The sequence below is a fragment of the Cognatundibacterium rivi genome (assembly GCF_018139565.1).
GTDB classification, from domain to species: Bacteria; Pseudomonadota; Gammaproteobacteria; order Burkholderiales; family Burkholderiaceae_D; genus Undibacterium; species Undibacterium rivi.
The window spans coordinates 1-57,542 of the sequence record NZ_JAGSPK010000003.1 but is presented as its reverse complement, the minus strand read 5'-3'; the positions used below and the strand labels follow the sequence as shown (position 1 = coordinate 57,542).

Annotated in this window: 54 protein-coding genes, 1 tRNA gene and 1 riboswitch (1 of these 56 running past the window's edge); of the genes, 34 read left to right on the top strand and 21 right to left on the bottom strand. The window is 49.5% G+C overall.

Annotation, left to right across the window (positions count from 1 at the left end; translation table 11 throughout):
- Both clpA and KDM87_RS08930 read left to right on the top strand, forming a co-directional pair.
- Positions 1 to 1,768, top strand: partial view of an ATP-dependent Clp protease ATP-binding subunit ClpA gene (gene clpA, locus KDM87_RS08935; protein WP_212678768.1) — the 3' portion only. 533 nt of this gene lie to the left of the window's left edge; only the last 1,768 of its 2,301 coding nucleotides appear in the window; its start codon lies beyond the left edge, outside the window; the stop codon is at positions 1,766 to 1,768.
- 76 nt (positions 1,769 to 1,844) lie between these two features.
- Positions 1,845 to 2,123, top strand: a complete 279-nt coding sequence (locus tag KDM87_RS08930; RefSeq protein ID WP_212678767.1) for a hypothetical protein — start codon at positions 1,845 to 1,847, stop codon at positions 2,121 to 2,123.
- Between the two features lie 200 nt (positions 2,124 to 2,323).
- Here KDM87_RS08930 and dut read toward each other — a convergent pair whose 3' ends face one another.
- The 8 genes from dut to KDM87_RS08895 all read right to left on the bottom strand — a co-directional run bounded on the left by dut (position 2,324) and on the right by KDM87_RS08895 (position 11,396).
- The gene (dut, locus tag KDM87_RS08925) at positions 2,324 to 2,773 is read right to left on the bottom strand and encodes a dUTP diphosphatase (RefSeq protein ID WP_212678766.1); all 450 of its coding nucleotides are present in this window, start codon (positions 2,771 to 2,773) and stop codon (positions 2,324 to 2,326) included.
- A gap of 45 nt (positions 2,774 to 2,818) precedes the next feature.
- Positions 2,819 to 4,021: a bifunctional phosphopantothenoylcysteine decarboxylase/phosphopantothenate--cysteine ligase CoaBC gene (coaBC, locus tag KDM87_RS08920; RefSeq protein ID WP_212679234.1), complete on the bottom strand. Its 1,203-nt coding sequence runs from the start codon at positions 4,019 to 4,021 to the stop codon at positions 2,819 to 2,821.
- 18 nt (positions 4,022 to 4,039) lie between these two features.
- Complete coding sequence (gene lspA / locus KDM87_RS08915) at positions 4,040 to 4,558, bottom strand: signal peptidase II (protein ID WP_212678765.1); 519 nt, start codon at positions 4,556 to 4,558, stop codon at positions 4,040 to 4,042.
- 216 nt (positions 4,559 to 4,774) lie between these two features.
- Entirely contained in the window at positions 4,775 to 7,648 is a 2,874-nt protein-coding gene (gene ileS, locus KDM87_RS08910; protein ID WP_212678764.1) for an isoleucine--tRNA ligase, read from the bottom strand.
- Positions 7,649 to 7,701: 53 nt separating this feature from the next.
- Positions 7,702 to 8,682, bottom strand: coding sequence for a bifunctional riboflavin kinase/FAD synthetase (locus KDM87_RS08905; RefSeq protein ID WP_212678763.1), 981 nt, complete (start codon positions 8,680 to 8,682; stop codon positions 7,702 to 7,704).
- A gap of 211 nt (positions 8,683 to 8,893) precedes the next feature.
- On the bottom strand, positions 8,894 to 9,106 hold the full coding sequence (locus KDM87_RS17735) for a hypothetical protein (protein WP_230407680.1): 213 nt from the start codon (positions 9,104 to 9,106) through the stop codon (positions 8,894 to 8,896).
- Between the two features lie 75 nt (positions 9,107 to 9,181).
- Complete coding sequence (locus KDM87_RS08900) at positions 9,182 to 10,318, bottom strand: methyltransferase (protein WP_212678762.1); 1,137 nt, start codon at positions 10,316 to 10,318, stop codon at positions 9,182 to 9,184.
- Between the two features lie 415 nt (positions 10,319 to 10,733).
- A complete protein-coding gene (locus KDM87_RS08895) occupies positions 10,734 to 11,396 on the bottom strand; it encodes a DUF5610 domain-containing protein (RefSeq protein WP_212678761.1) in 663 nt (220 codons plus the stop codon).
- A gap of 294 nt (positions 11,397 to 11,690) precedes the next feature.
- Here KDM87_RS08895 and KDM87_RS08890 point away from each other — a divergent pair, with 294 nt between their 5' ends.
- Positions 11,691 to 11,933, top strand: a complete 243-nt coding sequence (locus KDM87_RS08890; RefSeq protein ID WP_212678760.1) for a DUF3079 domain-containing protein — start codon at positions 11,691 to 11,693, stop codon at positions 11,931 to 11,933.
- A gap of 36 nt (positions 11,934 to 11,969) precedes the next feature.
- Here KDM87_RS08890 and KDM87_RS08885 read toward each other — a convergent pair whose 3' ends face one another.
- On the bottom strand, positions 11,970 to 12,695 hold the full coding sequence (locus tag KDM87_RS08885) for a 16S rRNA (uracil(1498)-N(3))-methyltransferase (protein WP_212678759.1): 726 nt from the start codon (positions 12,693 to 12,695) through the stop codon (positions 11,970 to 11,972).
- A 251-nt stretch (positions 12,696 to 12,946) separates the two neighbouring features.
- On the opposite strand from KDM87_RS08885, the gene tkt reads away from it, so the two are divergent.
- From tkt to KDM87_RS08860, 5 genes are all read left to right on the top strand, one after another.
- Entirely contained in the window at positions 12,947 to 14,956 is a 2,010-nt protein-coding gene (gene tkt, locus KDM87_RS08880; RefSeq protein ID WP_329604927.1) for a transketolase, read from the top strand.
- 5 nt (positions 14,957 to 14,961) lie between these two features.
- Positions 14,962 to 15,570, top strand: coding sequence for a GNAT family N-acetyltransferase (locus KDM87_RS08875; RefSeq protein WP_212678757.1), 609 nt, complete (start codon positions 14,962 to 14,964; stop codon positions 15,568 to 15,570).
- Positions 15,571 to 15,637: 67 nt separating this feature from the next.
- Positions 15,638 to 16,654, top strand: coding sequence for a type I glyceraldehyde-3-phosphate dehydrogenase (gene gap, locus KDM87_RS08870; protein ID WP_176804895.1), 1,017 nt, complete (start codon positions 15,638 to 15,640; stop codon positions 16,652 to 16,654).
- Positions 16,655 to 16,831: 177 nt separating this feature from the next.
- Positions 16,832 to 17,515, top strand: coding sequence for a signal peptidase I (gene lepB, locus KDM87_RS08865; RefSeq protein ID WP_212678756.1), 684 nt, complete (start codon positions 16,832 to 16,834; stop codon positions 17,513 to 17,515).
- Between the two features lie 241 nt (positions 17,516 to 17,756).
- Entirely contained in the window at positions 17,757 to 18,215 is a 459-nt protein-coding gene (locus tag KDM87_RS08860) for a cache domain-containing protein (protein WP_212678755.1), read from the top strand.
- Positions 18,216 to 18,320: 105 nt separating this feature from the next.
- Here KDM87_RS08860 and KDM87_RS08855 read toward each other — a convergent pair whose 3' ends face one another.
- Entirely contained in the window at positions 18,321 to 19,100 is a 780-nt protein-coding gene (locus tag KDM87_RS08855; RefSeq protein ID WP_186883271.1) for an IclR family transcriptional regulator, read from the bottom strand.
- A gap of 317 nt (positions 19,101 to 19,417) precedes the next feature.
- Between KDM87_RS08855 and KDM87_RS08850 the strand changes: the two genes are divergently transcribed.
- The 18 genes from KDM87_RS08850 (at position 19,418) to KDM87_RS08765 (ending at position 36,676) form a co-directional block, all read left to right on the top strand.
- Positions 19,418 to 19,816 carry a diacylglycerol kinase gene (locus KDM87_RS08850; protein ID WP_212678754.1) on the top strand — a complete coding sequence of 133 codons (399 nt, stop codon included), beginning with the start codon at positions 19,418 to 19,420 and terminating at the stop codon, positions 19,814 to 19,816.
- Between the two features lie 7 nt (positions 19,817 to 19,823).
- Complete coding sequence (cobT, locus tag KDM87_RS08845; RefSeq protein ID WP_212678753.1) at positions 19,824 to 20,858, top strand: nicotinate-nucleotide--dimethylbenzimidazole phosphoribosyltransferase; 1,035 nt, start codon at positions 19,824 to 19,826, stop codon at positions 20,856 to 20,858.
- The gene (locus KDM87_RS08840) at positions 20,858 to 21,658 is read left to right on the top strand and encodes an adenosylcobinamide-GDP ribazoletransferase (protein ID WP_212678752.1); all 801 of its coding nucleotides are present in this window, start codon (positions 20,858 to 20,860) and stop codon (positions 21,656 to 21,658) included. Before cobT ends, KDM87_RS08840 begins: the two co-directional genes overlap by 1 nt.
- A gap of 21 nt (positions 21,659 to 21,679) precedes the next feature.
- On the top strand, positions 21,680 to 22,225 hold the full coding sequence (locus tag KDM87_RS08835; RefSeq protein ID WP_212678751.1) for a histidine phosphatase family protein: 546 nt from the start codon (positions 21,680 to 21,682) through the stop codon (positions 22,223 to 22,225).
- A 74-nt stretch (positions 22,226 to 22,299) separates the two neighbouring features.
- Entirely contained in the window at positions 22,300 to 22,647 is a 348-nt protein-coding gene (locus KDM87_RS08830; protein ID WP_212678750.1) for a PilZ domain-containing protein, read from the top strand.
- 67 nt (positions 22,648 to 22,714) lie between these two features.
- Positions 22,715 to 23,044: riboswitch (cobalamin riboswitch) on the top strand.
- 111 nt (positions 23,045 to 23,155) lie between these two features.
- Positions 23,156 to 24,991, top strand: a complete 1,836-nt coding sequence (locus tag KDM87_RS08825) for a TonB-dependent receptor domain-containing protein (protein WP_212678749.1) — start codon at positions 23,156 to 23,158, stop codon at positions 24,989 to 24,991.
- Between the two features lie 211 nt (positions 24,992 to 25,202).
- Positions 25,203 to 26,273, top strand: a complete 1,071-nt coding sequence (locus tag KDM87_RS08820; RefSeq protein WP_212678748.1) for a FecCD family ABC transporter permease — start codon at positions 25,203 to 25,205, stop codon at positions 26,271 to 26,273.
- Positions 26,274 to 26,292: 19 nt separating this feature from the next.
- The gene (locus KDM87_RS08815) at positions 26,293 to 27,054 is read left to right on the top strand and encodes an ABC transporter ATP-binding protein (protein WP_212678747.1); all 762 of its coding nucleotides are present in this window, start codon (positions 26,293 to 26,295) and stop codon (positions 27,052 to 27,054) included.
- Between the two features lie 6 nt (positions 27,055 to 27,060).
- Positions 27,061 to 27,705 carry a cob(I)yrinic acid a,c-diamide adenosyltransferase gene (cobO, locus tag KDM87_RS08810; RefSeq protein WP_212678746.1) on the top strand — a complete coding sequence of 215 codons (645 nt, stop codon included), beginning with the start codon at positions 27,061 to 27,063 and terminating at the stop codon, positions 27,703 to 27,705.
- Positions 27,699 to 29,000, top strand: a complete 1,302-nt coding sequence (locus tag KDM87_RS08805; protein ID WP_212678745.1) for a cobyrinate a,c-diamide synthase — start codon at positions 27,699 to 27,701, stop codon at positions 28,998 to 29,000. The genes cobO and KDM87_RS08805 overlap by 7 nt, the downstream gene beginning before the upstream one ends.
- Position 29,001: 1 nt before the next feature.
- A complete protein-coding gene (gene cobU, locus KDM87_RS08800; RefSeq protein WP_212678744.1) occupies positions 29,002 to 29,571 on the top strand; it encodes a bifunctional adenosylcobinamide kinase/adenosylcobinamide-phosphate guanylyltransferase in 570 nt (189 codons plus the stop codon).
- Positions 29,571 to 30,518, top strand: a complete 948-nt coding sequence (cbiB, locus tag KDM87_RS08795) for an adenosylcobinamide-phosphate synthase CbiB (protein WP_212679233.1) — start codon at positions 29,571 to 29,573, stop codon at positions 30,516 to 30,518. Before cobU ends, cbiB begins: the two co-directional genes overlap by 1 nt.
- Positions 30,511 to 31,521: a threonine-phosphate decarboxylase CobD gene (gene cobD / locus KDM87_RS08790; protein ID WP_212678743.1), complete on the top strand. Its 1,011-nt coding sequence runs from the start codon at positions 30,511 to 30,513 to the stop codon at positions 31,519 to 31,521. The genes cbiB and cobD overlap by 8 nt, the downstream gene beginning before the upstream one ends.
- A 56-nt stretch (positions 31,522 to 31,577) precedes the next feature.
- Positions 31,578 to 32,501 carry a cobalamin-binding protein gene (locus KDM87_RS08785; RefSeq protein WP_212678742.1) on the top strand — a complete coding sequence of 308 codons (924 nt, stop codon included), beginning with the start codon at positions 31,578 to 31,580 and terminating at the stop codon, positions 32,499 to 32,501.
- The gene (locus KDM87_RS08780; RefSeq protein ID WP_212678741.1) at positions 32,498 to 33,346 is read left to right on the top strand and encodes an ABC transporter substrate-binding protein; all 849 of its coding nucleotides are present in this window, start codon (positions 32,498 to 32,500) and stop codon (positions 33,344 to 33,346) included. Before KDM87_RS08785 ends, KDM87_RS08780 begins: the two co-directional genes overlap by 4 nt.
- An 83-nt stretch (positions 33,347 to 33,429) precedes the next feature.
- Positions 33,430 to 34,881, top strand: coding sequence for a cobyric acid synthase (locus KDM87_RS08775; RefSeq protein ID WP_230407679.1), 1,452 nt, complete (start codon positions 33,430 to 33,432; stop codon positions 34,879 to 34,881).
- Between the two features lie 151 nt (positions 34,882 to 35,032).
- On the top strand, positions 35,033 to 35,812 hold the full coding sequence (budA, locus tag KDM87_RS08770; protein WP_212678740.1) for an acetolactate decarboxylase: 780 nt from the start codon (positions 35,033 to 35,035) through the stop codon (positions 35,810 to 35,812).
- 117 nt (positions 35,813 to 35,929) lie between these two features.
- A complete protein-coding gene (locus KDM87_RS08765; protein ID WP_212678739.1) occupies positions 35,930 to 36,676 on the top strand; it encodes a hypothetical protein in 747 nt (248 codons plus the stop codon).
- A 146-nt stretch (positions 36,677 to 36,822) separates the two neighbouring features.
- On the opposite strand, the gene KDM87_RS08760 is transcribed toward KDM87_RS08765, so the two are convergent.
- The 3 genes from KDM87_RS08760 to KDM87_RS08750 form a co-directional block, all read right to left on the bottom strand.
- Complete coding sequence (locus KDM87_RS08760; protein WP_212678738.1) at positions 36,823 to 37,533, bottom strand: tetratricopeptide repeat protein; 711 nt, start codon at positions 37,531 to 37,533, stop codon at positions 36,823 to 36,825.
- A gap of 120 nt (positions 37,534 to 37,653) precedes the next feature.
- On the bottom strand, positions 37,654 to 38,307 hold the full coding sequence (locus KDM87_RS08755) for a DUF4272 domain-containing protein (protein ID WP_212678737.1): 654 nt from the start codon (positions 38,305 to 38,307) through the stop codon (positions 37,654 to 37,656).
- Between the two features lie 160 nt (positions 38,308 to 38,467).
- Entirely contained in the window at positions 38,468 to 39,610 is a 1,143-nt protein-coding gene (locus KDM87_RS08750; protein ID WP_212678736.1) for a glycosyltransferase family 9 protein, read from the bottom strand.
- 422 nt (positions 39,611 to 40,032) lie between these two features.
- Here KDM87_RS08750 and KDM87_RS08745 point away from each other — a divergent pair, with 422 nt between their 5' ends.
- Positions 40,033 to 41,613 carry an isocitrate lyase gene (locus KDM87_RS08745; protein WP_212678735.1) on the top strand — a complete coding sequence of 527 codons (1,581 nt, stop codon included), beginning with the start codon at positions 40,033 to 40,035 and terminating at the stop codon, positions 41,611 to 41,613.
- A gap of 204 nt (positions 41,614 to 41,817) precedes the next feature.
- Here KDM87_RS08745 and KDM87_RS08740 read toward each other — a convergent pair whose 3' ends face one another.
- A complete protein-coding gene (locus KDM87_RS08740; RefSeq protein ID WP_212678734.1) occupies positions 41,818 to 43,686 on the bottom strand; it encodes an AI-2E family transporter in 1,869 nt (622 codons plus the stop codon).
- Between the two features lie 252 nt (positions 43,687 to 43,938).
- Positions 43,939 to 44,421 (bottom strand): MarR family winged helix-turn-helix transcriptional regulator, encoded by a 483-nt coding sequence (locus KDM87_RS08735; protein WP_212678733.1) that lies wholly within the window; start codon positions 44,419 to 44,421, stop codon positions 43,939 to 43,941.
- Between the two features lie 57 nt (positions 44,422 to 44,478).
- On the opposite strand from KDM87_RS08735, the gene KDM87_RS08730 reads away from it, so the two are divergent.
- Genes KDM87_RS08730 through KDM87_RS08725 form a run of 3 tightly spaced genes read left to right on the top strand, consistent with a single transcriptional unit; the run spans position 44,479 to position 45,529 of the window.
- Complete coding sequence (locus tag KDM87_RS08730) at positions 44,479 to 44,961, top strand: carboxymuconolactone decarboxylase family protein (protein ID WP_230407678.1); 483 nt, start codon at positions 44,479 to 44,481, stop codon at positions 44,959 to 44,961.
- A 17-nt stretch (positions 44,962 to 44,978) separates the two neighbouring features.
- Positions 44,979 to 45,113, top strand: coding sequence for a hypothetical protein (locus KDM87_RS17885; RefSeq protein ID WP_268977587.1), 135 nt, complete (start codon positions 44,979 to 44,981; stop codon positions 45,111 to 45,113).
- A gap of 53 nt (positions 45,114 to 45,166) precedes the next feature.
- A complete protein-coding gene (locus KDM87_RS08725) occupies positions 45,167 to 45,529 on the top strand; it encodes a GFA family protein (protein WP_212678732.1) in 363 nt (120 codons plus the stop codon).
- A 349-nt stretch (positions 45,530 to 45,878) separates the two neighbouring features.
- On the opposite strand, the gene KDM87_RS08720 is transcribed toward KDM87_RS08725, so the two are convergent.
- The 4 genes from KDM87_RS08720 to KDM87_RS08705 form a co-directional block, all read right to left on the bottom strand.
- Positions 45,879 to 46,268: a helix-turn-helix domain-containing protein gene (locus KDM87_RS08720; RefSeq protein ID WP_329604926.1), complete on the bottom strand. Its 390-nt coding sequence runs from the start codon at positions 46,266 to 46,268 to the stop codon at positions 45,879 to 45,881.
- A 374-nt stretch (positions 46,269 to 46,642) separates the two neighbouring features.
- On the bottom strand, positions 46,643 to 48,757 hold the full coding sequence (locus KDM87_RS08715; RefSeq protein ID WP_212678730.1) for a hypothetical protein: 2,115 nt from the start codon (positions 48,755 to 48,757) through the stop codon (positions 46,643 to 46,645).
- Positions 48,758 to 49,494: 737 nt separating this feature from the next.
- Positions 49,495 to 49,584, bottom strand: a tRNA-Ser gene (locus tag KDM87_RS08710).
- A gap of 88 nt (positions 49,585 to 49,672) precedes the next feature.
- On the bottom strand, positions 49,673 to 50,137 hold the full coding sequence (locus KDM87_RS08705) for a rhodanese-like domain-containing protein (protein WP_212678729.1): 465 nt from the start codon (positions 50,135 to 50,137) through the stop codon (positions 49,673 to 49,675).
- A gap of 547 nt (positions 50,138 to 50,684) precedes the next feature.
- Between KDM87_RS08705 and glnA the strand changes: the two genes are divergently transcribed.
- From glnA to ntrC, 4 genes are all read left to right on the top strand, one after another.
- Positions 50,685 to 52,100 carry a type I glutamate--ammonia ligase gene (gene glnA, locus KDM87_RS08700; protein WP_186883304.1) on the top strand — a complete coding sequence of 472 codons (1,416 nt, stop codon included), beginning with the start codon at positions 50,685 to 50,687 and terminating at the stop codon, positions 52,098 to 52,100.
- Between the two features lie 127 nt (positions 52,101 to 52,227).
- Positions 52,228 to 52,716, top strand: coding sequence for a DUF4124 domain-containing protein (locus tag KDM87_RS08695; RefSeq protein ID WP_212678728.1), 489 nt, complete (start codon positions 52,228 to 52,230; stop codon positions 52,714 to 52,716).
- 92 nt (positions 52,717 to 52,808) lie between these two features.
- Entirely contained in the window at positions 52,809 to 53,894 is a 1,086-nt protein-coding gene (gene glnL, locus KDM87_RS08690; protein ID WP_186883306.1) for a nitrogen regulation protein NR(II), read from the top strand.
- Positions 53,895 to 53,974: 80 nt separating this feature from the next.
- The gene (gene ntrC / locus KDM87_RS08685) at positions 53,975 to 55,489 is read left to right on the top strand and encodes a nitrogen regulation protein NR(I) (protein ID WP_212678727.1); all 1,515 of its coding nucleotides are present in this window, start codon (positions 53,975 to 53,977) and stop codon (positions 55,487 to 55,489) included.
- Positions 55,490 to 55,660: 171 nt separating this feature from the next.
- On the opposite strand, the gene KDM87_RS08680 is transcribed toward ntrC, so the two are convergent.
- On the bottom strand, positions 55,661 to 57,268 hold the full coding sequence (locus tag KDM87_RS08680; RefSeq protein ID WP_212678726.1) for an NAD(P)/FAD-dependent oxidoreductase: 1,608 nt from the start codon (positions 57,266 to 57,268) through the stop codon (positions 55,661 to 55,663).
- A 91-nt stretch (positions 57,269 to 57,359) separates the two neighbouring features.
- Positions 57,360 to 57,542, bottom strand: a 183-nt coding sequence (locus tag KDM87_RS08675; protein ID WP_212678725.1) for a hypothetical protein, incomplete at its 5' end; no start/stop codon positions are given.

Below are 57,542 nucleotides of genomic sequence, written 5' to 3'. Positions count from 1 at the left end.
TCTGAATAAGTCGGCAGCGGATGGCAAGATTGATCCCTTGATCGGGCGCGACAGTGAAGTCGAGCGTGTGATTCAGATTTTGTGCCGTCGTCGTAAAAACAACCCCTTACTGGTTGGTGAGGCCGGTGTCGGAAAAACGGCGATTGCCGAAGGCCTGGCTTTACGTATCGTCAAATCTGAAGTGCCAGATATCTTGCAAAATGCAGTGGTGTATTCACTCGATATGGGCGCATTGCTGGCCGGAACCAAATATCGCGGCGATTTTGAGCAGCGTCTCAAAGGTGTGCTCAAACAGTTAAAAGAGACACCGAACGGTATTTTATTTATTGATGAAATTCATACCATCATCGGTGCCGGTTCGGCATCGGGTGGAACGTTGGACGCATCCAATCTGTTGAAACCGGCTTTGTCGAGCGGGCAACTGAAATGCATCGGTGCGACGACCTACACCGAGTATCGCGGTGTATTCGAAAAAGATCATGCACTGTCACGCCGCTTCCAGAAAATTGATGTAAATGAGCCGACGGTTGAACAAACTGTGCAGATTCTGCGCGGCCTGAAATCGAAGTTTGAAGAACATCACAATGTGAAGTATTCAGCATCGGCATTGACGACAGCAGCGGAATTGTCTGCCCGCTTTATTAACGATCGTCACCTGCCGGATAAGGCGATTGACGTGATTGATGAGGCCGGTGCAGCGCAACGCATTCTGCCGAAATCGAAGCAAAAGAAAACGATAGGCAAAGCAGATATTGAGGAAATTATTTCCAAGATTGCCCGCATTCCGCCGCAAACCGTCAATCAGGATGATCGCAGCAAATTGCAGACCATCGATCGCGATCTGAAAAATGTCGTGTTTGGTCAGGAACCTGCGATTGAAGCGCTGGCTTCCGCAATCAAAATGGCTCGTGCCGGTTTGGGTAAAACGGACAAGCCTATCGGTTCTTTCCTGTTTTCTGGTCCTACTGGAGTTGGTAAAACCGAGGTGGCAAAACAGTTGGCCTTCACCTTAGGTATAGAACTGATTCGTTTCGACATGTCTGAATACATGGAGCGTCATGCGGTCAGTCGCTTGATCGGTGCGCCGCCGGGGTATGTCGGTTTTGATCAGGGCGGTTTGCTGACGGAGGCGATTAACAAGAAGCCGCATGCAGTATTGCTGCTGGATGAGATAGAAAAAGCGCATCCTGATGTCTTCAATATTCTGTTGCAAGTCATGGATCATGGCACGCTGACTGATAACAATGGCCGTAAAGCGGATTTCCGTAACGTGATCATTATCATGACCACGAATGCCGGTGCCGAGAGCTTGCAGAAACGCTCGATTGGCTTTAATGACAGTCGTGAAGCCGGTGATGAAATGGCGGATATCAAGCGCATGTTCACGCCGGAATTCCGTAATCGTCTTGATGCGATCATCAGTTTCCGTGCCTTGGATGAAGAAATTATTCTGCGCGTGGTGGATAAATTCCTGATGCAATTGGAAGAACAATTGCATGAGAAAAAAGTGGAAGCGACTTTCACTGATCACTTGCGTAAATTCCTCGCCAAGAAAGGTTTTGATCCGTTGATGGGCGCACGTCCTATGGCTCGTCTGATCCAGGACATGATCCGCAAAGCGCTGGCCGATGAGTTGTTGTTTGGTCGTCTGGTGTCTGGCGGGCGCGTTGTTGTCGATCTCGATGATAAAGATCAGATTACACTGGACTTCAGCGAAGGTGATGCAACGCCGCCAGAGGCTTCGCAGGAAATCGTTGAAGTGGAATAAATAAAAAAGTGCACAGCTATCGTACTGATCGCTGTGCGTATAACTAACGTGCGGTGTTCACACTCGGGAGATCAGAATGGGTAGTTTTGTCGCACCATTGTATGTGTTGGATTACACAACCAAAACGATTAATGCAGTATTGTCACCTGCCGCATTAGAAGGTAAAGAAGTTGAAGTAGATGTATATGACCGACGTGATGCAGGGAAAAAATATACTGCAATCGGTCGCCGGATTAAAGGTGAAGATGACACATTTCTGATCTGTGTCACTTTGGACACCGGGCCACATGAAGACACCTGGAATTACACCTTACTGCGCGAATCAGCAGGTCGCAGCCGTAAAATGAAAAAATAAAAACCGGAGCTTGCTCCGGCTTTTTTTTTGCGCTGCCGCTGAGGGCAGGGACGCTGCTTATGCTGTTTGCACGTGCAAAACTTCGTATTTAGCTATTTATATACTCCCGGGAGTATATTTCAGAGCCCTTATTTTCTGCGGGGATAAAGGTAAAAATATAAAAAACAGGGGGGAGTATATTTATTTCTGGGTCCTGTTGCTTAATGTTTGCCAGTGCTGCCAAAGCCACCGTCACCGCGTTCGCTGTCGCCAAACTCTTCCACGATGTTAAATCCAACCTGCACCACTGGAACGATAATTAATTGCGCCAGTCGTTCCATAGGATTCAACGTGAATGCGCTGTGTCCACGATTCCAGGTCGAGACCATCAGCTGACCTTGGTAATCAGAGTCGATTAATCCCACCAGATTACCCAGTACTATGCCGTTTTTGTGGCCCATGCCGCTGCGTGGCAGAATCATTGCGGCATAAGCCGGGTCCGCAATATGGATTGCCAGCCCGGTCGGAATCAATACTGTTTCGCCCGGTTGTATCGTGACCGACTCATCCAGACAAGCGCGTAAGTCCAGCCCTGCGCTGCCGGGTGTGCCATAACTTGGCAACAAGTCTTTCATGCGTGGATCAAGAATTTTGAGGTCGATATTTTTCATAAAAACTCAGAAAAAGAAAATGGAAATGAGCGAACAGTTTGTTCTTTAGTGTGGCAGGCGTCGCGCGATTTCGCCTAACAATTGAATCGCCAGTGTTTGCTTGTCTGCACGCGGCAGCGCGGTGTGACCGTGTTCGTCAAATAAGACGAGTTCATTGTCGTCTTTGCCGAACGTGTGGTGACCGATGTTACCCACTAACAGCGGTATATTTTTTTTGATGCGTTTCGCGGCACCGTATTCGAGCAGATTTTCTGACTCCGCCGCAAAGCCAACACAGTACGGTGCGCCAGTCATCGCAGCGACGGTGGCCAGAATATCCGGGTTTTGCGCAAACACCAGTTGTGGCGTGTCATCGTGCTGCGTTTTTTTCAGTTTGTGCTCACTCGCATTGGCAACGCGCCAATCGGCCACGGCGGCGACAGCAACAAAAATATCCTGCTTGTGTTGTGCCAGGCTTTTCAGCACTGCATCATGCATTTGCTGCGCGGTCTGCACGTGAATGCGGCGCACGCCATGCGGCGCTTCTAGGGCCGTCGGGCCGGACACCAGCGTCACTTGCGCACCGGCTTCCCAGGCGGCAAGCGCAATCGCGTAACCCATTTTTCCGGACGATAAATTGGTAATGCCGCGCACCGGATCAATTGGTTCGAAGGTTGGTCCTGCGGTGATCAGCAGGTGCTTACCAGCCAGTATTTTGGGCTGGAATGCGGCGATGATTTCAGTGAGTAATTGCTCCGGTTCCAGCATGCGTCCCATGCCGGTTTCACCACATGCCTGGTCGCCGGCAGCAGGCCCCAGTACCTGTATGCCGTCCTCTTCAATCTGAGCGAGATTACGCTGCGTTGCCGGGTTTTGCCACATCTCGACGTTCATGGCCGGGGCGATCAGCAAAGGAACGTGACGAGGGCGCGCAACGCACAGCGTGGAGAGTAAATCGTCACAAGCACCATGCGCGAGTTTGAACATGAAATCGGTGCTGCAGGGGGCAATGATGATGGCATCAGCATCGCGTGTCAGATCAATATGCGGCATATTGTTATGAATGCGCGCGTCCCACTGATCGGTAAAGACGGTATTGCCTGACAAGGCTTGCATCGTCACTGGTGTGATGAACTGGGTTGCTGCCTGCGTCATCACCACTTGTACGTGAGCACCTGCTTTACCTAAGGCTCGCGTTAATTCAGCGACCTTGTAGCAGGCGACACCACCGGTCATGCCAAGTACAATTTTTTTTCCAGCCAGTCGCAGACTCATGTTCAGCACTCCTTATTTTTTGACGCGACGCAATTCATCCAGAATGAACAACGCCGCACCGATACAGATCGCACTGTCGGCAATATTGAAGGCCGGGAAGTGATAGATCTCTTGGTAGTGGAAATCCAGAAAATCAATCACATGACCGTACAACAGGCGGTCAATTACATTTCCCAGTGCACCGCCCATAATCATTGCCAGTGCAGCACAAAACAGTTTTTGCGTTGCATGACGCTTCAGAAGATAGGTAATGTACGCCGCAGCAATCAGCCCGATCGCCGTAAAGAAATAGCGCTGCCAGCCAGATTCTGCTGCCAGAAAGCTGAATGCTGCCCCTTTGTTATAGACCAGCGTCAGATTAAAAAACGAGGTAACGCTCAGCGATTCAGCATAGGCGAATAATTTGGTGATGGTGATTTTACTGACCTGATCAAACAAAATAATGATCGTCGCCAGACACAGCCACGGGATCAGGGAAGAACCCGAAGTAGCTGAGCCAGCAGAGAAATTCGAACGTTTTTTGGTAGCCATGGATAGTCTGAAAAGAAGAGAATGGGCGTAACCTTACCTGAAAGCAGGCGATGTCAGAAAGTTAAAGCAATTTCATTTGCTGCAGACTGACGTAAAATCGCAGCACTGGCATGATGCCTGCATCACCAAGCCTCACCGCAACAATTTTGCGTCTGTTCGTCGTTAAAACAAGGCGGGCAGACGATGTTCACCCACCTTGTTTCTCAGTATTGAAAATTACGCGAAACGACGCGTTTCACCCGCACCAAACAAATTGCTGACACAGCGGCCACACAAACCTTTGTGTTCAGCATTGCTGCCAACGTCAGCACGATAATGCCAGCAACGCTCACATTTCTCGTATTTGGATGGTGTCACAACGACGGCTTCTTCTGCTTCTGTCGCAACTTGTTCCACTGTAGCGGCAGAGGTGATCAGCGTAAATTTCAAATCGTCTGCCAGACTATTCAGCACCGCAAATTTATCGCCTGCAGCTTTGATTGCTACTTCTGCCTGCAATGATGAGCCAATCGCACCGGATACCCGGACTTCTTCCAATTGTTTGGTCACATCTGCACGTACTGTGCGTAATGCATTGAATTTGGCAAGCAAGGCAGCTGCATCGGCGATTTCTGGCAACTGGTAATAAGTTTGCGTGAAGATGGTTTCATCACTGTCTTTGTAGGCATCGGCAGCGGCAAAGAATTGCCATGCTTCTTCGGCAGTGAACGACAGCATCGGCGCCATCAGACGCAGCAGCGATTGGGTGATATGCCAGATCGCTGTTTGAGCCGAACGGCGCGCGTGTGAGGTCGTGCCGCTGGTGTACAGACGGTCTTTCAGAATATCGAGGTAGAAACCACCGAGATCTTCTGAGCAGAAAGACTGCAATTTGCTGACCACAGGATGGAATTCAAATGCATCAAAATGCGCCAGAATATCTTTCTGCAACGCCGCCGTATTGGCGATCGCATAGCGGTCGATTTCCAGCAGCTCATTGATAGCAACTGCATCTTTGGCGGCATCAAAATCAGACGTATTGGCCAGCAAGAAGCGCAAAGTATTACGGATGCGGCGATAAGCTTCCGTCACACGTTTCAGGATTTCGTCAGAAATAGACAGTTCGCCGGAATAATCAGACGACGCGACCCACAGACGCAGGATGTCTGCGCCGAGTGTGTCGGATATTTTTTGCGGTGCTAAGGTATTGCCCAAAGATTTGGACATCTTTTTACCTTCGCCATCGACGGTAAAACCATGCGTCAGCAAGGCTTTATAAGGCGCACGGCCATCCAGCATCGATGCGGTCAGCAGCGAAGAGTGGAACCAGCCGCGATGCTGATCAGAACCTTCGAGATACAAATCGGCCGGGAACTGCAGCTGTTGTTTGTGTGAACCACGCAAGACAGTCTGATGTGTAACGCCGGAATCAAACCAGACATCCAACGTGTCGCGGTTTTTCACATACATATCTGCTTCATCGCCAAGCAAATCAGCGACTTCGATTTTTTGCCAGGCTTCGATGCCTTCTTTTTCCATGCGCAGCGCGATCTGTTCCAGCAATTCTGGTGTGCGTGGATGCAGCTGACCGGTTTCTTTATGCAGGAAGAATGCCATAGGCACGCCCCATTGACGCTGACGTGACAAGGTCCAGTCAGGGCGGTTGGCGATCATGCCATGCAAACGTGCCTTACCCCACGCGGGGAAGAAGGCTGTTTCATCAATGGCTTTCAATGCCGTCTGACGCAGGCTGTCGCCGCCCGCTGTGGGCGTGTTATCCATGCTGGCAAACCACTGTGAGGTGGCGCGATAGATGATCGGCGTTTTATGACGCCAGCAATGCATATAGCTATGATCAAACATTTTCAACGAGAACAATGTACCCGCTTCTTTCAGTTTTTCGCAGATAGGCTTGGACGCCTCCCAGATCGTCATACCGGCAAAGAAAGGCAGGCTGGACGCGAACCGGCCATCACCCATCACAGGAGCGATGATGTCGTCGTCCTTCATGCCATGTGCCTTGCATGACTGGAAATCTTCTATACCGTAGGCTGGTGCGGAGTGAACCACGCCGGTACCGGTTTCGGTACTGACGTAATCACCCAGATAGACCGGAGAGAAACGGTCATAGCCCACATCCATTGCGGCCAACGGATGTTTAAATTTAATTTCGGATAAATCTGCACCCAGACAGGTGGCAATGATTTCGCCAGTCAGGCCGTAGTTAGTCAGGCAGGTTTCGACCAGGTCTTTTGCGAGGATCAGCAGGACATCGTCACCTTCGCGCTGGGTCTTGACCAGTGCGTAAGTGATTTCAGGATGCATATTCAATGCCTGATTCGACGGGATGGTCCACGGCGTTGTGGTCCAGATCACGCAATAGCCTTTGTCCAGTGGCAGCTTGCCCAGCTTGAACGCCACCGCCAGTTTGTCGTTTTCTTCAGCCCCTGCAAACGGGAAACCAACATCGATGGATGGATCGCGTTTGTTTTCGTATTCGACTTCAGCTTCTGCCAGTGCAGAGCCGCAATCAAAACACCAGTTGACTGGTTTCAGGCCGCGATAGACATAGCCTTTTTCCAGTAATTTACCGAGGGCACGCAACTCATCGGCTTCATTGCCAAAGGCCATGGTTTTATAAGGATTGTCCCATTCACCCAGAACACCCAGACGGATGAAACCGGCTTTTTGCTTTTCTATCTGTTCATTCGCATACACGCGTGCTTTGGCATGTACTTCAGCCACAGGCAGGTTTTTGCCAAATAATTTTTCTACCTGAATTTCAATCGGCATGCCGTGGCAATCCCAGCCAGGGACATACGGTGCATCAAAGCCAGCCATGGTGCGGGCTTTAATGATCATGTCTTTCAGTATCTTGTTGACGGCATGACCCAGATGGATATCGCCGTTGGCATAAGGAGGACCATCGTGCAGAATAAATTTAGGACGACCGGCACTGGCTTTACGGATGCGCTGATAAATTTGTCTGTCTTGCCATTCCTTGACCCATTTAGGTTCACGTTTGGCGAGGTCGCCACGCATAGGAAAGGCAGTTTCGGTCATATTAACCGGATATTTACTGGCAGATTTAGCCGCTTTGTTTTCAGACATGATGAATTTTCTTGTAAGGATATTGAGAGAAGAAACAACGAGAAATTGTTTCTTCAAATTCGGTCAGTAGCGTTACTGGCGGGGATGCGCGTTGTGATACCAAAATAAGCGCGGGCCTGATCGGCATCACGCTGAATCGCAGCGGTCAGTGTTTCCAGATCACTGTATTTCTCTTCGTCACGCAGTTTCTGTAAAAACTCGATTTGTACGATTTTGCCGTAAGCGTTGCCGCTGTAGTCGAACACATGCGTTTCTAGCAGCACACGTCCGCTGTCATCCACGGTAGGGCGCACGCCCAGGCTGGCGACAGCAGGCAGCGGCTGATTTGCGAGGCCGTGCACTTGGACAATAAAAATACCGGTCAGGGCAGGGCGATGATGCGCGATCTGCAAATTCAGTGTCGGAAAACCGATAGTACGACCCAGTTTTTGTCCGTGTGTGACGTGGCCAGAAATGCGGTAAGGGTGACCCAGCAAAGCCTGCGCTTCGGCAAAATCACCTTGCACCAACGCAGCGCGTACGGCCGAAGACGAAATTCTGACGCCATTATTTTGCACTGAGGCTAAGGTCACGACTTCAAAACCGTGGATTTTGCCTGCGGCTTCCAGCATTGCGATACTGCCAGCGCGTTTGGCGCCGAAGCAGAAATCTTCGCCAACCATCAGCCATTTCACATGCAAACCTTCAACCAGCACTTTTTCTATAAAGTCTTGTGGTGACAAAGAGGCAAAATAGGCATTGAAATGCTCCACGATTACGCGATCGACATTCGCGTTTTGCAGCGAAGTCAGGTTGTCGCGCAGATTGGCAATGCGAGCAGGGGCTTTCGATAAATCGCCAGCCAGTTTGGCAAAGAATGCGCGGGGATGTGGTTCAAACGTCATTACCGCGGCCTCGATACCGAGACGATCAGCAGCTTCGCGCAGATGGGCGAGCAAAGTCTGATGGCCAAGATGCACCCCATCAAAGTTGCCTATCGCCAATGCACAAGCGGCACGGGAGGCTGCATTCGGAAGTCCGCGGAATACCTTCATTGTGTCCAGAAAACTGCTGCAAAGCGGTAGATTATAAATGCTTTCGCTCTCAGCAGCCGTGTAAAACGCGAATTCCGGATGGATTCAGTGCGTTTCTGCGCGATTTCTGTCATTGCGTGGACTGATTTTACGCAAATGAATCTCTGATATTGCAAATACTGAAGGATTTTGGCAGCGAAGCAATCGTTGCTTTTTTCAGAGTTAATTGGTGTTAGTGGTGATGTGACCAGGTGACGTCATTCGAACTCAGGTAGGACTCGACCGCTTCTTTGTTGCCGGTCGCGTGTTTCATGACTTCACCGCAGGTGCAGATGCCTTGGTATGGTTGTATGTGCGAGCAGGCAGAGACTTTCTGCAAAAATACCTGAACAGATTTACTGCATTTTTTACATTTGAAAGTGAGGATGCGGGCTGGTTTATTCATGATGATTGGTTAATATGCGGACGAAATTTAAGTTAAGTCTGATGCTGAATTATTAATGAGTGATGATGTTGAAGTTTATTTTAATTTCAGACGCCACAGCGAAGTCACTTCTTTGACCCGTGCCGCATGCAAGGGATCAGTGCTGTCTGTGGATTTTGGATGACGTGGCTTGATATCCATTTTGCCTGCGACGACGAGACCCGCCGCATTTATCCAGTCCCACAGTTCAGTCTGGGTACGTAAGCCCAGATGTTCTGCAAAATCAGACATGATCAGCCAGGCTTCGCCGTTGGTTTCCAGATGATCGGCAACACCGGCCAGAAAGCCACGTAACATGCGGCTTTCTGGATCATAAATGGCGTGTTCTATGGCCGAATTTGGACGTGCTGGCAACCAAGGCGGGTTACAGACGATCAACGGTGCTTTACCGTCGGGGAATAAATCAGTCTGCTGCAATTCAACTTGTGTTGTTAGTCCAAGCCGCTCGACATTGTCGCTGGCGCAACGCAAGGCGCGCGGGTCGAGGTCGGTTGCGATGATTTTTCTGACGCCACGTTTTGCCAGCAATGCTGAGACGACCCCGGTACCTGTGCCGATGTCGAATGCGAGTTCTTTGGACGGCAGTGGCGCTTTGGCCAGCAGATCGAGATATTCGCCACGTACCGGAGAAAACACGCCGTAATGCGGATGGATTTTTGCGCCAAGCGCTGCAATCTCTACGCCATTTTTACGCCATTCATGGGCGCCGATGATGCCGAGCAACTCACGTAATGAAGTTATAAATGCGGTGCCAGGTGCGCCATAGGCTTCAGTGCAGGCAGTAACAACATCTGGCGCGCGGCGCAGCGGAATACGGTAATTCGCCTCGAATGGAATTAATACCATGGCCAGTACCCGCGCGCGCTGAGACTGAGTCTGCCGGTGTAAATGGAAGGCTTCAGCAGCAGTCGTCGCGACGTTCTTTTTTTTACCAGCCGGTTTTTTGTCGATACGACGGGCGAGCGCCTGCAACAATTGTTTGGCATTCTGAAAATCGCCGCGCCACAACAAGGCGGTTCCTTCGCAAGCCAGCTTGTAGGCGACTTCTGTGCTCATGCGGTCATCAGCGATCTGCACCCGCTTTGGCGGCGGCGCGCCATTCTCTGCATGCCAGCGACAACTGCGTACTTCGTCGTTTTCTGTCCATTGCAATTGTGGAGAAGGTGAATTCATGCTGAGCCTGTTGTTTTCTGAATAATGATGTTGCGCGCTGGATCGCGTGCCGGGGCGCGATTGTACCTGAGCTGGGAGTGTAGCAAACAAAGTGTCGCTGTCAGTGCATTCTCGTCAACAACCCAGGTTCGATGCGACCGCACGGACGCTGCGTACAGCATTACTGCAGGTAGTTTGGTAGCTAAAAGGTGGGGGTATATTTGAATGACCGCTATTTTAATAGGACAAACAGCCTGTTTTTAAAGATACTCCCTCCCAGTATCTGGAAATAGAAATAAGGAAATTGCAGGTAGCGCTTGCAGCGCATCTGGCATGTTCAATGTGAATCTATACCTGAGGCTGTGTTGACATAAAAAAAGCCGTTGCCGTCATATCGACGGCAACGGCTTTTTTAAATAATGAATGCGATTGAATGCTACTTTTTAATGTCCGACGATGCTTGTGTCGGGGACGATAAACTGACCGTATCGCCAGTCGGCAAGCCTTGTGTCTGCCAGCGATCAAATTCTGCGCGAACCGCTTTTAAGGTCTGCTGACTGATGTCTGGCAGGCTGCCGCCAAGGATATCGGCGGCTTCCTTGAAGCCCTTTTCTACGGCATCGCGAATTTTCTGCAATTTCGCCGGATCGCCACCGATGGCGGCTTTAGCAAAGGTCAGAATGCGCTCTGCGGTTTTTTGTGCGCTGAACTCACCACCGTCGGCAACCGCTGCCTGCGCCGCCTTGATGTCGTCGGCAGACGCAGTGATTTTTTGTTCACCACTGACAACTTTGGATAACTGCAAACCTTGCTGCTGCACTGCAGATTTAATTAAATCCGTGATTTGTTGTGCCTTGCGATTGGCTTCTTCGACCGCACTTGCGACATCCGAGCTTGAGGATACCTTGGTTCTCGGATCACCATAGACTGGCGAATCTTTGACGCCGGAGCTGGAATCGAGGCTGACTTTGTCGCCCGCTACTGTATTCCCTGCATTGCCCGCATTGTCGTTATTGCCATCCGTTCGTTTGACGCCAGCCGATGGTTTTGTCAGTGTTGCCGGAGTGGTTGTGTTGATGCCCGATACACTCAGATCCATGTTGCGCTCCTCAGAATAAGTTCAGAGACGAATAGCTCTGTCTTTGCTTAACGACAGAAAACGCCGTTTCTATAACTTTCTTGTGACTTATTTTTCAGCAACTTTGTGTTGTGTCAACGTGCATCGTCTCCGCGTTACCTCCTGCGCACAGACGATCCTGTTTTTCCGATTGCTAAGATAAATAAGAGGTTTGTTGTGAGCAGATGGTAGAGGCTGTCAAAACTAGTCCTGGATCAAGGAAGTGTCTTACCGGACAGGGTAAGATGTAGCAAAGGCATTGAAACGGTGGCGACGATGGCAAAAAAGTTTCCTGTGCAACCTAAGAATCCTGAGCGTATCTGCTGGGGTTGCGATGAGTATTGCCCAGCCGACGCGATGCGTTGCGGAAATGGTGCCGATCGCACTGCTCATCCTGCTGAATTATTTGGCGATGACTGGCAGGCGTGGGAACCTAAGGTGGTGATAGAGATTGTTCCTGCGGACAAGATCGATAAAGCCGATGCCACTGTGAATGCTGATACCCGCACTCGCGTTTGAGAACAGTATTGGCTGGTCTTGCTCTTATGATTAACGTTACATTCCGCCCCACGCGGCATTGATCGCCGCGATGGCGGCCAGACCAGCCGTTTCTGTGCGCAGAATCCGTGGCCCCATTGACAGCGCGATCACACCTTGTCTGATCGCCATGTCTTCTTCCTCTTCAGTCAATCCACCCTCAGGACCTATCAGCAAGCTGACTGCCTGCGGGGCGCGATGTTTTGTCCATTCGGCCAGCGATTGATCGGCGCGCGGCGAAAGCATGATCCGCTGATGTATATCCTGTTGAGACAGCCATTTTCCCAGATCCAGCGGTACTGAAAGATGTGCAAGCCGGTTGCGACCGGATTGCTCGGCAGCCGCGACGATGATGCCTTGCCAGTGACCGAGTTTTTTTTCTGCCCGTTCTGCAGATAAGCGCACAACGCAACGTTGAGAAGCCAGTGGTTGTATCGTCGAGACGCCTAGTTCCATTGCTTTTTCTATGATCCAGTCCATCTTGCTGCCTTCGGGTAAGGCTTGTGCCAGCGTCAGGCTGTAAGGCAGTTCAACTTCTTCAGGTAAAAATACTTTCAGTTCTGCGCTTGCCCTTTTTTTAGCGATGTCGACGATGCTGGCGACATAGCATCCGCCTTCGCCATTGAACAGTTGTATGGTGTCTCCGTTTTGCAGACGCAAAACAAAAACATGATGTGCTACCGTTTCCGGCAAATCGATCACAGCACCAACGGTAAGCGGAACAGGGCAGAAGAAACGTGGCATAAATGAATGGCTAAGCAGGCTGGTGCAAAAGAAAAGAATTATAAATCAGAGACACACTCACTCCAGCTCGTCTGGCGTAATTGGATGCAGATGCAAGCTATCCATCGTTTTGCACGTAATGTGAAAGTCACAATTCTATTGTGTGACGCTGTGCTCTGTTAAAATAACGGGCTTTGCAGAGCCTTGAATGTCGTTTATTCAAAGACGCTCGCTAACATGCCCACTGACCAGTTTCCTCATCTATACCTTCTATCGCCATGATTTCATCTCTCCAGCCAGCAATAATCACTAAGATGGCAAGCGCAATTCGTGCCTTGTCTATGGATGCAGTACAAAAAGCTAATTCCGGTCACCCGGGCGCGCCTATGGGCATGGCAGATATTGCTGTGGCATTGTGGAAAGGCCACTATCGTCATAATCCTTCGAATCCGCAATGGATTAACCGCGACCGTTTTGTGCTGTCGAACGGCCACGGTTCGATGTTGCATTACTCCTTGCTGCACCTGACAGGTTACGACTTGTCTATGGATGAAATTAAAAATTTCCGTCAACTGCATTCGAAAACGGCAGGCCACCCAGAGGTGCATGTCACTCCTGGTGTGGAAACCACAACTGGCCCGTTGGGACAAGGCATTACCAACGCAGTCGGGATGGCGCTGGCTGAAAAATTATTGGCAGCAGAATTCAATCAGGGCGATCTGAAGATTGTTGATCATTACACTTACGCTTTTATGGGCGATGGCTGCCTGATGGAAGGCATTTCGCACGAAGCCTGCTCGCTGGCCGGTACTCTGCAACTGAGTAAACTGATTGCTTTCTGGGATGACAATGGCATTTCAATTGATGGTCACGTCGAAGGCTGGTTCACTGACGATACGCCTAAGCGTTTTGAAGCGTATGGCTGGAACGTCATTCGCGCAGTCGATGGTCACGACGCCAAAGCCGTGGATGCTGCGATTGCAGCCGCAAAAACATCGGCCAAACCAACGCTGATCTGCTGCAAAACCGTGATCGGTAAAGGCTCTCCAAATATGGAAGGCACGCACAATGTGCATGGTGCTGCGTTGGGCGACAAAGAAATTGCCGCCGTACGCGCTCATATCGGCTGGGAATACGCACCATTTGAAATTCCTGCAGACGTTTATGCCGCATGGGATGCGAAAGCTGACGGCGCCAAAGCTGAAGCCGAATGGAATACCGCATTTGCTGCTTACAGCGCAAAATTCCCGCAAAAAGCCGCTGAACTGACACGCCGCATGAAGGGTGATTTGCCAGCGAATTTTGACGAAGTCGTCGCAAATGCTATCGCTGCCTGCGTCGAGAAAAAAGAAAATATCGCGACACGTAAAGCGAGTCAGAACGCAATTCAGGCATTTGCACCGTCGTTGCCAGAATTCCTCGGCGGTTCAGCTGATCTCACCGGTTCCAATCTGACGAACTGGAAAGAATGTGTGGCGGTTCGCGGTAATCAGGCTGGTAATCATATCAATTACGGTGTGCGCGAATTTGGTATGAGCGCGATCATGAATGGTATCGCTTTGCATGGCGGCTACATTCCTTTCGGCGCGACTTTCCTGACTTTCTCAGATTACAGCCGCAATGCGATCCGCATGGCAGCGCTGATGAAAATCCGCACGCTGTTTGTGTTCACACATGATTCTATCGGCCTTGGTGAAGATGGTCCTACCCATCAATCGGTTGAGCACGTTGCCAGCATGCGTCTTATCCCGAATCTGGATAACTGGCGTCCATGCGATACCGTGGAATCTGCTGCGGCCTGGGCGCATGCTGTTAAACGTAACGATGGCCCATCGACCCTGATTTTCTCGCGTCAAAACCTGCCATATCAGGAACGTACTGCGCAGCAAATCGCTGACATTCAGCGTGGTGGCTATGTTCTGCAAGATGCAGCCGATGCGAAAGCGGTGCTGATTGCGACTGGTTCTGAAATTGAGCTGGCGGTGAAATCCGCAGCCGCATTGGCTGAGCAGGGTATCGCAGTGCGCGTGGTGTCCATGCCATCAACGGATGTATTCGATCGTCAGGATGCTGCGTACAAAACTGCGGTATTGGGCAAAGGCTTACCACGCATTGCGATTGAAGCTGGCGTAACGGACTTCTGGTACAAATATGTTGGTCTGGAAGGTGCGGTGGTCGGTATTGACACGTTTGGCGAATCCGCTCCGGCTGGCGTCTTGTTTAAGTATTTTGGCTTTACAGTTGAAAATGTGGTCGCCAAGGTCAAGGCGACACTGGCTTGAGCACGATGACAGATTTAGTTGACAGCACTGTGAGCCTTATCAAAGAAGTCAGTCTGCGTCGTGCTACAGTCGCCGACGCAGAAGCGATCGCCGCCGTGCGTGTGGAAAGCTGGCAAACCACGTATCGCGGGATGATTCCGGATACCTATCTGGATCAGATGCGCATTGAGGATAGCTTCCTGCATTGGAAGCAGATACTGGAAGCCTTGCCTGCTGCAGGTGACCGCGTGTGCGTGTACGTTGCTGAAAGCGAAGGACACATTATCGGCTTTGCTTCTGGCATGTTGTTACCAGAACCTAAGCTGGGCATGCGCGCAGAATTGACCGCGATTTATTTGCGTCCGGCGTGGCAGCGTTCCGGCATTGGTCGTCGTTTGCTGCAAAAGGTCGCGCGTACATTGCAAGCACAGGGTGCTGATAATTTGCTGGTCTGGGTGATTTCAGGTAATGCAATTGCCCGTAATTTTTACGAAGATCTGGGTGCTGTTTTAATGCATGAACAGGCGTTTACCTGGGATGGCATCGATTTGAAAGAAGTCGGTTACGGCTGGCGTGATCTATCGGTGCTGATGGCATCGGTAAACGCGATGCCAACATCGGGTGCAGTACACTGAGATTTTTGCAAAATAGTTTGATTTTTATTGTTCTTTTATTGTTGTTTAGTCCTTTGGAGATAAAACCATGACGATTCGCGTCGCAATTAACGGCTACGGCCGTATCGGCCGCAACATCCTTCGCGCTCACTATGAAGGTGGTAAGTTCAAGAACGAGATCCAGATCGTCGCGATCAACGACCTCGGTAATGCAGAATCTAATGCCCACCTGACACGCTATGACACAGCCCACGGCAAGTTTCCTGGCACCGTCGTGGTTGAAGGCGACTCCATGATCGTCAATGGCGACAAGATCAAAGTATTTGCAGAGCGCAATCCTGCGAACATTCCTTGGGGCGAACTGAATGTTGACGTCGTACTGGAATGCACAGGTTTCTTCACAACCAAAGAAAAAGCCTCTGCCCATCTGGCTGGCGGTGCAAAGAAAGTCATCATCTCCGCACCAGGCGGTAAAGATGTTGACGCAACGGTTGTTTATGGCGTGAACCACGGCGTCTTGAAAGCAACTGACACAGTTATTTCTAACGCATCTTGCACAACGAACTGCCTCGCACCATTGGCAAAACCATTGAACGACGCGATCGGTATCGAAAGCGGTTTGATGACAACCATCCACGCTTACACGAATGACCAAGTGTTGACTGACGTGATGCATGAAGACTTGCGTCGTGCGCGTTCTGCAACCATGAGCATGATCCCAACTAAAACAGGTGCAGCTGCTGCAGTTGGTTTGGTCTTGCCAGAGTTGAACGGTAAATTGGACGGTTACGCAATGCGCGTTCCAACGATCAACGTTTCTGTCGTTGACCTGACGTTCATCGCTAAGCGCGATACAACGGTGGAAGAAATCAATAAAGTATTGAAAGAAGCATCCGAAGGTGCGTTGAAAGGTATTCTGGATTACAACAAAGCACCATTGGTGTCTGTTGATTTCAACCACAATCCAGCATCATCGACTTACGATGAAACTTTGACAAAAGTTAACGGCGGCCGTCTGGTGAAAGTATCCAGCTGGTACGACAACGAGTGGGGTTTCTCCAACCGTATGCTCGACACGACTGTGGCACTGATGAGCGCAAAATAATTCTGCGTTTTGGTCTCAAAAAATACCCCGAACTTTCGGGGTATTTTTTTGTCCAAAGAGTTCTGACACTTGAATTATCAAAGTTCAATGCAAGATGGCTGGAGCAGTCTTGATTAACGACTGCCTACGCTATTGAAATACGACACAACACAGCAATCGATACATAACAGGAGCCATATGATGAAATTGAAGAAACTGTTTTCACAGAACAAGGGTTTTATCGTTTTCATGTTAGGTATGGCACTGGTACGTGGTGCTCTTGCTGATTATTACCTCGTACCGTCAAGCTCCATGTATCCGACTTTGCTTGAAGGCGACCGAGTGATTTGTGACCGTATCGCTTACGATATTAAGCTGCCTTTAACGGATGTCATTCTCAAGCACGTGTCTGATCCTCAGCGTGGCGACGTCGTCACTTTTTCTTCGCCTGAAGACGGCACCCGGCTGGTGAAACGCCTGATTGCTGTTCCGGGTGACGTGGTTGAGATGCGTGATGAACATTTATTGATCAACGGTCAGGCTGCCAATTACGAAGCGGCGCAGGTTGCCACTTCGGATCATCTGACTCCTCAACGCGAATATAACGGTCTGCAACAAGTGTATAAAGAGCAGCTCGGTAGCCTCAATCATCACATCATTGTGATGCCTGAACGTGTATCCATGCGTAACTTTGGCCCGGTACGTGTGCCTGACGGTGAGTACCTGATGCTGGGCGATAATCGCGATAACAGCAAAGATTCTCGTTATATCGGCTTTGTCAAACGTGAACTGATCACCGGGCAAGTGAAGCGTTTAATGTTTTCTCTGAACGGCGACGATTATTATTTGCCACGCATCGAGCGCTTTGGCGCAAAACTGTAGTAAGTGGTGTCGGTCTGATATTAACGTTGACGCCGGATTTTCTGACGCGCTGTTGACGTTGTGCTTCGGTTTTGTTTGGGAATGTATATTTTTGTGAAAACAATCAAAAGTACGACAGATTTATTGCGCTGCACAGCGACTAATACTGGACTGCAAGCAACAACTCATTAATCATTTGAACGGTAAGGCGACATAACAACCATGCATCGGCATCAAGTCGGGCGTTATCAGGAGATAAGACATGAAATTAATGAGTAAGTTATTTTTGCTGGCCATAATGGGCTTTTTTATGAGCACGGTCATGGCAAAAGACGAGCGTGGCTCGACGGCGGAGGCACAGGCCTTGGTCAAAAAAGGTATTGCCCATATTAAAAAAGTTGGAAAAGAAAAAGCGTTTGCCGATTTCAATGATGCCTCCAACAAAGATTTCCACGACCGGGATCTGTATCTCTTTGTCTACGATATGAACGGTATCAGCCTTTCTCATGGCGCGAATCCAAAGATGATAGGCAAAAATTTACTGGATTTGAAAGTTGAGGGAAAACCGATTATCAAGGAAATGATTGCGGCTCTTAAAACGAAGAATGATGGCTGGATTGATTATCAATGGCCGAATCCTGTAACGAAAGGCTTGGAAACAAAATCCAGTTATTTTGAAAAAAATGAGGATTACTTTCTTGGGTGTGGAGCGTATAAATAAGGCATCGAATCGGCGGCTCATCTGTTCGCCATCAATAAAAAACAGCGCTGGATCAGCGCTGTTTTTTTTCGTTCTATCAGTTCTTTAATGCTGATCTGACACTGCTCAGCGCGGTCCTTTATATCCCAGCGCGGCAGAAATCTGGTGTGCCGTTTCCATTAAATTGTTTTTCCAATCTTCCTGCAAACGATCAGCTGGCGCTGAAATCGACAGACCAGCGATCATTTTCCCGCTGTCATCGTGAATGCCGGCAGCCATGCAGCGCACACCCAATTCCAGTTCTTCGTTATCTTTGGCATAGCCAGTCTGACGAACTTCTGCAAGTTCCTTTTCCAGTTTGGAAAGATCCGTAATGGAATTTTTATTGTGTCCAGACAACCCGGTACGCGTTGCATAAGCCCGTATCGCTTTCGGCTCATCCAAAGACAGAAATAATTTACCGGTTGATGTCAGATGCAATGGTGCACGGCCGCCGATGGCCCTGACGACTTGCATGCCGGAGCGTTCAGAGAAAGCGCGGTCGATATAAACGATATCGTCGCCCTGACGGACTGAGAGATTGATCGTCTGATTGGTTTGCCGGTGCAGAGTGCGCATAAACTCAAGCGCGGTTTCACGTACGTTCAAATGACTTTTGACGATATTGCCAAGCTCAAGCAGACGCATACCTAACTGGTAATAACCTGTATCGGCGCGATCAACGAAGCGTGTTTTGACCAGATCGTTCAAAATCCGGTGAGCGGTAGACGGATGCAAGCCCGTTTCAGATGCCAGTTCTTTCAGACTGACCGGATCCTGATAATGCGCAAGCGCATCAAGCAGAGAAACCATGCGTTCTATGACTTGTATGGAGGTTTTTTCTGAAGCTGGAGCGTCGTTTTTCATAATCTCGGTGGTGCAGTGCAATATATAAGTTATACCACAATGTGAAAAAATCGTCATTGACTCGACCATGAAAAGACAAGCTGAGCCGCAAATTTAGTAAAAAACGATGCAAATTCGCTGCAAACGATATGCGTGTTTTGTTAGAAGTGTAATTCTGCGTGACTTGAACCGGGGTGCATGTTTATTTCAGGTCATGTCTCTGAAAAATGATTTTCGTCATCATTTTGAAATGGAGTGTGAAGCTTTGTCATGTAAAATCCGGCGGCAAGGTGGACGCCGGATATGGCTCCTCCGTTTTTTTCTCACAAGGGATAACGATGTCAGATCAGGAACAACCGATCAGCGAGTTCAAAAGTAAAAGTGGTTTGCGACGTATTTTTTCGGCATTTTTTTATTCGATTGATGGTTTTCGTTCAGCCTGGATCAACGAACATGCATTCCGTCAGGAATTAGTACTCGTTATTGTCGGCGTCATTGTCGCGTTAAGTTTGCCGGTATCCGCAATCGAGAAATTGATGATGATTTCGGTGTTATTACTGATACTCGTTGTTGAATTATTGAATTCCGCCGTCGAAGCCGTGGTGGACAGAGTTTCCCTTGAACGGCATACCCTATCAAAAAATGCCAAGGATTTTGGCAGTGCCGCTGTATTACTGACATTTTTTATCGCAGTCGGTACCTGGACTGTCATTTTAGTGAATCGCTTTTACCCATAAGAAAAACATGTTACCTACAATTTTAACGACGAACGACACCACGCTTGCCAGCGCGCTCAGCAATGCAATCAATAACAAAACCAAACCATTGGGAAGTCTGGGGCGTCTTGAGCAACTGGCTTTGCAAATCGGCTTGATGCAGCAAACCACGAAACCGGTGTTGCATGACCCTGCCATTATCGTGTTTGCCGCCGATCACGGTGTTGTTGCAGAGGGAATCTCCGCTTTTCCGCAAGATGTCACCTGGCAGATGGTCGAAAATTTCCTCTGCGGCGGTGCGGCAATTAATGTGTTTGCCAGACAAAATAATATTGCGCTGCAGATTGTCGATGCGGGCGTGAATCATGAGTTTGGCGAGAGAAATGGTTTGATTCACCGTAAAGTCGCCTCCGGTACGCGTAATTTTGCTCAGCAGCCAGCGATGACAGCGGCGCAATGTCAGTTGGCGATACAGAATGGGCGGGAACTGGTTGCAGCCTTATCCGGTAACGTGCTTGGCTTTGGCGAAATGGGTATCGGCAACACAACGGCCGCCGCGGCGCTGATGCATAAATTGACAGCGCTGCCAGTCGCTGATTGTGTCGGAGCCGGTACCGGATTATCTGCTGATGGCATACGACATAAGCAAAAGGTCATTGAGGCAGCCGTTGCTTTACATGCCGGTGTAAGCGAGCCTCTTGATGTGTTGGCTTGTTTTGGCGGTTTTGAAATTGCGACGATGGCCGGAGCGATGCTGGAAGCAGCTGCACGCCGCAAAGTCTTGCTGATTGATGGATTTATCGTCAGCAGCGCCTTGCTTGTTGCGGCAAGATTGCAACCGGATATTCTTGATTACTGTGTGTTTTCTCATCAATCTGACGAAAGCGGTCATGCTCGCTTACTGCAAGCGTTGCAGGTGAACCCTGTACTGAAACTCGATCTGCGTTTAGGCGAGGGTACAGGGGCTGCACTGGTCTATCCTATGGTGCAGGCGGCAGTTAACTTTCTGAATCAGATGGCGACATTTGGTTCTGCGCAAGTCAGTGAAAAGAGTGCTGACTGATGACGCTGTTAGGACAGCAAGCGCTGCATCAGTTGCGCTTGTTTTTTATTGCGCTGCAGTTTTTTACGCGCATTCCTATTCCGGGCTGGGTGGGGTTTGATCCTGCCTGGCTGCACCATGCCTCGCGTTATTTTCCGGCAGTTGGTTGGGTGGTCGGCGCTGTCGCGGCAAGCACCTATGCGATTGCATCGTTATGGTGGCCAGCCGCCGTCGCTATCCTGATGTCTATGGTGATCAGTATTTTATTGACAGGCGCATTTCACGAAGACGGGTTTGCCGACGTCTGCGATGGGTTTGGTGGCGGGATGACACCGGTGCGGGTACTGGAAATCATGAAAGACTCACGCATAGGCGCGTATGGTGCGATTGGTATCTGCCTCATGTTATTGAGCAAATTTATCGTACTGGTGAGCTTGCCGACCGTGTTGGTCATCCCCGCTTTACTGCTTGCACATCCACTGTCGCGTTTGTTCTCCTGCAGCCTGATCTGGCTGCTCAGTTACGCGAGACAGGAAGGGAAAGCGAAGCCACTTGCGCAACAGATGACGTCGAATGAGTTCGGTATCGCTTGTCTGTCTGTCTTATTGCCTGCCGGAGTCCTCTTGCTGTGGCAACCTTTGATGATTGATCGTCTGTTACCTGCGCTGGTTTTAATGCTGCTGGCGAGTTTCTGGCTTGCCCGCGTATTTTTCAAAAAAATCGGTGGCTATACCGGCGATTGTTTGGGTGCCGTACAACAATTGTCGGAGCTTGCATTTTATCTTGGCGTACTGGCACGCGTTGTCAGTGTAAATCCTTAGCCTTGTGTGGATACAGACGCGATGCTCTTGCATTTGATACGTCATACCAAACCCGTCATCGCGCCCGGTATTTGCTATGGTCAGTCAGACCTTGCCGTTGCTTTATCTGATTGCAGTTCTCTGGCTGCCAGTTTGAAATCATGCTGGCCAGCCCATATCCCTGTGTATTCCAGTCCTTTGCAGCGTTGCACACAGTTGGCCAATTTGTTGAGTTCCACGCCGCGTATGGATACTCGTATCATGGAGCTGAATTTTGGCCATTGGGAAATGCAGGCGTGGGAACAGATTCCCCGTACAGAAATTGATGCCTGGGCTGCTGATGTCGTTCATTATCATCCGGGACAACAGGAAAACCTTGTGCAGATGGCAGGCAGAGTGAGTGCATTTCTGCATGATTTACATGCGACAGCAGAACCGGAAGCGGTGATTGTTTGCCATGCTGGCGTCATTAAAATGATCTCCGCCTGGGAAAATGGTCTTGGAAGTGTCGGTATCGCGCAACGGGCGGCGCAGAGTAAGAATGAATTTTCTTATGGTTGTTGTATTGATATTAATATTGTCATGTAGGATATGAAGGTTAGTTTTTCGTTCTGAGCCCAGTGCGGAAAACCTTTGGCGCGCTAACCGGTGACATTATTCTCATGATAGAACTCAGACGAGCCCCGCGTATCAATGTGAGCTGGCGTTGCGGCATCAGAATGCCGGATGGCCATTTGTTGTTGTGCCGGGCCGTGAATATTTCCGGTGAGGGCGTGTTAGTGCAGTGCCCTGAAAGTTTGCAACTCACGCAAAGCTATCCGATGATGATAGAAATTCCCGGTATCGCAAATAGCGATGACATTTTCCGTGTTGCATGCAAAGGATCTGTCCGGCATATCATTCTGAGTGGCGATCACTATCATGCTGGTATGCATCTGACAAATATGTCCGATTTACATTCAGAGCTGGTCAATGCCTGGATTTCCAGAGCGAATAAGTTCGCTTCCTGATAAGCGTATCTTGCATTTGCAGTAATGTTGTTTTCATCCCCATCCTTGCCCGACTTGTCATCTGCCGATAGAATGGCGGGGTTTTGGTGCTCGCGGACATGTTCATGTCTGCAGTTAAACGGGAAACACGATGTAATTCCGTAAATCTCCAGAAGTCTGTGCGCGCAATCGGCGCGTCAAAAGACAGATCTCTGGATTTCACGATGAAAAGCAAGAGTGTGCTGCCCCCGCAACGGTGTACAAGTTGCTGTTTCTTTCTGTTAATTGTCACGACCTTGTTACGATAAATACGATGGATGCAGCCAGCCATTTTCCAATACCACTGTGCGTTGATGCATGGGAAGGTCAGATGGTGATATTTGTCAGCCCGGATACCGGCCAGAATAAGTGAAGTGATACGGCAGGCATTTTCTGCAATGGCATACGCTGTGTAGAAATCTTTGACGTTCGCTTTGTTGAATACAGCCTACGGGGACGTTGGCTGTATGCCTCGCTTATTTTCTACATCATGAACTCTGTATTCAAACCTCTTGCCCTCGGTCTCGCCGTGGCTGCCGCATTTCCTGCATCTTCTGCGTTCGCGCAATCGATTTCTGTTTCGACCGCATCCAGCGTGATTATTACCGCTGGTCGTCAGCCACAGGCCGCGATTGATGTTCTCGCCGACAATGTTGTGATCACTGCTGAGCAAATTCAACAATCTGGCGCGGCATCCGTCGTCGATCTGCTGCAACAACAACGCGGCATAGAAATCAGTCGCAATGGCGGTCCTGGCAATAATTCTTCTGTATTTATGCGTGGCGGTAACAACACGCAAAATCTGGTGTTGATCGATGGTGTCCGTGTCGGTTCTTCAACTACCGGCGGCGCAACCTGGGCGACAATTCCATTGAGTCAGATCGACCATATCGAAATCGTTTATGGCCCCTTGTCCAGCTTGTATGGCGCAGATGCCATGAGTGGCGTGATCCATATCTTTACTAAAAAAACACCGGGTGCGTTAAATACAACGGCGTCGGTTGGTGCCGGCAGTTACGGTGCGCGTAAAGTACAGGCCGGAGTTTCCGGATCGGTCAGCAGTAATCTGAGTCTGGCGCTGAATGTCGCGCATGACGAAGATGAAGGATTTTCTGCAACCAAGACAGGTAACCCCGATAAAGACGGCTACAAACTTGATAGCGTCAGTCTGCGTGCCGACTACGAAGTCAGCAAAGATCTGCAGTTCGGCACCAAGTTTTTACAAAGTCGTTTGAATGCCCAGTTTGATTCAGGCGCTAAGAATGATTACAGCGTCCAGAACTTAGAAACCATCTCTGCTTTTGGTAAGGCTCGTATTAACGATATCTGGACCACCTCTTTGCAGTTTGCACAATCAACCGACAAAACCTTTACTGCAGGTTCTTATGATCCGAGCCAGATCGATACGGTACAGAATCTGATTACGTTCCAGAACGATATCCGTATAGGTAAAGACGTACTGCAATTATTGGCTGAACGCCGTGAAGAAACGGTGGACACCACGACTGCCGGACTCAACGGTGATCGCAAAACTGATTCTCTGGCGGCATCCTATGTCCTGAAACATCAGGCCCATCTGGCAAGTGCAAGCGTGCGTTATGACCGTAGTTCGGTTTACGGTTCGCACACCACGGGCAGTGTCGCATACGGTTATAAGCTGAATGACTCGTGGCGTGTGAATGCCAGTTATGGCAGCAGCTTCCGCGCACCGACGTTTAACGAGTTGTATTACCCGGGTTATGGCGTTGCCTCAAATAAGCCAGAGCAGGCAAAAAATGCCGAAGCAGGTATTTATTATGAGTTCGGCGATACGCAGCTGAGTGCCGTTTATTATCAAAACAAGGCAACTGATTTGCTCGTCAGCACGAATACTTGTCCTGTGGATGTAAAGGGTCATCCTTACGGTTGTGCGTACAACGTGAACAAAGCCACGATGTCCGGTCTGACTGTCGGCGCAAACACTCGTCTGGGTGACTGGAGTCTGCGTGGCTCTGTCGATATTCAGGATCCGAAAGACGATACCACCGGCTTGCGTCTTGCCCGTCGCTCCAAAAAGCATGGTTCACTGGCGGCAGAGTACACAATTGCGAAAGCCAAAATCGGTGTTGAAACCGTATTTTCCGGTAACCGTTTCGATGATGTCGCAAACAAAAAAACGCTGGCGGGATATGGCTTGCTGAATATCTACGGCACGTATGAAGTCATGAAAAATCTGTCGCTGATCGGTCGCTGGAATAATGCGCTGAACAAAGACTATGAGCTCGCCAAAAACTACGCAACAGCGGGATCAAACATCTTTGTTGGATTGAATTACGGCTTTAAATAATCAAAGCAAAAATTGAATCATGCATTAAAGCGGTATTCAACATGAAGAAGAATCTGTGTCCGAATGCGGGCACAGATTTTATTTATAGAACTTACGCAAAACCGCCCCAGCGGTGTTATGGCGCCTAGTCGTACTATTCGTACTGTCTTCGTCGCCATGCCTTGCTGGGACAATTTTGCGTCAGTCCTAATTTAAATTGATCGGGCTGTACATGCGCAACAAGTTTTTTTTATTTAGCTCGCCGCTGGCACAGGATAGCGTAGCGCCTGCGAACAGAGCGAAGCGGCATGCCAGCCTGATCTTTGGTTTTTTGTTGTTATTTACCTTTACCAGTATTGTATTTGCCGGACTGACTGGTTCTGTCGCGCTGAGTCTTTCTGAACTGGGCGATGCCGCGTTGGAATTAACACGTGGTCCAGCGACTTCACTTGCCGCAAGTTTGCTCGAATTGCGCCTTTCGCGCGCATTCACAGGATTCATTACCGGTGCCACGCTTGCCTTGTCTGGCGTCATGATGCAGGCCTTATTGCGCAATCCCCTCGCAGACCCTTATGTACTCGGCATTTCCGGTGGCGCATCGGTCGGCGCTCTGGCGACCATCTTATTGTATGGCGCGTTCTGGATGGTTGATCTGGCGGCGTTCGGCGGGGCGCTCGCAGTTGCTTTGCTCTTGTTTGGTCTTGCTTATCGCGATTTACGCGGCAGTGGCAGCAGCGATGGCAGCGCACCCGTGTTGTTGCTGACCGGTGTGATTGTCGCATCCGGTTGCGGCGCATTGATTACCTTGATGCTGTCGGTGGCACCCGATAGTCGATTACGAGGTATGGTGTTCTGGATGATAGGCGATTTGTCCGGGGCGCAGTCGCGCTATTTACCGTGGCTGGTCGGTGCTGGCGTATTTGTGTTTGCGATGCGCAATGCGCGTGCAATCAATATTGCAGCGATGCATGCCGATGTCGCCAGTACGCTGGGCGTGAATATCGGACGTTTGCGCCAGCTCTTATTTTTATGTTCTGCCTTACTGACCGCTAGCGCGGTCAGCACTGCCGGCAGCATAGGCTTTGTCGGCCTGATTATGCCGCATGCGTGTCGCTTTGCGCTGGGGCCGGACCACCGTTTATTGATTCCAGCTGCAACGCTGACAGGTGGCAGCTTTCTGGTTTTAGCCGATACGATTGCACGTACTGTGGTCGCACCGCAGCAGTTGCCGGTGGGAGTGATTACCGCCGTCATCGGCGTACCGGTGTTTTTGTTGCAGTTGCATCAGTTGCGCCGCCGCTAACGAGAATGGGACGATAACGATGAAAATCCATCATCTGAATTTAACGGCAGGTAAACGTCTGCTGGTACAGGACTTGAATTGGCAAGTGAATGCAGGCGAATGCTGGTGCATTATTGGCCGCAACGGTGCCGGTAAAAGTACTTTGTTACGCACACTGGCGGGCTTGCGTCCGGTGGAATCCGGTGACATTTTTTTAGATGGCAAATCGCTGTCGGCCTGGCCACTGGCAGAGCTTGCGCGTGAACGGGCTTTTTTATCGCAATCCCGCACTGATGCATTCGGTTATTCAGCGATCGAAACGGTATTGAGCGCACGTCATCCTTACCATGATGCCCATTACTGGGAATCTGGTGATGACATGCAGATTGCTTTAGATACGATGCGTGAACTGGACGTTGCCGATCTTGCGCAACGTGATGTCCGTAGCTTGTCTGGTGGCGAGCGTCAGCGCGTCGCGATTGCTGCTTTGCTGGCGCAGGACGCGCAACTGATGTTACTGGATGAGCCTGCAAACGCGCTAGATCTTGCGCATCAGGTCAGTGTCATGCAATTGCTGTCGCGTTGTTGCCGCGAAAAAAATAAGTCCGTCGTCATGGTCAGTCATGATCTGAATCTGGCCCAACGCATTGCCAGTCATGCTTTGCTGTTGATGGGCGATGGCCAATGGTTGGCTGGCAGTGCGGCCGACATGCTGACTGCCGCACAACTCGGCGCTTGTCTCGGTTATCCGATTGAGCGCTTTGAGCATCATGGTCAGATACTTTTTATCCCGAAAAATTAAATAAATATGAGCGAGACTCCCACTACCACGATTGCATCAGCCATCGATAGCGACAATATCAACACCCGTCATCAGCGCCGCATGGAGCGCAAGAAGGCGCTGATGGATGAGAAAATTCAGCAGGCTCAGCGCACGACAGGTGTATTGCTGATTCATACCGGCAATGGCAAGGGTAAGAGTTCCAGCGCATTTGGGATGGTGATGCGCGCATTAGGACATGGTATGAAGGTCGGCGTTGTGCAATTCATTAAAGGCGCAATGTCGACCGGAGAAGAAATTTTCTTACGTCGTTTTCCTGATGAAGTTGAGTTCTATGCGATGGGCGAAGGCTATACCTGGGAAACGCAGAATCGTGATCGCGATATTGAAAAAGCGACAGCGGCATGGGCGCAGGCAAAGAAGTTTCTGCGTGATCCAAACATCGGTCTGGTGGTGTTTGATGAACTCAATATTGCGTTGAAATATCATTATCTGGATCTTGATACCGTGATTGCCGATCTGGATGCACGTCCTGAAATGCAGCACGTGGTTGTTACCGGTCGCGGTGCATTACCGGAACTGATAGCGATTGCAGATACCGTGACCGAAATGAGTGTCGTGAAACATGCGTTTAAAGATGGCATCGTCGCGCAAGCAGGAGTCGAATGGTGATAGCGCAGGCGAAAGTGGTTTTGGTATCGGCGATTGCGTCCGGACAAGGAAAAACAACAACAACGGCAGCGCTTGCCCGCAAATTGCGGGGGCAGGGCAAGGTCGTCAGAGTTTTTAAAACCGGGCCGGATTTTATTGATCCGATGATACTGGAGCGTGCCAGTGGTGCCCCGGTTTATTCACTTGATTTGTGGATGGTCGGCCAATCGGCATCGCAGGCGATGCTGACGCAGGCGGCGCTGGAAGCTGATGTGATTTTGATTGAGGGCGTGATGGGTTTGTATGATGGCCGACCATCTTCCGCTGATCTGGCACGTGCTTTCGGTGTGCCGGTACTTGCGGTGCTGGACGTTGCTGCAATGGCGCAAACCGTGGGGGCACTGGCGCTGGGCTTGCGCGACTTCGGCCCGGTTCATCTGGCAGGCGTGATCGCTAACCGGGTTGCCTCTGCCGGACATGGAAAAATGGTGGCAGCCGCGATGCGTGACATTCCGTTGCTCGGATGTCTGCCACGCCAGGCTGAAGTGCTGCCCGAGCGACATCTGGGGCTGGTATTGCCGGAGGAAGTCGGACAAATCGATGCCATGCTCGATACCATGGCAGAACAGCTGGAGCTCGATATGCAGGCATGGGATGCCTTGCCTGAGACACAGTTTGAACAGACTAATCCTGTTGCGATTCCTCGCTTGTTGGCGGGCAAAAAAATTGCGGTTGCCCGTGATGCCGCATTTGCTTTTATCTATGCCGCCAATCTGGATACGCTGCGCATGCTTGGCGCTGAATTACTGTTTTTTTCTCCGCTCGCCGATCAGCCTGTTCCTGCGCAAGCCGACGCCTTGTATCTGCCCGGTGGTTATCCTGAACTACACGCGGCCACCCTGAGCACTGCACAGCGCTGGACAGCATCGGTCAGGGCCGCACATGCTGCCGGTATGCCGATACTGGCCGAGTGCGGCGGCATGATGGCGCTGACCGACGGATTGGTCGATCAGGAAGGGCAGCATTGGACGATGGCGGGTTTACTGAGTGGCGAAGTGCACATGCAGAAAAAGCTGGCAGCGCTCGGCGCGCAGGCATGGCATTTTTCTGACGGCGATTTACGCGGCCATACTTTTCATTATTCGCGCTTCGACACGTCGCTGCATCCAGTCGCGCACACCATCAAAAATGCGCATTACTCCGATAGCGATCAGGGTGAAGCGATTTATCACTGCGGGCATTTGTATGCCTCGTATTTCCACGCCTACTTTGCTTCAAACCCGATCGCCGCCGCGCGCTTGTTTTTAAGGAGTTGAGATGAGTCTCAGCTTGATTTTTGGCGGCGCCCGTTCAGGTAAAAGTGCGTATGCAGAACAACTGGCGCATCGTCTATCCGCGAATGGCGGCAAGCAGGTTATTTACCTCGCAACGGCAGCGGCGGCTGACAGTGAGATGCAACAACGGATTGCGCATCACCAAAGCCGCCGTCCGGCTGATTGGCTCACCGTCGAGCAGACAACAGCACTGGGTAGGGCGATACGGAAATACAGTCAGCCCGGAACCGTCTTGCTGATTGATTGCCTGACCGTCTGGTTATCGAATTTACTATTTTCGGACAATACCGAATTTCCTGAGGTCGGTCAGATTACACCGCCAGCATTATTCGCTGAACAAAGGAGCGACATGCTTAACGCACTTGAGCAGGCAGAGGGCGACGTTATTCTGGTATCGAATGAGGTAGGTATGGGCATTGTTCCGATGGGGGCGATTTCGCGCTGGTTTGTGGATGAGGCCGGGCGTTTGAATCAGGCCGTGGCCGCCAGTTGTGACAACGTCGTCTGGGTCGCGGCGGGCTTACCTTTATTTTTAAAGGGCACAGCATGCTGATGATGACCGGTTTGACGACCGCTTTGTGTTTGCTGTTCGGTGTCGCGCTGGATATGGCATTCGGCGAAGTCAGAAAATGGCATCCGCTAGTGGGTTTTGGTTATCTGGCAAATCGGGTGGAACAAGGCCTGAACCGCGCATCGGCAAGCCGTTGGACTGGGGCTGTTGCCTGGTTGTTGGTCGTGCTGCCGTTCGTGTTGTTGACCCTGCTGGCATTGTGGCTCGCCCATCATTACACGATCTGGTTGGCTCCTATTTTGCATGGCATTTTGCTGTATGTTTGTCTCGGCCTGCGTAGCTTACGCGACCACAATTTACCAATACAACAAGCACTGCTGGATGGCGATATCGCAAGCGCACAAAGGCTGACATCGTATATCGTCAGCCGAGATACCGATGATGCGGATGAAGAATATCTGGCCAAAGCCAGCGTTGAATCGGTGTTGGAAAACGGTTGTGATGCGGTATTCGGTACCTTGTTCTGGTTTATGGTGCTGGGTGGCGCTGGTGCCGTTTTATATCGTCTGGCAAATACGCTGGATGCTATGTGGGGTTATCGTACTAGCCGTTTTTTACGCTTTGGCTGCGTCGCGGCACGTATTGACGATGGCTTGAACTGGCTGCCCGCACGCCTGACTGCGCTGACTTATGCCGTTCTCGGCAACACACGGCTGGCTTTGCAATGCTGGCAGCAGCAGGCGCCACGCTGGCCCAGTCCGAATGCGGGTCCTGTCATGGCAGCGGGCGCTGGCGCCTTGCATCTGACATTGGGTGGTAACGCCCGCTACGATGGGGAAAATGAAAGCCGTCCGCTGTTAGGTAAAGGTAAACTGGCGGTGGCATCAGATATTCAACGTGCATGGCAATTGGTTTTTGGTGGCACTCTGTTGTGGCTAGGCATCGTCATCCTGATCGGATTGTTTTTAAGCGGGATTTTATATGCTTAAACACGGCGGCAATTTACGTGATGCAGCACGGATGTTTTCTCGCCCGCTTAGTGACTGGCTGGATTTATCGACCGGCATTAATCCTCATTTCTATCCGGCACCTATGCTTGCGCCGAACGCCTGGCACAGGTTGCCTGAGTATTCCGACGACTTAATCAACGCAGCGCAAAACTTTTACGGTGCACAGCGCATGTTAGCGGTAGCTGGCAGCCAGGCCGCAATTCAGGCCTTGCCGCGATTGCGTTCACTCTCGCGGGTGGTGGTGTCTGCGCCGTCTTACGCCGAACACGCCTATCAATGGCGACAGGCCGGACATACAGTCAGCGAAACCCGTTATCAGGATTTGCACAACGCAGTGGCAAATGCCGATGTGGTCGTCTTGTGTAATCCGAATAATCCTACCGGTGAGGTAATCGTCCCAGCACAACTGCTGCTCTGGGCTGATCAGTTGGCACAGCGTGGTGGTTGGCTGATTGTGGACGAGGCGTTCGCTGACACCTTGCCGGACATCAGTGTCGCAGCACACACCCAGCGTGAGGGTTTGATTGTCTTGCGGTCCGTCGGCAAGTTTTTTGGGCTGGCTGGTATCCGGCTTGGTTTCGTCGCAGCCTGCGATTCTTTGCTGGAACGTCTGGCGAATTTCCTGGGCCCGTGGACTATCAGTGGCCCGGCACAACAAATTGCGCTTGCAGCTTTATCTGATACGAGATGGCAGCAAGATCAACGGCTGCTTTTACAGCATGAAGGTGAACGCCTGCGCTGCCTGTTGATGCAACAGAACTGGCATTCTTCCGGTACGGATTTATTTCAGTGGATCAGTGACCAGCACTTACAACAGCAAAGCGAGGCGCTGTGTCATTTCATGGCAGAACGCGGCATCTGGCTACGCTGGTTTGAGGCGGGAGTACACAGGCCGCATGGCGTGCGTTTTGGCTTACCTGCAAATGAAGCCGGGTGGCAGCGTTTGCAGCTGGCCTGCGCCGAATGGACGAGTCAGATATGAGCGCCCATGTCAGTCGCAACAATGAGAAAAAAGAAAGTAAAAAAGAGGGTAACAACATGAACGTATCTTTCTGCCGTTTTTTTGTATCGGGTATCGTTACCCTGCTGTTGTCCACGTCGGCGCAGGCGGCGATCAGTGTGACGGATGATCTTGGTCATACCGTCAGTTTAGCCAAGCCAGCACAGCGCGTGATCAGCCTGTCACCGCATGTGACTGAATTGATTTTTGCTGCAGGTGCAGGTGACAAGATTATAGGCACAGTTAAATACAGCGATTATCCCGCAGCAGCAAAAGAGATTCCGCGCATCGGCGATAACCGCCAGTTTGATCTGGAACGCATTATGGCGATGAAGCCAGATTTGCTGGTGATCTGGATGCATGGCGCTTTTGAGCGCCAGTTGGAAGTGTTGAAACAATCGGGCGTCCCATTTTTTTTCAGCGATCCGCAAAAGCTGGAACAGATTCCTGAGACCATCCTCAAACTCGGGAGTTTGCTTGGCACCGAAAAAGCCGCCCAACTTTCAGCGAATGATTTCCGTCAGCAGTTGCATCAGCTAAATGCGCAGTATCAGAGCAAAGCGAAAGTGCGGACGTTTTATCAGGTATGGCACAAGCCTTTGTACACGCTCAACGATAAGCATATTGTCAGCGATGCGATACGTGTCTGCGGTGGTGAAAATATTTTTGGCAAACTGAATGTGACCGCACCTGTCGTCAGTATTGAGGCCGTGTTGCAGGAAAACCCGGAAGTGCTGATCAGTGCGGAAAGTCGTAATCAGGCTTCAAATGGTATCGATCAATGGAAAAACATGACGTCGTTGCTAGCGGCAAAAAACAATAATCTGGTACTGATTGATGGCGATCTGGTGAACCGGTCCGGCCCACGGATTATTGATGGCGCTAAAGCGATATGTGAAGCGCTGGAGCAAGCGCGGCAAAAACGCGGGAAATCTGCGACTTCAGCACAAGGTAAAAAATGAATACCACCCCATTGTTTGAGCGTATCGCCTGTTTATCTACCGAAGCCGTCGAGGTGCTGTATGCGCTGGGCGCAGAAGATTGCATCGCAGGCATTTCCGGCTACACCACAAGACCCGCGCGTGCCCGCGACGAAAAGCCCAAGGTCAGTGGTTTTTCTTCTGCACAGATTGAGCGAATACTGGCGGTGAAACCCGATCTGGTGATTGCGTATTCCAATATGCAATCCGAGATTGTGCGTGAACTGATCGGCGCAGGCATTGAAGTCCATGCGTTCAATCAGCATCATGTTGCAGGTATTCTGCACATGATCAAAGTGTTAGCTGTGCTGGTAGGGAAACAGGAGCAGGGTACGCAGTTGATCGCAGAATTGCAGGCGCAGATCAATGTTATCCGCCATCAGGCTGCACAGTGGACGCACAGGCCGAAGGTTTATTTTGAAGAATGGAACGAGCCGCTGATGTCTGGTATCGGCTGGGTTTCTGAGTTGATACAGATTGCCGGTGGCGACGATGTGTTTACCGATCTGGCCGGTTTTCACAGCGCGAAACAGCGCATCATAGCAGACCCAGCCGAAGTGGTTCGACGCGCGCCGGATATCATTATCGGCTCGTGGTGCGGTAAGAAATTCCGTCCTGACAGCGTGGTTGCACGCGAGGGCTGGGATACGATCCCGGCTGTCCGTCATGGGCGGGTATTGGAGATCAAATCGGCCGACATACTCTCGCCGGGGCCATCGGCGATCCAGCATGGACTTCTGCAATTGCATGTACTGATTGCGGAGTGGCAGGCCTCGCAAACATTGTCTGTAACACGTTCGCCACTTATCCCGGCGGTCGAGACTTAACGTCGTGGAAATGAACAGAGCGGTTGTTTCATCTTGTTGTTTTTCTTTGTGTCTGCCTTAACTTTTTGAGAAAGCATAGTCGCATGCAGATTTCTACTTTAATGGTACAGGGCACGACCTCGGATGCGGGAAAAAGTACAGTGGTTGCTGCGCTTTGTCGTTTGTTACAGCGAGACGGTGTGCGTGTCGCGCCGATGAAGCCGCAAAACATGGCACTGAACAGCGCGGTGACGGTCGATGGCGGCGAGATCGGGCGTGCTCAGGCCTTGCAGGCCATCGCTGCCGGTGTGCCTGCGCATACCGATATGAATCCTGTGTTGTTGAAACCATCTTCCGATACCGGAGCGCAAGTCATCATTCATGGCAAGGTTCGGGCAGACATGGATGCACGTGATTACCATCAGTACAAAACGATTGCGATGGGAGCCGTGCTGGAATCGTATCAGCGTCTGCAACATCAATATGATGCAATCATTGTTGAGGGCGCTGGCAGCCCGGCTGAGGTGAATCTGCGTGATCGTGATATTGCCAACATGGGATTTGCCGAAGCGGTCGATTGCCCGGTGATACTGGTGGCGGATATTGATCGCGGCGGTGTCTTTGCCCATTTCATCGGTACGCTGGCGTGCTTATCTGAATCCGAGCAACAGCGCATTGTCGGCTTTGTTATTAATCGTTTTCGGGGCGATATCCGCTTGCTGGAACCGGGGCTGGCGTGGCTGGAACAAAAGACAGGCAAACCTGTGCTTGCTGTTTTACCGTATCTGCATGGCTTACAGCTTGACGCGGAAGACGCGATACAGCCGGCACAACAAAGTAGCGGAAAATTCCGCATCATCGTACCTGCGATACCGCGTATTTCTAATCACACAGATTTTGATGCCTTGCGTGCGCATCCCGATGTGGATTTACAGTTTATCGGTCCTGATCATGCGATCCCGCCTGCTGATCTGATTATTTTGCCCGGCAGTAAAAATACCCGTGCCGATCTGGCGTTTCTGCAGCAACAGGGATGGCAACAAGCATTGGAAAAACATCTGCGTTACGGCGGCAAAGTGATAGGCATTTGCGGAGGCTATCAGATGTTGGGAGAAATCATCAGTGACCCGCATGGGGTCGAAGGTGCTGCAGGCGATTCGGATGGTTTGGGTTTGCTGGATATCACAACCGAGCTGACGCAGGAAAAACGCCTGCAACAGGTCAGCGGCCGCTGTGCTTTCGGTTTTGCCGCAGGCGGCGTACCAGCAGCAGTGCAGGGCTATGAAATTCACATGGGGCTGACCTACGCCAGCAATGAAACTTTGCCCGCATTTCATCTGGATGGCGAGGATGAGGGCGCCCGCTCGGCGGATGATCTGATACTCGGCACCTATCTGCATGGATTATTCGACCATCCTGAGGCATGTAGTGCCTTACTGGCATGGGCGGGTTTGCAAAGTGATGCGGTCGTTGATTTGTCTGCATTGCGCGAACAGAGCATTGATCGAGTAGCGGACGCCTGCATACCGCTACTCGGCGCTTTGCGCGCTTTGTAACCGGACGAGCAGGCTGTCGTAACTGCGAAAGTGATTGTGATTTTATTATCTTCATGCGCATAATGAGCATCGCACTCGTCAGCATTTGTGCTGGCGGCATGCTCAACTTTGCCGACAATTACTTCTCACACTACTACTCTCCCTGACTATCATGCCTTTACGATTTCTGCGCCCTCTTGTTCTGGCTTTATCTTTTTCCACCTCTGTCGCGTATGCGGCTGATGCGCGGCTGTTTCAGTATTCAACGATCGATGCTTTGCTTGCCGGTGCGTATGACGGCAATATTTCCGTGGCTGAATTAGCCAGACACGGTGATTTCGGGTTAGGTACATATAACCGTGTCGATGGCGAGATGATACTGATAGATGGGGTGTTCTATAAAGCAAAGGGCAATGGCAAAGTCGAAATCGTGCCACCGCAAGAACTTTCTCCGTTGGCGATCGTTACTCATTTTCAGCCGACGAAAGAGATCAGCCTGGCCGGTGTAGCGACACTGGCAGAACTGGAAGCGCAACTCGATGCCAGTCTGAGTAATAAAAACGCTTTCTATGCGATACGCATACAGGGAAATTTTACCGGGATGACGACGCGGGCCATCGATCCGCAAGTGAAACCTTACAAACCTTTGGCTGAAGTCACTAAGACCCAATCCATTTTTAAACTGGGCAGCACTTCAGGGCAATTGATAGGCTTTCGCAGTCCTGCATTTGTCAAAGGCTTTAATGTGCCGGGTTATCACTGGCATTATTTATCCTCCGATCTCAGTTCTGGCGGACATGTGCTTGCCTTGCAGCTGACGGCAGGCAAGGCAAAAATCGCCACGATTTCTACCGTTGAATTGCAGGTGCCGGATACGGAAGGATTCATCGCTGCTGACCAGTTTAAAGATCGGGCGCAGGAATTACACGCAGTTGAAAAAATCAGAGAATAAAACATAGTGTTTTGATCTGACGACACCTTTGGATGCAAAAGTTAATACCTTGTGTTTCGTGCAATGGATCAGACGGAATTGCATTACACTCATTTTTTCTTTTGCCCAGGGTAAGCAATGCGTCAATTATTTGTATGGATGACGGGAGTTTGTGTCGGGTCGGTTATAGCGTCGGTGCAGGCCTCAGAACCGGCGACAAATTCTGCGATAAATCCTGATGAAGTCGCTGCTGCATCGGTGCAGATATCGGCTACCCGCGACCCAGAGCTGAAATCTTACCGGCAATTACTCAAGGGTTTAAACGCTTACGAAGCTCACATCGCAAGAGCCCCCGATTCTGTCTTTCGTTTCCTGCTAATTCCTCAGAAGCCGGATGTCAGTCTGCATGATGTTGGCCTGCGTATCGTCAGCGACGACAGTTCAATTCCGATTCCAGTTGCGAGCGATGGAGGTTTCACCTTGCCGCGTGATAAAAAAGCGGAAACCGATAATGCCGATTTGCTCACGAATCAGAAGAAGGGGAGTTTTCGTTGGCGGCCGGAAGTTCGCAGTGCCGAATTGGCTGCAAACACGCGCCGCCTTGGCGACCTGCGCCTTGAGTGTGAAATACGCTGGGCAGTCGAATACGATGATTTACCATTTCTGCGGCGAAATATGTTTCGTGCGGCTGGTGGCCCATGTCATTCATCAATGATCACGGTCATTTATTTTTCACCGTTTAAAAGCAGTGCTGTCACACTCGTCTCCGGCGAGCGCAAGATGGCGCTGACGTTAGCCCCGGATGGTCTGCGTTATTCGCCGCCATTGCATGAGCAGAGTTGGAACGATGATGCTGTGATTGTGTTTGACCCCGTCACACAATAATGATCGGCATCTTTAATGCTAAGGGCAACGTTGAGATTAATGGCGCGGCATGGTGTACTTCAGCTCGACAATGTCACGAACAACGAAGCCAGACAATGTAAAGCAAACACGGATTGCCGTAGCAATAAGTTAGTCTCTGGCGATGCTTACTTTTTCGCGTCGTCTTTTGGTTTCCAATCGTCAGCCAACGCTTGCGCTTCGTCGATCTGATCTTTACTCATTTTTTTTGCGATATAGTCGCGATAGAGCGCAGCGTCATCGTAGTCCCCGGCGAGCGTCAGCCATTTATAGGCTTCCGTCAGATCAATGCGCACGCCTTTTCCCTTAAAATACATGAGGCCGAGCTGGTACTGCGCACTCGCATTGTTCTGCTCTGCGGCGAGTTCAAACAGTTCGCGGGCTTTTGCGTAATTGAGCGGTGTGCCCTGCCCATTCACATACAAAACACCAAGGCTGTATTGGGCATCGGCGTAACCGAGTTCCGCTGCTTTTGTGAACCAGATAACGGCGGTCTTGTAGTCTGGTGCAACGCCTTTGGCTTTCGCATACATACGCCCCAGATTGACTTGTGCCCGCACGTTATTTTGTTCCGCCGATTGCAGAAACAGTGCGCGCGCTTTCTGATAGTCTTGCTCAATACCTTCGCCATTCAGATACATCAGTCCAAGGTTAAACTGGGCATCCGCGTTGCCTTTATTTGCCGCTGCCTGAAATAACTTGGCGGCATCGGTAAATTCCTGTTGCTCATACAAAGCGACTCCATCTTCAAAATCACCAGCACAAACACTTTGCAAAGTGAATCCGGATAAGGTGAGGAGGGAGAAAGCAACGAGGTGCTTGAAAGGGCGCGAATTCATATGCAAGCCTTGAGGTAACGGAGACAATAGCAGATAAGGATTGAGCTATTTTAGTCGGTTTTATTTTGGCTTTGCGACCCGATTTGAATATTCTTCACACGATCTGAGCTCATCCTGAATTCAGCCTGCCGTTTCTGTACTGACCTTATCCCAGTCATTTTCATCATCGTATTGAATCAGCCAGTTCACCACTTTGTGCCATTCATGCACGGCCACGGCATCCAAACGGCCTGGCGTTGGCTTACCGGTGATATGTGCGTGGCGTACCGCCCAGTGCATGCGATACAGCAGATCGGCCCAGTCAAGTAACACCGATTTAGATTGCAAATGTATTTGTGATCGTAGCTTGTCCGGATCACTGGCAATTTGTTGCCACAACGGTTCTGCGATCGCCTCTTTATAACAACCATCAGGCATACCTATGGTTTTTTGTAGGCCGCAACACCATGCCAGAAAATGCAATGCGTCTGCCGACAGCGCCGGTGCTGGTATTGCGGGGGCATCTGCATGCTCCCGCATCAGTTGGCGTTCGCCTGCGGAAAAATAAGAATCGAGCTGCTGCGTACGAATGACGTCGATGACCTCTGCCCTTTGTGATGCTTGTTGTAAGCGCCAGATGGCAGTCAGTGCGAGCAGACGTTGAAAAACGTCTTTATTGCTGCGCAGTTTAATTTCATCTTCACTCTCGATGAGCGGTAATTGCAGATTGATGCGTATGCCACGTTTGTGCAGCGTCAGTTCTGACAACTCTTTACGCAGTTCCGGAGATTTCATAACAGACAGAGATAAAAAAGGTCTGAGATTGTAACAGTGCCGGGCTAATATTCCTCATCTCGCTCTCTGGATGAGAGCGATTTAGAAAAATGAATGAGGTTAAACGTTATCTGATCAGATCTGATTTGATCAGATTCTGTCAGAGGATTGTCATCACCTATCAGAAAGCGAGTGCTTCTTCTTGTATCTCAGGTTTTACGCAGTGACTCAATTGCGCAATCACATTGTCGACACTGATGGCATCGACCCAGTCATGCCGGTGAGTTGAGGTAATCACTTTGCTGTGAACCTGATCGAACGGTGCCCATTCGGGATTTTTTTGACGCATCAGTGCAATCACGGGCACATGGACTGCATTGGCAAGATGCATCACAGCGGTCTCAACGGAAATGATTAAGTCGCACCAGCTCAGCATGGCCGGTAATTCAAAGAAATTGTCCTGCGCCGAAAAAAACTGAGTATTTTTTAGCTTGTATTCTTTTAAGCTTGCCTGGGTCTGTGCCAGCTTTTCTGGCGGAGCGCTGACGACGAAGCAGGCGCCACGCCAGGCCTTCATCCCTTGCATGGCCTTAATTAATTCGGCTACTTTGGACAGCGGCCAGCAACGTTTATTAATCTTCGCAAACGGATTAATGAATACCACTTTGCTTTTAGTTTTATCGAAGCCCCATTCTTCCAATTGAAAGCGCGCTTGCTGCAGCCACTGTTTTGGAATGTTCACATACGGGAATAAGTCTGCTTCTTTGCTCTCGATTCCAAACGCCTGATTAAACCAGTCTGCGTAGATAGTACTGATGTGGACTTGCTGACCTTGAAAGCGATTTTCCTGAATAGCCGCATCTAATTTTTTGTAGGCCACAAGATGATGCAGTTTCAACAGGCTGACCGGATGTTTGATTCCAGCGACGTATCCATGCGGACTGAGTTTGCGCGCCAACGACGCATATTGCTGAGGACGCAGAATCGAGAGTGAAACAACGATGGGATATTCCTCATCCTTCGCTTCCTGAATACTTTCTGCCAGCAATGCCGGGCTGTAAGTGCGGCGATAGACCTTGCTGAACAAATCGCAGTCGCTGACCCAGTCATACAGCGCATATTTTTCCAGAAATGGCCATTGGCGCTCATCACGGGTGCGACGCAACTCATCCACCCACAAATGCATTTCGATATGCGGATATGTCTGTGAAAACGCCTTAAAAGAATTTTGTAAATAGCTGAAATCACCGATGGCGAGCGGTGCGATGAATAATATTTTTTTTGTTTTTTTGAGTAAATCAGCGGGAATTTGTTGCGTGGACATGAAAGGGTGGTGCTTTTCAGAAGATGGAATTGTACTGACTTGGTTACAGTTTGACACAGATACAGAAAATTGGTTCCGTTGCTGACAGGAAAACATATTCACGATTGTGCTTAAGTGGCGAAGCATCTAATGCGAAATCGAATTCCATAGTGTGAAATTATCGTTGTAATTGCGACGAATATTTTATCTCATTTTCTGAAAGTGTATTTCATATAGCAAAAATATGAATTTAACTCATTGAATATAAAAGAAAAAAATTAAGTTATGTGTCTTATATAAGAGTTGGCTTGCTTTTCGAAATGGTCTATCATTAACCCATACAGTTTTGCTTCAACCTGCTGTTTTACCGGTTCGATTCTGAACAGTTAGGGCGGCACACGATATTGCTTCATTAATTTTTTTTACCTCTCTAGGAGATTCACATGTCACAGTATCAAGACGACATCAAAGCCGTTGCCGGACTCAAAGACAAACAAGGTAGTGCCTGGAACGCGATCAACCCTGAATCCGCTGCACGTATGCGCGCTCAGAACAAATTCAAAACTGGCCTGGATATCGCACGCTACACTGCGAAAATCATGCGTCAGGATATGGCTAACTACGATGCCGATCCTTCCAAATACACTCAGTCTCTGGGGTGCTGGCACGGTTTCATCGGTCAACAGAAGATGATTTCTATCAAGAAGCACTTCAACAGCACTGATCGCCGTTACTTGTATCTGTCTGGCTGGATGGTGGCTGCATTGCGTTCTGAATTTGGCCCTTTGCCAGATCAATCCATGCATGAAAAAACAGCCGTTTCTGATCTGATCAGAGAACTGTACACATTCTTGCGTCAGGCTGACGCACGTGAACTGGGCGGCTTGTTCCGTCAACTCGATGCTGCTGAAGGCGCTGCGAAACAAGCGATTCAAGACCAGATCGATAACCATGTAACGCACGTAGTACCTATCATCGCTGATATCGACGCAGGTTTCGGTAATGCGGAAGCGACATATCTGTTGGCCAAACAATTCATTGAAGCCGGTGCATGCTGTATCCAGGTTGAAAATCAGGTTTCGGATGAAAAACAATGCGGTCACCAGGATGGTAAAGTGACTGTTCCTCACGAAGACTTCCTCGCGAAGATCCGCGCGATCCGTTACGCATTCCTGGAACTTGGCGTGGATGACGGCATTATCGTTGCACGTACCGATTCTCTGGGCGCTGGCCTGACGAAACAAATCGCTGTGACACGTGAACCTGGCGATCTGGGCGATAAATACAACTCCTTCCTTGACGTTGAAGAAGTATCGACTGATTCCATGGCGAATGGTGATGTTGTGATCAAACGTGATGGCAAACTGCTGCGTCCTAAGCGTCTGCCAAGTAACTTGTTCCAGTTCCGTGCTGGTACAGGCGAAGAGCGTTGCGTACTCGATTGCATTACCTCTCTGCAAAACGGCGCAGACTTGTTGTGGATCGAAACTGAAAAACCACATATCGCTCAAATCGGTGGCATGGTCAGCGAAATCCGTAAAGTCATTCCAAATGCAAAACTGGTTTACAACAACAGCCCATCGTTCAACTGGACGCTGAATTTCCGTCAACAAGTATTTGACAGCATGCAAGCCGCAGGCAAAGACGTTTCTGCCTACGATCGCGCTAAGTTGATGAGTGTTGAGTATGACAATACAGAACTGGCGATCACTGCAGATGAAAAAATCCGTACATTCCAGGCTGATGCAGCCCGTGAAGCAGGTATTTTCCATCACCTGATCACTTTGCCGACTTACCATACTGCCGCCTTGTCAACCGACAATCTGGCGAAAGAATACTTCGGCGACCAAGGTATGCTGGGTTATGTTGCTGGCGTTCAGCGTAAAGAAATCCGTCAGGGTATCGCTTGCGTGAAACATCAGAACATGTCCGGTTCCGATATCGGTGACGATCACAAAGATTATTTCAGTGGTGAAGCAGCGTTGAAAGCAGCTGGTAAAGACAACACAATGAATCAGTTCTGATAAAACGGGCTGGTGAGCCTGATGCTCACCAGACACAGTAAGTTCATAAAATAAACCCTGAAAATTGCTTGGCAGTTTTCAGGGTTTTTCTATGGGAAATCGATATCAGTAGTGAGCATTCGCGTTCTGAATACAAACGCAAATACAAAGACAAGCGCTGATGTCAGCGTCAATGCTGACGCCAGATAGCTGCTTAATGACTACTTAATGTAAAGGTGCTCTGTCCGGTGCGACGAATGCCAGGCCTTCTTCAAACGAGCGCAGCACCATATCGACATGTTTATTCACCACCGATTGTTCTGCCAGATTTTCTTCAGAGAAAAGACGAATCGTCACGATCAGCGCATGTGGAAGATTGCTGCGAAGCTCCTGCACGATGGGTATCCATTCCGCCAGAGTGGAAACCAGCGGATAGGTGATAAATACCGTTGATACGATATTTGCGCCATCTTCCCCCGGATTTTCCTGATGGTCGCCGAAAGAAAAACTACGCGCATCGATGTTCACTTCTCTTAGCGCCAGCACGAACAGCTCGCTCAGTAAATCATCGCGTTCGCTGTCAAATCCCGCACATAAAACCACTGAACGCGATGGCACATTCAGTGAGCCTTGCCAACGCCCCAGGCGTTTTTTACGCATCTGACGTAAATGCGCCCCGACATTCGCATCCAGCATGGAAACGGAACGTCGCTTACGTTTTTTGTCGCTGTCGTCGGAGGTCTGGCTGACCGTTTCTGCCAGTGTGGCAATCGTTGCGCGAATTTTATTTTGCTGCGTTTTCTCCAGTAAGCCATTTTCAAAATCATGCGCTCCGAGAGACAAGCCCGGAATCAGGATGTGATCACAGTATTTAGCAAAACTGAATTTACGCATAAACACCTGCGCATCGCTGACGATAGCGTCGGTATCCGCGGCCAGTAAACGATGAAAAAAACGGTGTGCTTCATCGACGTTAGGCGTGTCTGCAAACAATATCGTGATTGGTTCCAGTGCGCTGACATGACGACCGGCGACCACCAGACACAGAGTCAGTGGTGTTGACAGCAGCAGTCCGACAGGCCCCCATAAGGCACCCCAGAATAAGGCGGATACCATGACAGCTAGCGGTGATAATCCTGAACTGTGCCCATACACTTTGGGCTCTACCCAGTTTGCGACCAGCACTTCGGTCGCAGCAAAAAAGGACATGCAGACGATCGCCAGAGTCCAGCCGGGGTCAATCGCTGCGACAAACAGCGTAATCAAGCCCCCCGCAATTAATGCCCCCAGATAGGGAATAAAACGTAATAAGCCGCTCAAGGTGCCGAATAAAAATGCATGCGGTACACCCACCGCCCACAAGGCAATAGAGATGATGATCGCGAATGCAGTGTTGACCAGAAATTGCGAAAAGAAAAAGCGCGAGACGCCTTCGGTTGCATCGCCCAGCGCCTTGATCGTGCGGCCAACTTCGCTTTGCCCAGTCAGACGTATCGCCCGATCACGCAGCGATTCATGGTCAAGCAGAATAAATATCAGCAGCACAAAAACCAGAAACGCCTCGCCGACGGGGCCGGAAATGGATGACAGCAAACGCGTAATCGTCTCTGTCGTGCTTGGTTGCGGCGTACGGATGACGACCGGAATTGGCTGGCTTTGTCCTGCAGGTAAAACCTTTTCTTCTGGTGTTGTGGGTTCTGCCGCCGGAAAATTATTCGATGAGACAGCCTTCATTTCCGCCTCGATATGCGCGAAAGGACGCTCAGTGATTTGCCTCACCATGGCCAGCTTGGATTGAATCGCCGCGCGATATTGCGGAATTTCTGTCGTCACGCTGACTAATTGCGCGGTCAGAATCACACCGATACCGACGAGGACAGCAGCGACGAAAAGCACCGCACTGAAGGTCGCGGTGATACGCCCCAGTCCGAATCGTCGCAGGCTGCGGATCAGCGGCGCGATGATCAGGCTCAGTATCGACGCCAATACGATAGGTTCCAGCACCTCGCGTCCAAAATGCAGCAGAGCCAGAACGCAGATAAGGCTGACCAGTGACGTCGCGGTTGAGCGTGCAACAGAAGGGGAATTAGGCATGTATTAATCCGGAATAGGCAATCGTAAAACGGTGGGGCTGCGAAACAGCGATTATATGTAAAGCGGCGCTGAATAGTGCAGCATTACCAGCGTGACATAAAAATTTGCTGTGCTGACAGACGCTTACGGCGCAATCTGCAGTGAAATCTGAGGCGTGCGATGAACTATCACGAACTACGACGAATGCAGATGAATTGATATGAGTGAGATTTGGGCGGTGACATCAGTCAAGCCCGAATGCCCGAAGCCAGATCACGTCATATTTTCCAGACGCTTGGCGACCGCGACCAGCCATTGACGGATAACGGTTTCATCTTCCACGCAAACGTCGGCCAGTAATTCTTGTTCAGCGGTGCTGACGGCTGTTTTGCAGCGCTTTAGTAAACGCCGGCCAGTTGGGGTCATCTGAATAATTTGTATCCGTCCGTGTTCGGCATGGGGCGATCGAGAAACGATTTCTGCCCGTTCCAGATTATTGATAATCACACTCATTGTTTGTGGTGTCAGTAACGACAGCCGCGCAAGCTCGGCACCCGACGCATTGGGATACGCCGCCAGCATCGTCAGTACCGAAAACTGCGGCAGCGTCACGCCCATGTCTAGTAAGATTTTCTCCATCCTGATTCTGTGAGCCGCATGTGCCTGTCTGAGCAGGTAACCAATATGGCCGTCTTCACCGCGTTTGCCTTCGCCGATGGCTGGAATCATTGTGCCGAGGTTTCGCGTCTTGCGCATAATGTTAGAATTCGTATATATTGTTCGAATTATGATATTAACTCTTTTGCTCTCTATATGACAACACTCATGCAGCGTGGATTTGACTGGTCATCCTATGAAAAAACAGCGCCGGGCGTGATCGCCGCGCTGAGTCAGTTAGGTAAAGCCATTGATGAATCCGGCCTGGAAAAATCACTGACTGAACTAATCAAACTACGAGCCTCGCAGATGAATGGCTGCGCGTTTTGTCTGCAGTTTCATTTAAATCTGGCGCGCAAAATACAGCTGCCTCAGCACAAAATTGATTTACTGGCAGCGTGGCGGGATACGGAAATTTATTCTGCCCGTGAACGTGCCGCACTGGCTTGGACTGAAGCGCTGACCTTGATGTCGCAACAGCACATTGCAACTGCGGCGTATGCTGAATTGGAGGCCTCGTTCAGCCCGGCGGAAATTGCTTTTCTGACTGCCGCGATAGGTGCGATTAACGCGTGGAATCGTATCGCTGGCGCTTTACAGTTTGCGCCACCTTTTCCTGCGAGTTCCGCGGCGCATTAATTTGAAAGTTTATAAAAATGGCGGCGCATTTCTCACTGTCGTTTGCATCCGATGTGCCTACAGAAGGCAATGGTCGCCAGATTGATCGTGCTGTGAAATACTTACGCACTTCATCCGCAGCTGGTGCCGCACCAACGGTCAGCGTCTGGTAGTCACAGCAAGATGCAATGCAGGTAATCCTTTGCCATCAAGGAGTCAGATTGAAATGAACATACGCCCTATGCAAAAATATTTTGGAAGTTGCCACTGCGGTGCCGTGCGCTTTCAGATTGAAACAGATTTTCCGGAACTGACGATGTGTGATTGCAGCATCTGTCGCCGTAAAAATGCGCTGATGGTCAAAGTGCATGAAAGTCAATTTCAATTGCTGGCAGGTGAAGAGTCGCTCACCGAATATCAGTTTCACACCAAAACCGCGCGACACTTCTTTTGCAAAGTCTGCGGCATTTATCCATTTCACCGCAAGCGCGTGACGCCAGATAATCTCGGCATCAACGTTCATTGCCTCGAAGATTTTGATCCGGCAGGCATCCCCGTGCGGCAGGCAGTTGGCGCTGCCATGTTGTAAGCCAGATTGCACATCGCAGGCACTGCTGCACCCGCAGTTTCACCGCACCGTATCGTTTGTTCGGTCGCTGCATTCAGGTCGCCGGTATCGTGAAATGCCTGCGACATGCATTTTTTGTGCTTAGCACGCCTGAAAATACTGGGGGGGAGTATATTTAAAGCCCCTTATTTTCTGCTGAGAATAAGGCATTTTTGGCACATACTCCCCATTTTTTATCAAAACATGGGAATTTTTCCGTGATTATTTGCGGCACATGATCCGGATCGAGGCGAGCGATATGCAGGCATACTGACATAAGGAATGTGACTCGGATGGATTGGCAGGCATCTCTCTCAACCCGAACCGTTTTTCACTCAGGAGAAGGCGGACAGATGCTCGCAAAATACTGCGTCGGTGATTTGCCCAGCGCCTTTTTGAACATCGTAATAAACGCGTTAACCGATGCGTATCCCAGATGTCCGGCAATCGCTTGTACTGGCCGTCCCTCAGCCAGCTGACTTAATGCCAGCATCAGATGAAGCTGCTGACGCCATCGCCCGAAGCTCAGGCCGGTCTCTCGTTCAATGAGCCTGCCGAGTGAACGTTCGTTGGTCGCAAGACGAGCAGCCCATTGACGGAGCGTGGAACGGTCATGTGGATGGGCGATCAGCGTATCAACAATTTTCCTGATTTTTTTGTTGTCCGAAGTTGGCAGATACAGTTTTTCGATCGTCGATTTTTCCAATTGCTCCAGCAACACTGCTGCCAACCTTGCCGTTGGCGTGTCGGGCTGATACGCGGGCTCACTGCCAGAAAGATGAAGAATGAGTTCGCGAACCAGCGGCGTGATGGATAACTGCGATCAGTTTCCGAAGAAGGGTGTGTTTATCCTCCCTTATACTACGTTTACGGAATATCGACGGTTGTAGTTGAAAATTGGGGCTTCCATGCCTCCGATAGGTTGAGACAAGTCTGGATGAGTTGCGTTTATCAAGAAAAATGCTTATGAAATCCGTGACGTATTCAATAGTGTCCATACACCTCCCGGCATGAGGCGGGTGAAGTAACAACATGTTATTGCCATTGCGCAAATCGAGGTTGGTCTAATTCTCATAAGCGCTCCTAAACGGGCGATCAGTTCAACTCCACTTTCAATTTTTCCTTAAATATACGCAAGCGAAGGGCAGCACGATCAATGAAGTGATCATATAGTAATACCTCACTATATAACTCTCCATAAACACGATCGGTTTCATCATCAACCAACTTGGCACTGTTGAAATACCCCTTGCCGTTAGCAAATCGAGTGTACCCAGGCATCATTCTGGAAGGGTCTAATGTGCAGCCAATCAAATATCCGAAAAATTTTTTGAGGCGCCCGTTGGATTTTGCGGCTAAAAGGCGAGCATACTGCGCAAGATCAGGAATGTGTTCTTGAAGGCCAACCTCTGGCGTTTTGAACTCGATAATTATTGCCGCCCCCTCTCTCGTGAAAACAGCTATGTCGGGACGCTTATCTTCATGAGCTTTATTATTAAATGCGAATAGCTTTCCTAAACTTTCATCTACATCTGGCTCGAATAGGTTTTCTGTCTCTGACCATTTGATAGCCTTCAGAGACTTATCAGAGGAGATGTACTCAAAATATTGGTATTCCTCGTTTAGCAGCCAGATGTCGTGATCAGCGGTCTCTGTAGAGTCCTTTCCCATTGGAAAAAAAATGTTATGAATGATGCGTTCATTTTCATTTCTCTTCCCTGGCTCTTCTACTTGGCAGTCCAACATTTTTTCCACAGCTAGCTTAAGCACTTCAATCATCGCACTCCGACGGACAACCAACTGAGATAGGTTGGTCATGTCCATCTTTTTAATAGAGCTAGCGTACTTCCAAGAAAGTTCGTTGACCTTGCTTCGAAAATCTTTGGTGCGCGGGTCTAGCTTAATGAGTTCATCCTTAATTTTGAATAGCTTTGAAGTGTCGCTAACGATATCATTTTGCAACTTCTTTAGAACTCGACGCGCTATGTTTTCTTCGTTATCACCATAATGTATCTTGACGTTTGCCCCCTCGATCATCTGGCGGGTGATACCGAATTGTTGCTCTGTGGACTTAACTAAGATTTCCTTATCAAAGTCGCTTGGAGTAATGATTTTAAAAACATAATCTTCAAGAGAATCGACGACATCATCCAACGAAAACTCCTCGGTTAGTGTATCGTCATCAGTACAAGTAAGGGGAATGTCGAACCCGTCTCTTTGTTGGTTGACCTTCTCCTCGAGGAGATCACTCTCGACAAGAAGAAACTCAAAGTTTCCTTCAGTTGCACGCTTTCGATCGTTGCTGTGGCGCAAGTAGCGTTTCGTAATCGGCAACACCACCGCCGAATTGGCACAGAGCGCGACCTCATGCTGAAAATTCGGAAACTCACTTTCTGGAAACGAGTACCGAGTCACCCTCAATGTCGCCCCAGTTCGTATATTCTTCGAGTGGGAGCATATGAGGGGAATTTCAGCGACGTCCCCGACCGGTTCTGGCAAATCTTTGCTCTCAATCGTTTCAGTGGAGGAATCATCTCCAATGATCGACGAGACTTCGATTTTGAAATCTCCAATCAACGTCTTCAACACTATGAGTCGCTGAAGATGTGCTGTGTAGAGATGGGCAGAGACAGCGAGTGCGGAAAAGATTTCAGGTATTAACGCTTGCTCAGCCTTTTGTTCAACTGTCAGTGCACTCTGTCGCCGATTCTTTAAAACAAAAGAGGTCTGGATTTCTTTGTTATCTGCTGGGGTCTTATCAAACGAGTTATCGGAAATCTCCCGGGTCGACTCATCTACCAGCAAAGTTCGCCTGAAAATCTCACCAGACTGCTCAAAGGTACTATCAATCGCTAGCCGGTCGAAGTGATGGAAAAACTGAATGCGTCCAGCCCCCTTGCACTTACCAATACCCGGAATTTGCAGTTGGTCTTTGTATGTTGAGTCCTTAGTAATGAAGGCCTTAACTTCATCATCCCCAAAACCAACGCCGTTATCCTTGCTACCGATCTCGACGCCCCACTGCGTGCCCAATAAGTCGTCAGGAAACACCTTAATTTCGATCTTCATCGAAAAAGGCGGGGCGGTGTTAACTCGGCTCTTGCGGATCAAATAGGAGTCGATCGCATTCGAGAGCATTTCTTCGAATACAACGTAATCGCTATGATTAATGGCCGTATTCTTTCGGCCTCCACGTATATCAAGTGTCATAAGGTAATATGCTCACATATTTAATTGCTCATACTCATTGCGAGAGGTGTCACCCCAAGGGATTTTTCATGTTTCCCGCAAATACCCGTTGACTCATATTATGACACCCACTCAGTAAATCCCATTGCTGTCATGGCAAAGTTATTTGAATCGGATGGTGTCTTGTGAGTACGCTCCAAACTGGTGTTACTTAATCGACGCTAGAGTTGTAGACGATTTTTGTCCGCTAAGGCCGAAAAGTTGCTACATGAATCAGCTCATCGCTCCAGCGGAGCTCATTTCTTAGATCCACCAATTTTTTAGCCAATCTATCCAGTCGACCCGAACAAGTTGGCTAGGTGACCAGGCTATCCAAGTGATTTCGCAAAATTATTTTTTTTGTCGCGGCTACCTTATTGTGCTTCAGTTGGCGTTCTTTCAGCTCCATCTTTCGTGCCGTAAAAGTGATGATTTTCTCGCGCGGATACCGGACGGCATCACCTCCAGATATATCCCGCCGACATCCGATAACTTAAAAGGTTTGTCTTTCGCGTTGAACCTGCACATCATTAAGAGGGGCGCTAATTTGGGCGTTTTGGAGTCATGGAAGTTAAGGGCTTACTTCATGGCTCTAAGGGGGGCTTTAAAAACTTAGGATGCCAATAAACACTAAAAACGCCAAATAAACAAAAAACCCGCATCAGCACTGGGCTAGAAGCGGGTTTTTGAATATCTTTGAATCTTAAAAAACTAATTCTTGGCGGAGAAGGGGGGATTCGAACCCCCGGTAGGGATAAACCTACGCACGCTTTCCAGGCGTGTGACTTAAACCACTCATCCACCTCTCCTGCTTTTCGCTAATGCTAGATCAGCGAAGCTCGCTATTCTAGCAAAGTATTGCTGCGGATGGAAGTATGTTTTTGATGTATTTGAAAATCATGCGCCAAGCCACGGCAAATCATTTGCGCACCAGCCTCCGATGGTTTTTCTGTGTCCATGTGCGTCTCTGTCTCCCTCAAAGCCTTGAAGGATGTCAAAACATTGGGGGTAGCCGTTTTCGGTGGCGAGTTTTGCGGCGTGGCGTGAGCGCACACCGGAGCGGCACAGAAAAAGAATAACGGTATTTTTGTTTGTAGTAATGGCGGCGAGTTGCTGTAAAAAATCAGGATTTGGCGTGCCACCCGGATACAGACTCCACTGTGCCGAAAAATGCTGGGCGTCGTGAATCACGACTTTGCCTACCCAATCACGTTCAGCGTTAGTGCGGACATCAACCAGAATGCAATCGGGATTTGACTGCAATAATTCAAAGGCTTCAGCAGGAGTAACTGCGCCGGCATACGGAAGCGATTGTTCTTGTGCGCGTTGGCGGGCAGTTGCGAGCGTGGTGTTGCTAGACATAGTTAATCCAGTGCGGGCAGTTTGTGTGGGTTTTCATTGAATTATGCATGAAGCGACATGCGTATGCATCGCTTCCGTGTGGTTTGATTGGCGGTGAGTCTGAAATTGAGTTGTTAGCGGGCTCTGTGTCAGGGATGGATCATCTGCATCCGAGTCAGTATTTATGTGAGAGTGCACACGATAGTGGCGAAGATGGATGTCGCGAATAGGGTGTTCATTTTGTGATGCACATTAATGGTGCGATCAATTGCACCTAAAAAGTGCGATCATTTTTTTCAATTACTTATTTTGTTTTTTTTGGTGCACTACCAGTAGTCGTTGATTCTTGATTTAGATTAAACGTTTTAAAAACAAAGTGTTAGCGATCATTTTTTGCCATTGTGCAGATTCTGGAATATGGCATAGTTTCTGCTATTATTGCTCACGGAGTTGAGCAGTCATATGATTATGCAGAAAGAGAATTAACGACAGGTTTCTTTTGTCAGGATGGCAGAACGAAGGCTCAGTAATCCCCGATTTATTTTTAGCGCTACTTGAGGAGTTTCACATGGCAATGACAGCTGCAGAAGTTTTGAAGATGGCGAAAGATAACGAAGTAAAATTCGTTGATTTTCGTTTCGCAGATACACGCGGTAAAGAACAGCACGTGACTGTGCCTGTTTCTCACTTCGATATCGATAAGTTCGAATCTGGCCATGCATTTGATGGCTCTTCTATTGCGGGCTGGAAAGGTATCGAAGCTTCTGACATGTTGTTGATGCCAGATCCAAACACAGCGAATATCGATCCATTCATGGAAGAAACCACATTGTTCATGCAATGTGACGTCATCGAGCCTTCCGATGGCAAAGGTTACGACCGTGATCCACGTTCTATCGCAAAACGCGCGGAAGCTTATCTGAAATCTTCCGGTATCGGCGATACAGCTTATTTTGGTCCGGAACCAGAATTCTTTATTTTTGATGGTGTACGCTGGAAGATCGACATGTCCGGTTGCTTCGTTAAGATTGATTCTGAAGAAGCTTCCTGGACTACAGGTGAAAAACTGGAAGGTGGCAATACTGGTCATCGTCCTACAGTCAAGGGCGGTTATTTCCCAGTTCCTCCGGTCGACAGTTTCCAGGATATGCGCTCTGAAATGTGCCTGATTCTGGAATCTTTGGGCATCCCAGTCGAAGTGCATCACCATGAAGTGGCTGGCGCTGGTCAAAATGAAATCGGTACAAAATTCTCTACATTGGTAGAGCGTGCTGACTGGACACAAAATCTGAAATACGTAGTCTGGAATGTGGCGCATACCTATGGCAAAACAGCGACTTTCATGCCTAAACCTATCGTTGGCGATAACGGTTCTGGTATGCACGTGCATCAATCTATCTGGAAAGATGGCAAAAACCTGTTCGCAGGCGACGGCTATGCTGGCTTGTCTGACTTCGCCTTGTACTACATCGGCGGTATCATCAAGCATGCAAAAGCACTGAACGCGATCACTAATCCAGGTACTAACTCGTACAAACGTCTGGTTCCAGGCTATGAAGCACCGGTAAAACTGGCGTACTCTGCTAAAAACCGTTCTGCATCTATCCGTATTCCTTATGTCGCGAATCCAAAAGGTCGTCGCGTTGAGGCGCGCTTCCCAGATCCACTGGCCAACCCATATCTGTGCTTCTCTGCACTGATGATGGCAGGTCTGGATGGTGTACAGAACAAGATTCACCCAGGTGAAGCAGCGTCTAAAGATTTGTACCATTTGCCACCAGAGGAAGACGCATTGGTTCCAACAGTGTGTGCGTCTCTGGAAGAAGCATTGGATGCACTGAATAAAGATCGCGAATTCCTGACTCGTGGCGGTGTGTTCAGCGACAGTATGCTCGACGCTTACATTGAACTGAAAATGCAAGAAGTTCAACGTATGCGCATGACGACGCATCCAGTTGAATTTGATATGTACTATTCCCTGTAATTGCAAGGGATGCTATAAAAGCGGGGGTAACCCCGCTTTTTTTGTTTTGTTACTGCGCGTAACGTGGAATTGTGAATATGCGCAGCTTCGCATACACTACACCTCTGTTTTTGACTAGTGATTGAATATGAAGCGACTATTGATTGGTTTTATTTCGTTAATCGCCATCCAAAATATTGCCCACGCGCAGGCCGACGTGTTTTTATGCGTCGATGATAATGGCAAGAAAGAGTATAAAAATACGGGTGCAACGAAAGGCTGTAAGAGAGTCGAGTTGCCCGGTATTACAGTTGTTCCTGCCCCGGCTTTACCTTCCGCTCCCAAGAAAACACAGGCAAAATCCGCTTCTAGTCCTGCAGATTTTCCTAAGGTTGATGAAGGAACTCAAAAGGCCAGAGATTCAGATCGTCGGCAAATTTTGTTGGATGAGCTTAAAGCGGAAGAGCAAAAGCTGGCTGATTTGAAAAAAGAGTACAACAATGGTGAACCTGAGCGCCGTGGCGACGAGCGGAATTACGCAAAATATCAGGAACGCACCGGAATGATGAAAGATAATATCAGCCGCACCGAAAAGAACATCGAGGCGTTACGGCGTGAAATTTCCAACCTAAAATAATGCAAAATCTCTGCTTTCCAGGCAAGAAATTGAATCGGCGGGCATGATGCTTGCATAATAAGGTCGCACTATGCGGCCTTTTTTTATGGATTATGGTGAAAAATTCTCTCTCTATTCTGCCGGCATTCGCCGGGCTTGAGCTGCTCAGCTCTGCTGTCATCGTGTTTAACGCTGACGGTAGTATCAAGTTCGCTAATCCAGCGGCGGAGATATTGCTGGATTGTTCAGCGAAATCCCTGATCGACCAAAAACTCAATGCTTTATTTTTAAATGGCGATGCTTTGCTGGCGGTGTTTCATCAGGCAGTTGCCCATCATTTTGCTGATAAGCGTCAGGATTTAACCCTGGAGCGTGCAGGCAGAGAGCCTTTGCACGTGCATAGCATCGTCACGGCATTGGATAATCCTGAAACACCTGTGTTGATTGAGTTTCGCGAAAACGTTCAGCAACTCAAGCTCGATCGGGAAGAGCGCATGCTCGATCAGAGTAAGGCAAACAAGGAACTGATCCGTAACCTCGCGCATGAAATTAAAAATCCACTTGGCGGCATCCGCGGCGCGGCGCAGTTGCTCGAGTTGGAATTACCGGAGCGCCAGCTCAAAGAGTTGCGTGAGTACACGCAAGTTATCATCAAAGAAGCAGATCGCTTGCAGACGCTGGTCGATCGCTTGCTTGCTCCGCACCGCCTCCCTCACATTGTTGGCGATGTCAATATTCATGAGGTATGCGAGCGGGTTCGCAGTCTGATTGTGGCGGAATTTCCGCAGGGACTGACAATTCACAGGGATTACGATTTGTCGATACCGGAATTCCGTGGCGATAAGGAGCAGTTGATACAGTCAGTACTGAATATTGCCCACAACGCTGCGCAGGCATTGGCCGAACGCATTCGTCACGGTGATGCCGAACTGACTTTTAAAACCCGTGTCGTCAGGCAGATTACTTTGGCTAAGGTCAGATACAGGTTGGCATTAGACTTGCATATCATTGATAACGGTCCTGGAATCCCGCCTGAAATTTTTCACCGCATTTTTTATCCTTTAGTTTCAGGAAGAGATGGTGGCAGCGGACTTGGGCTGACTTTAGCGCAAACCTTTGTTGATCAGCACTTAGGTGTAATTGAATGCGAGAGCCGTCCCGGTTGTACTGATTTCAGAATCCTTATTCCTCTGCCTTAAAGCCGGACGAGGAAACGCTTTATTAGTGCAAGTTAGCGCCTTTGCTAATCAATATGTTCAAACCTGGAACTAAAAAAAATATGAAACCTATTTGGATAGTGGATGACGATGATTCAATTCGCTGGGTGCTTGAGAAGGCGCTTGCAAGAGAAAATCTGACGACCAAGAGTTTTACAAATGCGCGCGATGCTATGACTGCTTTGCAGTCGGACACGCCACAGGTATTGGTTTCCGATATTCGCATGCACGGTGCCTCTGGCCTGGAGTTATTGCAAACCGTTAAAGCCAAACACCCCGGTTTGCCAGTGATTATCATGACCGCGTTCTCGGATCTGGATTCTGCTGTTGCCGCTTTTCAAGGCGGGGCATTTGAATACTTAGCCAAACCATTCGATCTTGATAAAGCGGTTGAATTAATCCGCCGTGCGCTGGATGAAAGTCTGCGTGAATCCAGTGTTGAGCAAACGATTTCTGAAGCGCCGGAAATTCTTGGTCATGCACCGGCGATGCAAGATGTTTTTCGTGCGATAGGGCGCTTGTCTCAATCGAATGTGACGGTATTAATTACCGGTGAATCGGGAAGTGGTAAAGAGTTGGTTGCCCGCGCTTTGCACAAACATAGCCCACGTTCATCTCAGCCTTTTATTGCGCTCAATACTGCCGCGATTCCTAAAGACTTATTAGAGTCGGAATTATTTGGTCATGAGCGTGGCGCATTTACTGGCGCGCAGACGACCCGACGTGGTCGTTTTGAACAGGCAGAGGGCGGTACTTTATTTCTCGATGAAATTGGCGACATGCCATTCGATTTGCAGACGAGATTATTGAGAGTCCTGTCGGATGGTCATTTTTATCGGGTCGGTGGGCATCAGCCGATGAAGGCGAATGTACGCGTCATTGCTGCGACTCATCAAAATCTTGAAACCAGAGTCCGTGAAGGTTTGTTTCGCGAGGACTTATACCATCGCTTAAATGTTATTCGCTTGCGTTTGCCTAGTTTGCGTGAACGTCGTGAAGATATTCCTGTACTGGCGAAATTTTTCTTGGCTCAAAGTGCAAAGCAACTAGGTGTCGAGGTCAAGCGTTTATCAGAATCGGCATTGCAGTTTTTGTCGGGATTGGATTTCCCTGGAAATGTCCGGCAATTGGAAAACCTGTGTAACTGGATTACCGTTATGGCTCCAGGTCAGACGGTGGAGGTGTTGGATTTACCGCAGGATCTGTTGCCATCTGGGGAGCAGGGTAATGGGATGGTAGCGACGAGCGCACTGAGGCCGGAGGCTGAGCTTAGTGTCAGTAGCGGTACGGAGGGAAACTCTTCCCATCAAGCCCATGTTTCTTTTTCTGATCGCCAACTTCATCCTGCACAAAGCTGGATTGAGCTTTTAGAGGAAGAGGCAATGACGATGCTGTCGCAAGGCCAGCCTGAAGTCATCGTGAAATTAGGCGATAAGTTTGAAGCAATCGTGATTAAGGCTGCGCTCAAATATACTCATGGACGGAAAAATGATGCCGCCGTCAGACTGGGAATTGGACGCAACACGATCACGCGCAAAATACATGAGTTGGGTATCGACGGCGCAAAAGATGATTGAACCGTTAACCAGTCCCATAAAATTAACCATCTGAATTTCGCTACGATGTTGAAGTGATACAGCTCTGATATTTTTGATGTTAACGAGATGCGGGCAATTTCAAGATGAATCAGATTCACCTTGAAATTGCCCGCTCTTACTTGGTCTGCTTTGCGTTCGTTGTATATTGCGTTAACTGTCAGCGTTAATGGACAGGGCTACTGCTTCCGCAATTTTGATACCGTCAACACCTGCTGAAAGAATGCCTCCCGCATATCCTGCTCCTTCGCCAGCAGGGTAAAGTCCTTTCGTATTCAGACTTTGCAAGCCATCGTCGGTTCTCTTAATGCGGATCGGTGATGACGTCCGGGTTTCTATACCCGTCAGGATGCCATCGTTCATCGCAAAGCCTTTGATCTTTTTATCGAATTCAGGAATTGCTTCTCGTATCGCGTTAATCGCATATTCAGGTAAAGCTTCTGCCAGATCACAAAGGGTGACGCCGGGTTTGTATGATGGAGTTACATTACCCAGTTCTGTTGATTTGATACCTTTAATGAAATCGCCGATAAGCTGCCCTGGTGCATTGTAGTTTTCACCGCCCATTTTGTAAGCGCGTTCTTCGAGTTTGCGCTGCAAATCAATCCCTGCAAGAGGATTCCCAGGGTAATCTTCCGGAGAAATGCCAACGACGATGGCGCTGTTTGCATTACGTTCATTGCGTGAATACTGACTCATTCCATTGGTTACTACGCGACCGGGCTCTGATGTCGCAGCGACGACCGTCCCTCCGGGGCACATACAGAAGCTATACACGGAGCGGCCATTTTTTGCGTGATGAACCAGTTTGTAATCTGCCGCGCCCAGAATTTCATTCCCTGCGTTAGGGCCAAAGCGCGCTTTGTCGATAACGGATTGCGGGTGTTCGATACGGAAGCCGATTGAAAATGGTTTGGCTTCAATGTAAACGCCCTTATCGTAGAGCATCTGGAATGTGTCACGGGCGCTATGGCCGATCGCAAGAACAACGTGGTTTGACTCAGTGTATTCACCGTCATTCACACGTACTCCGTGGACCTCACCATTTTTGATATCGATATCCGTTACTTTTTGCTCAAAACGAATCTCGCCGCCGAGTGCTTCAATGTTATGTCGCATCTCTTCTATCATCTTCACCAGGCGGAAGGTTCCTATGTGGGGCTTGCTGACGTACAAAATTTCTTTCGGAGCACCAGCTTTTACAAATTCTGTGATGACTTTTCTGCCGTAATGTTTTGGGTCTTTGATCTGACTGTACAGTTTTCCATCTGAAAACGTTCCCGCGCCACCTTCACCAAATTGCACATTGGATTCCGGTTGTAATTCACGTTTGCGCCATAATCCCCAGGTGTCCTTTGTCCGTTCCCTGACGGTTTTTCCTCGTTCGAGAACGATCGGGCGGTATCCCATCTCTGCCAGTAACAATGCCGCGAACAGGCCGCAAGGTCCGAAGCCAATAACAATCGGACGTTTAAAGTCGCTATCTTGAGCATGTGCAACGAACTTATAGCTGGTGTCCGGTGTGGCGCCAATATTTGGTTGCTTGCTCAGACGAGCTAATACCTCGGATTCATTTTTTAATTCGACGTCGATGGTGTAGATCAGAATAATTGCTGTTTTCTTTCGCGCATCGTAGCTTCGCTTAAATATATTGAAGTCAACAAGATCCGATTCAGGAATCGCTAATTGTTCCAGTATCGCCCTTTTTAATGCTGATTCGGGGTGATCTAGAGGAAGTTTTAAGTCGGTGATGCGTAACATAGATGGTGTCCGTAAAACTAATCAGTAAAACTGTTTAGTAGTTTAATTCTGCGTAAAAGTAATATTTTACCTGTTACCGTAAAGGCAGCAGTTAATTGTTGCCCAGAACATCAGTCGTTACATCGAATACCCGCGTTGCAGCCATTCGAATATTCATTAAAATAATTTTCGTGGTTTCTTGCGAATGCGGAGTGGTTTTGCTATAGTTCGGCTCCCGCTGAGAAGCGGGGGTAGAAAGTGAAGCGCTGCAGTTAAAAATGCAGCAAGCATAGTC

What these genes read in the sequence shown, in the direction of transcription:
- budA (WP_212678740.1), top strand. Translation starts at nt 35,033, where the DNA reads ATGCCTTTACGATTTCTGCGCCCTCTTGTTCTGGCTTTATCTTTTTCC.
- cobO (WP_212678746.1), top strand. Translation starts at nt 27,061, where the DNA reads ATGAGCGAGACTCCCACTACCACGATTGCATCAGCCATCGATAGCGAC.
- KDM87_RS08735 (WP_212678733.1), bottom strand. Translation starts at nt 44,421, where the DNA reads ATGCGCAAGACGCGAAACCTCGGCACAATGATTCCAGCCATCGGCGAA.
- KDM87_RS08785 (WP_212678742.1), top strand. Translation starts at nt 31,578, where the DNA reads ATGAACGTATCTTTCTGCCGTTTTTTTGTATCGGGTATCGTTACCCTG.
- cbiB (WP_212679233.1), top strand. Translation starts at nt 29,571, where the DNA reads ATGATGACCGGTTTGACGACCGCTTTGTGTTTGCTGTTCGGTGTCGCG.
- KDM87_RS08900 (WP_212678762.1), bottom strand. Translation starts at nt 10,318, where the DNA reads ATGAATTCACCTTCTCCACAATTGCAATGGACAGAAAACGACGAAGTA.
- KDM87_RS08830 (WP_212678750.1), top strand. Translation starts at nt 22,300, where the DNA reads ATGATAGAACTCAGACGAGCCCCGCGTATCAATGTGAGCTGGCGTTGC.
- KDM87_RS08930 (WP_212678767.1), top strand. Translation starts at nt 1,845, where the DNA reads ATGGGTAGTTTTGTCGCACCATTGTATGTGTTGGATTACACAACCAAA.
- gap (WP_176804895.1), top strand. Translation starts at nt 15,638, where the DNA reads ATGACGATTCGCGTCGCAATTAACGGCTACGGCCGTATCGGCCGCAAC.
- KDM87_RS08850 (WP_212678754.1), top strand. Translation starts at nt 19,418, where the DNA reads ATGTCAGATCAGGAACAACCGATCAGCGAGTTCAAAAGTAAAAGTGGT.
- glnA (WP_186883304.1), top strand. Translation starts at nt 50,685, where the DNA reads ATGGCAATGACAGCTGCAGAAGTTTTGAAGATGGCGAAAGATAACGAA.
- ileS (WP_212678764.1), bottom strand. Translation starts at nt 7,648, where the DNA reads ATGTCTGAAAACAAAGCGGCTAAATCTGCCAGTAAATATCCGGTTAAT.
- KDM87_RS08730 (WP_230407678.1), top strand. Translation starts at nt 44,479, where the DNA reads ATGACAACACTCATGCAGCGTGGATTTGACTGGTCATCCTATGAAAAA.
- lepB (WP_212678756.1), top strand. Translation starts at nt 16,832, where the DNA reads ATGATGAAATTGAAGAAACTGTTTTCACAGAACAAGGGTTTTATCGTT.
- KDM87_RS17735 (WP_230407680.1), bottom strand. Translation starts at nt 9,106, where the DNA reads ATGAATAAACCAGCCCGCATCCTCACTTTCAAATGTAAAAAATGCAGT.
- KDM87_RS08745 (WP_212678735.1), top strand. Translation starts at nt 40,033, where the DNA reads ATGTCACAGTATCAAGACGACATCAAAGCCGTTGCCGGACTCAAAGAC.
- dut (WP_212678766.1), bottom strand. Translation starts at nt 2,773, where the DNA reads ATGAAAAATATCGACCTCAAAATTCTTGATCCACGCATGAAAGACTTG.
- KDM87_RS08750 (WP_212678736.1), bottom strand. Translation starts at nt 39,610, where the DNA reads ATGTCCACGCAACAAATTCCCGCTGATTTACTCAAAAAAACAAAAAAA.
- ntrC (WP_212678727.1), top strand. Translation starts at nt 53,975, where the DNA reads ATGAAACCTATTTGGATAGTGGATGACGATGATTCAATTCGCTGGGTG.
- KDM87_RS08855 (WP_186883271.1), bottom strand. Translation starts at nt 19,100, where the DNA reads ATGAAAAACGACGCTCCAGCTTCAGAAAAAACCTCCATACAAGTCATA.
- KDM87_RS08885 (WP_212678759.1), bottom strand. Translation starts at nt 12,695, where the DNA reads ATGCCACGTTTCTTCTGCCCTGTTCCGCTTACCGTTGGTGCTGTGATC.
- KDM87_RS08820 (WP_212678748.1), top strand. Translation starts at nt 25,203, where the DNA reads ATGCGCAACAAGTTTTTTTTATTTAGCTCGCCGCTGGCACAGGATAGC.
- KDM87_RS08840 (WP_212678752.1), top strand. Translation starts at nt 20,858, where the DNA reads ATGACGCTGTTAGGACAGCAAGCGCTGCATCAGTTGCGCTTGTTTTTT.
- KDM87_RS08705 (WP_212678729.1), bottom strand. Translation starts at nt 50,137, where the DNA reads ATGTCTAGCAACACCACGCTCGCAACTGCCCGCCAACGCGCACAAGAA.
- KDM87_RS08765 (WP_212678739.1), top strand. Translation starts at nt 35,930, where the DNA reads ATGCGTCAATTATTTGTATGGATGACGGGAGTTTGTGTCGGGTCGGTT.
- KDM87_RS08755 (WP_212678737.1), bottom strand. Translation starts at nt 38,307, where the DNA reads ATGAAATCTCCGGAACTGCGTAAAGAGTTGTCAGAACTGACGCTGCAC.
- KDM87_RS08680 (WP_212678726.1), bottom strand. Translation starts at nt 57,268, where the DNA reads ATGTTACGCATCACCGACTTAAAACTTCCTCTAGATCACCCCGAATCA.
- KDM87_RS08890 (WP_212678760.1), top strand. Translation starts at nt 11,691, where the DNA reads ATGGCAAAAAAGTTTCCTGTGCAACCTAAGAATCCTGAGCGTATCTGC.
- KDM87_RS08815 (WP_212678747.1), top strand. Translation starts at nt 26,293, where the DNA reads ATGAAAATCCATCATCTGAATTTAACGGCAGGTAAACGTCTGCTGGTA.
- KDM87_RS08860 (WP_212678755.1), top strand. Translation starts at nt 17,757, where the DNA reads ATGAAATTAATGAGTAAGTTATTTTTGCTGGCCATAATGGGCTTTTTT.
- KDM87_RS08835 (WP_212678751.1), top strand. Translation starts at nt 21,680, where the DNA reads ATGCTCTTGCATTTGATACGTCATACCAAACCCGTCATCGCGCCCGGT.
- KDM87_RS08740 (WP_212678734.1), bottom strand. Translation starts at nt 43,686, where the DNA reads ATGCCTAATTCCCCTTCTGTTGCACGCTCAACCGCGACGTCACTGGTC.
- KDM87_RS08725 (WP_212678732.1), top strand. Translation starts at nt 45,167, where the DNA reads ATGAACATACGCCCTATGCAAAAATATTTTGGAAGTTGCCACTGCGGT.
- KDM87_RS08715 (WP_212678730.1), bottom strand. Translation starts at nt 48,757, where the DNA reads ATGACACTTGATATACGTGGAGGCCGAAAGAATACGGCCATTAATCAT.
- KDM87_RS08805 (WP_212678745.1), top strand. Translation starts at nt 27,699, where the DNA reads ATGGTGATAGCGCAGGCGAAAGTGGTTTTGGTATCGGCGATTGCGTCC.
- cobD (WP_212678743.1), top strand. Translation starts at nt 30,511, where the DNA reads ATGCTTAAACACGGCGGCAATTTACGTGATGCAGCACGGATGTTTTCT.
- cobT (WP_212678753.1), top strand. Translation starts at nt 19,824, where the DNA reads ATGTTACCTACAATTTTAACGACGAACGACACCACGCTTGCCAGCGCG.
- KDM87_RS08695 (WP_212678728.1), top strand. Translation starts at nt 52,228, where the DNA reads ATGAAGCGACTATTGATTGGTTTTATTTCGTTAATCGCCATCCAAAAT.
- KDM87_RS08775 (WP_230407679.1), top strand. Translation starts at nt 33,430, where the DNA reads ATGCAGATTTCTACTTTAATGGTACAGGGCACGACCTCGGATGCGGGA.
- KDM87_RS08760 (WP_212678738.1), bottom strand. Translation starts at nt 37,533, where the DNA reads ATGAATTCGCGCCCTTTCAAGCACCTCGTTGCTTTCTCCCTCCTCACC.
- glnL (WP_186883306.1), top strand. Translation starts at nt 52,809, where the DNA reads ATGGTGAAAAATTCTCTCTCTATTCTGCCGGCATTCGCCGGGCTTGAG.
- KDM87_RS08905 (WP_212678763.1), bottom strand. Translation starts at nt 8,682, where the DNA reads ATGAAGGTATTCCGCGGACTTCCGAATGCAGCCTCCCGTGCCGCTTGT.
- cobU (WP_212678744.1), top strand. Translation starts at nt 29,002, where the DNA reads ATGAGTCTCAGCTTGATTTTTGGCGGCGCCCGTTCAGGTAAAAGTGCG.
- KDM87_RS08875 (WP_212678757.1), top strand. Translation starts at nt 14,962, where the DNA reads ATGACAGATTTAGTTGACAGCACTGTGAGCCTTATCAAAGAAGTCAGT.
- lspA (WP_212678765.1), bottom strand. Translation starts at nt 4,558, where the DNA reads ATGGCTACCAAAAAACGTTCGAATTTCTCTGCTGGCTCAGCTACTTCG.
- KDM87_RS17885 (WP_268977587.1), top strand. Translation starts at nt 44,979, where the DNA reads ATGGCGGCGCATTTCTCACTGTCGTTTGCATCCGATGTGCCTACAGAA.
- KDM87_RS08780 (WP_212678741.1), top strand. Translation starts at nt 32,498, where the DNA reads ATGAATACCACCCCATTGTTTGAGCGTATCGCCTGTTTATCTACCGAA.
- KDM87_RS08825 (WP_212678749.1), top strand. Translation starts at nt 23,156, where the DNA reads ATGAACTCTGTATTCAAACCTCTTGCCCTCGGTCTCGCCGTGGCTGCC.
- KDM87_RS08895 (WP_212678761.1), bottom strand. Translation starts at nt 11,396, where the DNA reads ATGGATCTGAGTGTATCGGGCATCAACACAACCACTCCGGCAACACTG.